Genomic DNA, 57,671 nt, shown 5'->3' on the forward strand with positions numbered 1-57,671 from the left:
GGATCCGTGCGCTGTACGGCAGCGCCCGCCTCGACGGGAGGCGCGAGTGCCTTCTCGGTGGTGATGCTCATGGCGTTGCGGCCTCCCTCTCCTCTTGCTGGGCCCGGCTGACCTCGTCGCGCAGCAGGCTCCAGATCCGGTGGCGGTGGTGCGCGAATTCCTTGCTGGAGCGCGGATCGGCGTCCGCGCCGCGGTCGCCGAGGTCGATCGGCACGACCTCCTTGATGCGGCCGGGCCGGGACGTCAGCACAGCCACCCGTTGCCCCAGGTGGACCGCTTCGTCGATCCCGTGCGTGATGAACACGATCGTCTTGCCCGTCCGCTGCCAGATCCGCAGCAGCTCGTCCTGGAGGGATTCGCGTGTCTGCGCGTCGAGCGCCGCGAACGGCTCGTCCATGAGCAGTACGTCGGGGTCGTACGCGAGGCTCCGGGCGATCGCGACCCGCTGGCGCATGCCCCCGGACAGCTCGTGCGGATGCCGGTCCTCGAAGCCGGTGAGTCCGACGAGGGCCAGAAACTCCCTGGCCCGCTCGGCGCGTTCGCGGCGTGGCACCCGGGTCGCTTCGAGGCCGAACTCCACATTTCCCAGGGCGGTGCGCCAGGGGAGAAGGGCGTACTGCTGGAAGACGATGCCCCGGTCCAGGCCCGGCCCCTCGACGGGCTTCCCGTCCAGCAGGATGTCGCCCGCCGTGGGCCGGGAGAGACCGCCGAGGAGGTCGAGGAGGGTCGACTTCCCGCAGCCGCTCGGGCCGACGACGACCACGAACTCACCGGCGGCGATGTCGAGATCGATGCCGTCCAGCGCGACGACGGGATCCTGCCCTCCGCGTACGGGGAACGTCTTGCGGACGTTCCGGAAGCTGATTTTCCAGGTCATGGGTCAACTCCCCGCCTTCTTCGTGCCGGTGTTGAACTCATTGGTGAAGAGATCGGCCACACTGACCTGGCCGGACTTGATGTCCCCGCGCTCGGTGAGCCAGCCCGCCCAGTCGGACAGTTCCTTCCGCGCGATCCGGCCGCCGGGCGCGGAGACGCCGTACGAACGCCAGTACTTGAGCGCGTCGGGGCTCTCGTTCCGCTTGCGCCGAGCCACGATCTCGGTCATCTTCGCGACGACCTCTTCGCGAGGCGTCGTGCGGGACCAGTCCAGGGCCCTGCCCACTCCGGTGACGAAGGTCCGCACCGTCTGGGGGTTCTGCTCGATGAAGCGCCCGGTGAACACATAGGTGCCGGCGCTGAAGGCTCCGCGCAGTTGGTAGTCGGTGAACAGGGGCCGTATGCCGCCGGTCTCCAGCGCCTTGTCGCGCAGGACTCCGCCGAGGACCGCCACGTCTATCTGACCCTGGCGCAGGGACTGTTCGGTGTTGACGGGCGGTACGACGATGCGCTCCACCTGCTCGGCCTCGGCCCGGCTGAGTCCGTTCTTCCTGAGGTAGATGTCGAGCATCGCCTCGTGGTGGGCGCCGAGGGTGTTCATCCCCACCTTCTTGCCGATGAGGTCGCGGGGGGTGCGAACGGCGCTCTTCTGGGCGACGTAGAAGCCGCTGTACGCGTACCTGTCGGAGCCGTAGTAGCTGATGACCGCCTTGATCGGGGCCTTGCGGGCGGCGAGCTTGACCACCGCGCCGTTGAACGCGCCGCCGAAGTCGGTCTGGCCCGATGCCGCGGACTGGATGTCCTGGGGGCCGCTGATCGTGTTGCCGACCCAGTCCAGCTTCAGGTCGTCCAGATGTCCGAGGGACGCGGCGAGTTCGGGCGGGGTGACCGCGCCGGCCGAACCCTGGTAGCGGAGAGTCTTGGTGTTGCGGATGCCGCTGCCGCTCGCCGTGCCGCAGCCGGCGGCCGCCAGCGCCGAGAGGCCGGAGAGCACAAGGAAAGTACGTCTGGAGGTCATCAGTCAGTCCGTTTCGGGGTACGCGAAGATGCCTGAAACACCGCGGCGAAAGGGCGCGGGTCATTCAGGAAAGAACGGGCGTGAAACGGCAGGGGAATTCAGCGGAAAGCCTGCCGGATGAATTACCGCGCGACGGGAGCGGAGGCGCTCATCCCGTGGGGAACTCCCTGGAACAGGGGCCGGACACGGGGAAAGAGGTCAGCTGCGCGTGTTTCAGCGGCCGGCGGCACAGAGTGCGCTGGCGTGCCGTCGGAGATCGACGTGCAGGCGCGATACGAGAATGTCAGCTTGACTCACACCGGAGAGAATGGCAGCGACTTCCGGTCACGTCAATGCGCCCCGGGAATCGTCTCGCATCGTGAATTGTTGCGGATTTCTTTCACGAATGTGGCGCAGGCGTCGGTGTCCCGGGGGCCCTTCTGGCGGGGCGTCAGGGTCACGCAGGGCGCGTGCCGGTGTCGACGCTCCGTCAGCTTCTGTTCTCCCTGGTGTCGCCGTGGCCCTCTGGTGCGTTCGCCCCGGCCCCGGGATGCTGGGACGACAGCGCTTTCTGTGTGCGTTGAGGCGTGCCGTTTACGTCTTCAACAAGCCGTATTCCAGGAGTGGTTGTGGGCTTTGGCAGAGCTGGGGTCTTTCGTTTGGACCGGGCCGGATCGGTGAGCGGAATCTGGTGCCGTGGATCGCAGGACGGAGGAGGGAGGCATGGCGGAGCCATGCCGACCGACGACAACGTGGCGAGGCGCGGTGCCAGGGCACCCGAGCCCGGCAAGATCCGAACGAGGGGCCCTGGACGCTCCGTCGTGCTGATCGCGACGGTGTCCGCACTGGCGGCGGGGGCCCTGGCCCCTGCCGTCGCCGATTCCACCCCCGACCCCCGTCCCCGGGACGCGGCCGAGGTGCTGCGCCCGGTTGCGCCGCCGCCCGCGAGCATCCCGTCCGGAAGTCCCCGTGCCGTCGCGGACGCCGACGGCATCGAGACCGCGCGCAGCTCCCGGCCCATCGCTCCGGGCATCTCCCTCACCTCGTACGACCGGCTGGAATCGGACAAGTGGCTGCGCGTGGACACGCTCTCCGTCGACCTCGACGGAAGTGCCGTACAGGCCGACTACCTCTCGTCCGGCACGGTCGCCGACCGCCACACCGTCTCCGAGCTCGCCGCCCGGCACGATCCCGGGCCCGGCCGGCGCACGGTCGCCGCGATCAACGCCGACTTCTTCGACATCAACCAGACCGGTGCACCCCAGGGCCCCGGCATCAAGGACGGCCGGATCACCCACTCGCCGGCCGCCGGTGCCAACCGCGCCGTCGGTATCGGGCCCGGCAACGCGGGACGCGTCCTCCAGCTGTACTTCGACGGCACTCTGACGCTGCCTTCGGGGGCCCACCCGCTCCCCGCCTACAACGCCGCGAACGTCCCGCCCGGCGGCATCGGCGCATACACCGCCGCCTGGGGGACGGCCGACCGGGCACTGACCGTCGACACCGCGACACCCGTCGCCGAAGTCCTCGTCCGCGGCGGCAGGGTCATGTCCGTCGGGGGCCGCCCCGGCACCGGACCGATCGACCCGGACAGCACGGTCCTCGTCGGCCGTGAGGCAGGTGCCACGACGCTCGCCGCACTGCGGCCCGGAGACCCGGTCTCCCTGGAGTACCGGCCCCGCGCCGACAGCGGCCCCGTCCCGCGCACCGCGGTCGGCGGCCGCGAACTCCTCGTCGTCGACGGCGTCCCCCAGAACCACGAGGGCGAGGGCAACAACACGGCGGCCCCCCGCACCGCCGTCGGCTTCTCCAAGGACGGCCGCGCGATGCGGGTCATCACCGTCGACGGACGCCAGGCGGACAGCGGCGGCGTCACCCTCACCGAACTCGGCCTGATGATGAAGAACGCCGGTGCCCACAGTGCGCTCAACCTCGACGGCGGAGGCTCCTCCACACTCGTCGCCCGCGAACCGGGCAGCGACGTCCTCCAGGTCGAGAACAGCCCGTCCGACGGCAGCGAACGCACCGTCCCCAACGGTCTCGCGCTGACCGCCCCCGACGGCAGCGGCAGGCTGAACGGCTTCTGGGTGGAGACCCTTACGCCCGCCGCGGCCGCGCCGACCGCCGACCCGGTGAAGGGCGGCCACCCCGAGCGCGTCTTCCCCGGGCTGACCCGTCGTCTCACCGCGGCCGGCTACGACGAGATGTTCGGACCGGCCGCCGGAACCCCGCGCTGGCGTGCCGTCAGGCCCACGGTGGGCCGCGTCGACGACCACGGGACCTTCCATGCGCGGCACAGCGGCAGCACCGAGATACGGGCCGAACGCGCAGGCGCCCACGGCAGCACCCGGCTGACCGTCCTCGACGACCTCACCCGGATCGAACCGACCACCCGGCGGGTCGGCCTCGCCGACGCGAACGCCACCGGCAGCTTCGGCATCCTCGGGCTCGACGCCCAGGGCAGCAGTGCGCCCGTCGAACCCGCCGATGTGCAACTCACCTACGACCACCTGATGTTCGACATCCACGACGACGGCGCGGGCTCCTTCACCGTGAAATCCCTGACCGGCGGCGGCGCGGGCCGGATCACGGCCACCGTCGAGGGTGTCACCACCGCGCTCGCCGTCAGCGTCGGACTCGCCGAGCAGGCGGTCTCCGGCTTCGACGACGCGTCGAAGTGGACCTTCAGCCAGGCACGGGCGGGCGGCTCTGTCGCGGCGACACCCGACGGGCAGAGCGGCACCGGCCTGGAGCTGACCTACGACTTCACCCGGTCGACCGCGACCCGCGCCGCCTACGCAAACCCGCCGCAGCAGATCGCCGTCCCGGGCCGGCCGCAGTCCTTCACCCTGTGGATCAAGGGCGACGGCCAGGGCGCCTGGCCCACCCTCCACCTCAAGGACGCGGCCGGCTCCGACCAGCTGCTGCGCGGCCCGTACGTCACCTGGACCGACTGGCGCCAGGTGACCTTCACCGTGCCGCCGGGCGCCGCGACGCCGCTCGCGGTGCACCGCTTCTATCTGGCCGAGACCGCAGCCGCCCGGCAGTACACCGGGAAGATCGTGATCGACGGGCTCGGCGCGCAGGTGCCGCCGCCGGTCGACCTGCCCGCCCAGCCGCGTACAGCCGACGAGCTGATCGACTCCGCGGCCGAGACGGGGGACAGGGACTGGCAGTTCGCGGTCATGTCGGACGCACAGTTCGTCGCCCGCGACCCCGACAGCGCGATCGTGACGCAGGCGCGGCGGACGCTGCGCGAGATCAAGGCCGCGCGGCCCGACTTCCTCCTCGTCAACGGTGACCTCGTCGACGAGGGATCACCCGCCGACCTGGCGTTCGCGCGGCGCGTGCTCACGGAGGAACTGGGGACCGACCTGCCCTGGTACTACGTGCCCGGCAACCACGAGGTGATGGGCGGGAAGATCGACAACTTCATCGCCGAATTCGGGCCCGCGCACCGCACGTTCGACCACCGCGGCACCCGCTTGGTGACCCTGGACACATCGAGCCTCGGCCTGCGCGGCGGCGGCTTCGACCAGATCAAGGAGGTACGGGCGCAACTGGACGCGGCGGCGAGGGACCGAAGCGTCTCCTCGGTGATGCTCGTCGAGCATGTGCCGCCGCGTGACCCGACGGTCCAGAAGGGCAGTCAGCTGAGCGACCGCAAGGAGGCGGCGCTGATCGAGCAGTGGCTCGCCGATTTCCGGCGTACGACCGGCAAGGGCGCGGGTCTCATCGGCAGCCATGCCGGCGTCTTTCACGCCGAGCATGTGGAGGGTGTGCCGTATCTGATCAACGGCAACTCCGGAAAGGCTCCGGCAGGCCCCGCGGAGGACGGCGGCTTCACCGGCTGGTCGCTCGTCGGCGTCGACAGGGTGACCTGGGGGGAGCGGCAGAGCGGACGGCTCCGCCCGTGGGAGGGCATGCCCGACTGGTTCTCGGTCCAGACCCGCGCGCACGTCGACGGTCTGGCCCTCCGGGCGCCGAGCGTCCTCGGGCCCGGGGCGAGCGGGGATGCCCGCGCGACGGTCGCCCAGGGGACACGGAGCGTTCCGGTGGCCTTCCCGCTGAGCGCCGACTGGACGGGCTCGCCGAACCTGTACGTCGGGGCGCCCGAGGACGCCCGCCACCGGCATGCGGCGGTGTTCGACCCGCGGACAGGCCGGCTGACGGCACTGCGGCCGGGGACGGTCACGCTGGCGGTGACGGTGAACGGGGTCACGCAACGTCACCGGATCCGGATCGCCGCGGAGGGGGCGGCGGCCGGCCGGGCGGCGTAGCCCGCCCGCCCCCGCCGGCCCCGGCGTACGGCCGGCAGGGGCGGGCCGGGGGCCTCGTGGGATGTCCCGTGCCGGTCGGCTCCCCCGCTCGCCGTGCGGGACGGCCCCTCAACCGGCAGCCTTGGTCGTGAGCACCGCGGCGGCTGAGGAGGTGATTCCCCTTGTCCGATCCGCTCGCCACCCGCTCCGTGGCGCCGGACGGCGGCGAGGGTGAGGGCTCCCACCCCCTCCTCTCCCTCGCGCTGGCCGGGATGATGGACGACGTACAGGCCCATGCCGGGGCGGTGTACCTTCTCTCGCCCGACGGGCAGGTCCTCGAGATGGCCGTCATGGCGGGCCTGCCGCGCGCCTTCGCCGCGCCCTGGGAGCGGGTCGCCGTCGCCGCGCCGGTCCCGGTGGCCGACGCCGTGCGCGAGCGGGAGCTCGTCTGGGTGTCGGGCGAGCAGGACATGGCCCGCCGATATCCCCGTATCGCGGTGGTCCTGCCCTATCCGTACTCCCTCGCCGCGCTGCCCATCGCCACCGAGGACAAGGCCTACGGAGCCGCGTTCTTCACCTGGCCCGGTGCTCATCCGCCCGAGATATCCGATCTCGAACGCAGCCGTCTGACCGCGGCGTGCGCCCGCCTCGCCCTGCGGCTGCGCCGGGCGGAGGAGAAGGGCCGCCGTGTCGTGCCCGAGGCGGACTTCCTCGGGGCGCCGTCCATGGCCGGGACGACGGGCGCCGTCGAGGCGGTGCACATGCTGGCGCGGATCCCCGACGGCCTGTGCGCCCTGGACATGGAAGGCCGCATCACCTATGCCAACCCCGCCGCCTGCGAACTGGTCGGCGCACCGGTCGCGTCGCTGCTGGGGAACCAGCTGTGGTCGGCGCTGCCCTGGCTGAACGACCCGGTGTACGAGGACCGCTACCGGGCGGCCCTGATGAGCCAGCACAGCACCTCGTTCGTGGCGCTGCGCCCGCCCCAGGACTGGCTGATGTTCCAGCTCCACCCCAGCCGCACCGGCATCAGCGTGCACATCACCCCGGCGCGCGGAACGATCCGGGAGATGCCGTCCGACACCCCGCCGGAGCACCCCGCGCGGCTCGTCGCGATCTCCCACCTCCTGAACCTGGCGAGCGCGCTGACAGAGGCCGTGGGCGTCTCCGATGTGATCGAACTGGTCGCCGACGAGATCATGCCGGCCGTCGGAAGCCACTCGCTGGTCATGCTCGCCTCCGAATCGGGCAGACTGCGGGTCCTCGGGCAGCGCGGCTACGAGGACCCGACGGTCGTCGACCGGTTCGACGGGATCTCCCTGACCGCCCAGAACCCCGGCGCCCAGACCCTGGCGACAGGCGTCCCCTCGTTCTTCGAGTCCCGCGGCGAACTGGAGCACATCTATCCGGCCCGTTTCGTGACGCAGGACGGCATGGCCGCCTGGGCCTATCTGCCGCTGATCGCCTCGGGACGCCCGGTCGGCACCTGCGTACTGGGATACGCGCAGCCGCACCGCTTCACCACCGACGAGCGCGCCGTCCTCACCAGCCTCGGCGGCCTCATCGCCCAGGCCCTGGAACGGGCCCGGCTCTACGACGCCAAGAACCGGCTGGCGCACGGACTCCAGGCCGCCCTGCTCCCGCACTCGCTGCCCCACCTCGGCGGCCTGGAGGTCGCCGCGCGCTATCTGGCCGGCACCCAGGGCATGGAGATCGGCGGCGACTTCTACGACCTGATGCGCAGCGGCGAAGGCGCGGCGGCCGTCATCGGGGACGTGCAGGGGCACAACGTCACCGCAGCAGGACTGATGGGCCAGGTCCGCACCGCCGTCCGTGCCTACACAGCGGCCGGGCAGCCGCCCGGCCTGGTCATGGAGTCCACCAACCGCCTGCTGATCGACCTGGAGGCCGACCTGCTGGCGAGCTGCGTCTATCTGCATCTCGACCTGTCACGGCAGCTCGCCCTGCTGGCCCGGTCCGGACACCCGCAACCGCTGCTCCGCGACCCGGACGGCCACGTCCACATCCTCGACCTGCCCGGTGGCCCCCTGCTCGGAGTCGATCCGGCGGCCACCTACCCCACCATGGCCGTGGAGCTGCGACCGGGATCCTTGCTGGTGCTGTACACGGACGGGTTGATCGAGGCCCCCGGGGTCGACCTGGACGCGTCTCTGGCGGATCTGGCCGCCTTCCTGGGCCGGGCCGGTGACCAGCCGCTCGAACCCCTCGCGGACAGCCTCATCGACCAGGCGACGCGCAGCCGCGAGCGCGTGGACGACACGGCGCTTCTGCTGCTGAGGCTCGAACACCGAGCGGGACCTCCGCCCGGCCGGGACTGAGCGGGACCGCCGCGGACCGGGCGACGCGCGTCTGATACGAAGAGCGGACGACCAGGCACGACCGAGCAGGACGAGTACCAGGAGCGCCATGACCGCCGCACGCCCGAGGATCCTGTACGTCACCGATCTCGGCTACCAGGCCAAGGGGCGCCGGTACTGCGACGAGGACATCCGGCTCTCCGGACGCCTGCGCGACGACTTCGACATCGCCCTGTGCCATCCCCTGGACGCGGCAGACCTGATGGAGTCCTTCGACGCCGTCGTCGTACGCAACAGTGGCCCGGTGCTCCATTACCAGGCGCAGTACGAGGCGTTCCTGGCCCAGGTCCGCCGGACCGCCACCCGTCTCTACAACCCGCCGACGGGCCGCGCCGACATGGCCGGCAAGCAGTACCTCGTGGACCTGAGCGCGGCCGGACTGCCGGTCATACCGACGGTGGACCGCGGTGAGGACATCGGACGGCTGCCCGAGGCCGCGGAGTACGTCGTCAAACCCAAGCTCGGCGCGGACTCGATCGGCATGGAGTTCCTCGGCCGGGAGGCGCTGGGGCGCCTCGCCTACGGTGACGTCCTCGTGCAGCCGAGGATCCCCTTCCGCTACGAGGTGTCGTTCTACTTCATCGACCGGGACTTCCAGTACGCCCTCCACGCTCCGCGCCCGGAGCGCCGCTGGGAGCTGGAGCGCTACGAACCGGAGCCCGGGGACATGGAGTTCGCGCAGCGGTTCGTCGACTGGAACGCCCTGGACCACGGCATCCAGCGGGTCGACGCCTGCCGGGCCCCGGGCGGCGAGCTGCTCCTGGTGGAGCTGGAGGATCTGAATCCGTATCTCTCGCTCGACCTGGTGGAGGACGGCGTGCGCGAGGCCTTCGTCACCCGGATGAAGGCCTCACTGCACGACTTCCTGGGCGGCTGACCTCAGCCACCGACGAGGTCGCCGCCCAGACCGAGTTCGCGCTCGCCGAGGGGTGCGAAGAACCGCTCCACGTCCGCCTTCGTCACCTGGGAGAGCTCGGCGGGGGACCAGCGCGGCCTGCGGTCCTTGTCGACGACCTGCGCCCGCACTCCCTCGACCAGGTCGGGCGAGCGGAACGCCGCGCACGAGACGCGGTACTCCTGGTTCAAGGCCGGCTCCAGCGCACCCAGTTCCCCGGCCCGGCGCACCGCGGCGAGCGTGACCTTCAGCGAGGTGGGGGAGCGGGTGAGGATCGTCTCGGCGGCCTCATTGGCCGCCGGATCGCCGTGGGCGAGCAGCCGGTCCACGATCTCCTCCACGGAGTCGGCGCAGTAGCAGGCGTCGATCCACCCGCGGTGCAGGGCCAGTTCGCCCCCGGGTGCTTCCTCCGCGTACCGCCCGACCGCCTCGGTCACCTCCACCGAGGCCAGCGAGGCGGTCAGTTCCCTCAGCCGTCCCGAGGGTACGAAGTGGTCGGCGAGCCCGCACAGCAGAGCGTCGGCCGCGCCCACCGCCGTGCCGGTGAGCGCGAGATGGGTGCCGAGCTCGCCCGGCGCCCTGGCCAGCAGATACGTACCGCCCACGTCCGGCACAAAGCCGATGCCCGTCTCCGGCATCGCGACGGCGGAGCGTTCGGTGACCACGCGCACGTCGCCGTGGGCGGACACACCGACTCCGCCGCCCATCACATAGCCGTCCATGACGGCGACATAAGGCTTGGGATAGCGGGCGATCCGGGCGTTGAGGCGGTACTCGTCCCGCCAGAAGCCCAGCGACGCCGTGCCGCCCTCCAGCACGTCCGCGCGCACCGCGCGGATGTCACCGCCCGCGCAGAGCCCGCGCTCGCCCGCTCCCGTGACGACCACGACCTCGACGGCCGGATCCGCCTCCCAGCCGGCGAGCGCCGCGTCGAGGGTACGGACCATGGGGTGGGTCAGGGCGTTCAGAGCCCGCGGCCGGTTGAGCGTGAGGTAGCCCGCACGGCCCTCGGTGCGCAGCAGTACGGGGTCGTCGGCGGCCATCGGGCGTTCCTTCCGCGGTACGGATCTTCTCGCCCCATCCTTGCCCACCCCGGCGAGCGGGTGAGAGGTGGGCCCGTCTTGCGTTCGGCCTCCTCGTCGGCGAGGTCGTCCGGCGCATCACCGCGCCCAGTTGCAGCCCGCGGCGCTGTCCGCCCTGGTCAACCCCATCGTCGGCGCGGCGAACGCCAACCCCGAGTGGCGCGCGGCCCAGATCCGTTCCTGCTCGGACCGAGGTGGGGCCGCCGGGGGACACGTCCGGCGGTCAACGATCCGCCTGGCGCCCCGGATTCCGGAGCGCCCCCACGGTGACCCTTCCGGATTCTTGCAACACGTTCTACTGTGTGCGCCCCGCCGCGCACTCGATCGGACCGCGAGACTCCTGGAGGGGCCGTGCACCTCGAATACACGCCTGAGCAGCAGCAGTTGCGCGCCGAGCTGCGCACCTACTTCGCCGAACTCGTGCCGGACAACGTCTACGCCCGCTACGCCGACCCCGGCGAACAGAAGCGCTTCTACCGCGAGACCGTCCGCCGACTCGGCACCGACGGCTGGCTCGGGGTGGGCTGGCCCAAGGAGTACGGCGGCCGCGGGCTCAGCCCGATGGAGCAGTTCATCTTCTTCGACGAAGCCGCCCAGGCGGGCGTACCGCTGCCCCTGATGGCGCTCAACACCGTCGGCCCGACGATCATGCAGTTCGGCACCGACGAACAGAAGGCCTGCTTCCTGCCGAAGATCCTCTCCGGCGAGATCGACTTCGCGATCGGCTACAGCGAGCCCGACGCGGGCACCGACCTCGCCGCGCTCAAGACCAGGGCAGTGCGGGAGGGCGACGAGGACAGCGGCCACTACACCGTCGACGGACAGAAGATCTGGACCACCAACGGCGATACGGCCGACTGGGTCTGGCTGGCGGTGCGCACCGACCCCGAGGCGCCGCCGCACAAGGGCATCACCATGCTGCTCGTGCCGACGTCCGACCCCGGCTATTCCTGCACCATCATCAACACCCTTGCCTCCCACGACACCACCGCCAGCTACTACGAGAACATCCGGGTGCCCGTGTCCCGCCGGGTCGGCCAGGAGAACAAGGGCTGGCGCCTGATCACCAACCAGCTCAACCATGAGCGCGTCACCCTCGCCGCCCACGGAACCATGGCCATTCGCGCCCTCCACAACGTCCAGCGCTGGGCCGCCGACACCAAGCTCGCCGACGGCCGCCGCGTCATCGACCTCGGCTGGGTGCGGGGGCGCCTCGCGCGGACCCACACCAGGCTCGACGCGATGAAGCTGCTCAACTGGCAGATGGTGGGCGCCGTCCAGGAAGGCACACTGACCCCGCAGGACGCCTCGGCGGTCAAGGTCTACGGCTCCGAGGCGCGCCGCGACGCCTACGCCTGGCTGATGGAGGTCGTCGGCGCGGCGGGCCCGCTCAAGGAGGGCTCGGCCGGCGCCGTCCTCCACGGCGAGCTGGAGCGCGGATACCGCTCCGCCGTGATCTTCACCTTCGGCGGCGGGAACAATGAGATCCAGCGCGAGATCATCTCCTGGATCGGACTGGGGATGCCGCGGGTACGGCGCTGACAGGTTCTGGATGCGGTCGAGTTCTAGCTCGGGGGCGGGGTCAGCACCACGAAGTCGGCGTTCGACGGGTCGAGGCAGACGGCCAGCCGGCCGACGCCCTCGGCGTCCTCCGGCCCCATCTGCACGCTTCCACCGCTCTCGGTGACCTTGGCGACCGCGGCGTCGCAGTCGGTGACGTTGAAGACCGGGTGCCAGTACGGCCGTCCGTTCGCCAGGGCGAGGTTCTCCTTGGGGACTTCCATGAGGCCGCCGTGCATGCGCTCCTCGGGAAGTCCGGCGGGGGTGATGAGGGAGTACGTTCCTCCGCCGCCGGGCAGCTCCATGCCACCGAACTGCCAGCCGAAGACACCGCTGTAGAACTCCTTGGCGGCCGTGGCATCGCTTGTGTACAGCTCCGTCCAGGACAGCGAGCCGGGCTCGTCCACCAGATCGACGCCCTTGTTGGTCCCCGGCTGCCAGACAGCGAACTGGCCCCCCAGCGGGTCGCTGTACTGCGCCATCCGGCCCCACTCGTCGAGCTGCCTCGGCGCCATCCGCACCGTGCCGCCGGCTCGCTCGACGGCCTGGGTCGTGGCGTCCGCGTCGGTGACGCTGTAGTAGATCATCCAGGCCGAGCGTGCGCCCTCCTCGGTGAGCTTGCCGAGACCGGCGACGATCTTGCCGTCCTTCCGGAACATGCCGCCTTCCATATCTTCCCCCTCGCCCATGGACTCGTAGTCCCACCCGAGTACGGCGCTGTAGAAGGCCGCGGCGGCGCGGACGTCGGGAGCGCCGAGGTCGAGCCAGCAAGGGGATCCGGGGGCGAAGTCGGTAGTGATCATGGCGATTGCCTTTCGGGGAGCGGGTACGAGCTCAGCGTGGCACCGGACACCGGAACTCGCCCGCCGATCGACCGCTTTCGCTTCCGTGAAGGGGGCAACATCGCAGGTCATGTGCCATGAGGGCAGCGCCCCGGCGTAGCCGTCAGCCTCGCCGCGCACGACGCCCACGGCCACCGGGCCGGCGCACCCACACCGAGCCGCGATCGTTCACAGCCGGGTCTCTCTCCTTCGGCCGGCCGCCGGCCGACCCAGCCTCGGCAAGGCCGCCCGCTCGACCTGATGGGCAAAGGTCTGCCCTGCTCCCCCTCGCCGAGTGGGAGAATCGCATCTCCCGGGCAGCACACGGTTCGTGACAGGTCGCCACGGAGGCGTTCGGACATGACACCCCTCAAGCCGCGGCCGGCTCTCGCGCGGTCGTGTTGCTGTCCTGCCCGACCTTGATGGGGGCTTCATGGCATCCCTTGCACCGCCTTCCGCGGGAGGCGACCAGTACCGTGCTGGTGATTCCGGCGTGAACCCGGCCGGTCGTCTCATTGGACGATCAGCGGAGCTGGCGATCATCGACGGGCTCTTCGGCACAGCCGTCGCGCGGGGGACCGCGCTGATGCTGACCGGAGAGGCCGGGGTGGGCAAAAGCGCGCTGCTGGACGCGGCATCGCTGCGCGCCTCCGAGACCGGCTTCCGGGTTCTGCGCGTCATCGGCTCGCAGTTCGAGGAAAGTGACAGCTTCGCGGCCCTGAACCAGATAGTGCAGCCCCTGTCCGAAGAGATTCCCGCATTGTCCGCACAGCAGGCGGAAACGCTCCAGGCGGTCCGTGGACTGTCCGAAGGACAGCCGACCGAACTGCTCACCATCGCGAACGCCGTGCATCTCCTGCTATCACAGGCCGCCACTGACAGCAGTCCCCTTGCTCTGATCATCGATGACGTGGCGTGGCTGGACCGGCCCAGCGCCGCGGTTCTTGGAACCGTCGCCCGCTACATAAGCACCGGTTCCATCGCCCTGCTCGCCGCGTCCCGGACCGGCGACGAGTCCCTCCTGAGCAGCACCGGGATACCAACGCACGAGGTTCAGCCCCTGGATGACGAAGCGGCGGACAGGCTGGTCGCCGAGCGGTTCCCCGCCATGGCGGCGAGGGTCCGCCGACGTCTTGTCGCAGAGGCCCGCGGAAACCCTCTGGCGCTGCTGGAGCTACCCGTCACGCTCAGTGATGCACAGCAGGCGGAGCGCGGAACACTGCCGACCGTGCTGCCGCTGACCGAGCGTCTCAAAAGGATCTTTTCCGCCCGGGTCGACGCGCTCCCGGACACCACACGGAAACTGCTCCTGCTCGCCGTCCTGGACGGCTCCGGTGATCTGCACATCGTTCAGCGGGCCATGGGCAGCCCTGACGGCCTGACCGGTCTGTGCCCGGCCGAGAGGAGTGGGCTCGTACAGGTCGACACCCTCACAGGCCGTCTGATCTTCCGGCACCCTCTCACCCGTTCCGCAGTCATGGAGCTGTCGACAAGCGCCGAGCGCCGGTGGGGACATCTGGCGCTCGCCGAGGAACTTCCGGAAGGATCGGAACGCCGGGCCCGGCACCTCGCCAACGCAGTCGTGGGCCCCGACGACCGGGTGGCTGCTCTCCTGCACACGGTGGCCTACAGCACCCTGCGCCGCGGTGACGCCGTGGGCGCCATCACCACCCTGCTGCGCGCCTCGGAACTGACCAGCACAGGGGCCGTCAGGGGACGAAGACTGGCCGAGGCCGCCTGCCTGGGCGCCAACATCACCGGTGATCTCCGCAACGTACGCGCTCTGCTCGACAATGCCGGCCAAGCCGATCCGGTCGGCAGCGACTCCCTGGCGGCCGCCGCGGCAGCGGCCAGCCAACTCCTCAACGGCGAAGGCGATGTGGACACGGCCCACCGGCTCCTCGTCGGTGCCATCGACAACCATGCCCTGCCCGACGGAGCAGGCGACAGCATCCTCCTCGAGGCTCTGCACACCCTGCTCCTGGTGTGCTTCTACAGTGGACGGCCGCAACTGTGGCACTCCTTCGACAGCGCGGTGACGCAATGTCAACTGCGCTCTTTGGACCCCATGCTGCCCGTGATACGGGCCGCCTTCGGCGATCCGGCCCACGCGGCATCGTCCGTGCTGGACAGGCTCGATGAGCTCGTCTGCGGCCTCCACCAGGTGACCGACCCCACGCGCATCATCCGGACCGCTGTCGCGGCTGCCTATGTCGACCGCCTGCCAGGCTGCCGCAGCGCGTTGCGGCGCGTCATCGACGACGGCCGCAACGGCGGAGCCATCACCCTGGCGATCGAGGCGCTCTTCCTCCTGGGGAACGACGCCTACACCAGCGGCCAGTGGGACGACCTCCGGGAGACCACAGATGAGGGCCTCGGATGGTGCGCGGCACACAACTACCGCCTGCTGACATGGTCAGGCCACTTCCTGCAGGGCCTGCTGGCCGCCGCACGAGGTGACAACACCGCTGCACGAAAGATCGCAGACCGCCTCGTGTCCTGGGGAAACCCCCGAGGGCTGGGGGCCCTGCGTGTCTACGCCTCCCACATCCGGGCCCTGACAGCGCTCGGCAGCTCAGACTTCGAAGCTGCCTACCGTCTCCTGAGATCCGTGGGCACGCCGGGCGAGTTGCCACCACACATGCCCCATGCGCTCTGGCTCCTTCTGGATTTCGCCGAAGCCGCGGCCCACACCGACCGCCACTCCGAAGCGGCCGCGCACATCGAGGCGGTCAGGAAGACCAGTATCCCGTCGATCTCGCCGCGGCTGGCCATGCTGACCGATGCCGCCGAGGCCCTGGCCACACCGGGCCTCATCGACCATGACCTGTTCGCATCGGCCATCGCCACGCCCGGCGCCGAGCGATGGCCGTTCGACTGGGCCCGGATCTGCCTGGCGTACGGCGAAAGACTGCGCAGAGCCAAAGCAGGCGTCGTAGCCCGCGAACACCTGGAAGCCGCGCTCAGCACGTTCGACCGCCTGGGAGCCGCGCCGTGGAGTGCGCGAGCGGCGAACGAGCTGCGGGCGAGCGGGATCCCCGTCAAGGTCGCACGTGGCGAAGGCCGCCCCTCACCACTGACGCCGCAGGAACGACAGGTGGCGCAGCTGGCTGCCACAGGACTGACCAACAAGCAGATAGCCGCCCGGCTCTTCCTGTCTCCCCGAACCGTGGCGGCCCATCTGCGCGGCGTCTTCCGGAAGTTGAACGTTGCCTCACGTGCCGGGTTGCGCGACGCTCTGACCGGTCTGTCGCAGCCGCCGCCACCTGCGCCGGAAGGCGGCACGGCTTCGACCCCCTGATGCCGTCGAAGCAGCCGCTCGAACAACCCCTCTCAGGCATTGGCGACTGCCCTTACCGCGCGGTGCGTTCGGCGACCCAGCGGGCTTCGTCGGGCAGCGCCTCCTCAGCACGTGAGGTGCGCGCGGTCAGCTGCCCTTCGACAGCACCAGGACCGGCCTGCGCCGGGTCACGCCTGGTGGGCGGCGGCCTGCTTGATCAGCTCCGCTACCGCTTCCGGCCGGGAGACGTAGATGGCGTGGCTTCCGGCCGCCTCGGTCACGGTGGCTCCGGCTCGCTCGGCCATTGCGCGCTGCGCCGGCGGCGGGATCATGCGGTCGTCGGTCGCGACGAGATACCAGCTCGCCTTGGTACGCCAAGCCGCCTCCGCGACCGTTCCATTGAGCGCCCCCACACCCCAGGGAACCTGCGAGTCGGCCATGAACTGGGCGTCCTCGGGCGGCACATCGCCCGCGAACGACGCGGCGAACTTCCCACGGTCCAGGAAGAGGAAGCCGTCCTGGGGCGGCAGGATCGGCGGAACAGGCGCATCGGGAGCCGGGTCGGCGATCAGGGTGCCGACCGACTCGCTCTTGTCCGGCGCGAAGGCCGCGATGTAGACGAGCGCGGCCACACCCTCGTGCCGTCCGGCCTCCGTGATCACAGCCCCGCCGTAGGAGTGGCCGACGAGCACGGACGGCCCGTCCTGGGCGTCGAGGACCTGCCGGGTGACCGCCACGTCACCTTCGAGGGAGTGGGTCGGGTTCTGCACGACGCTGACGTTGAAGCCGTCGCGGGTGAGGAGGCGGTAAACCGGCTGCCAGCCGGATCCGTCAACGAATCCGCCATGCACAAGCACGATGTTCTTCACGGCACTCATACGTTTGCTCCATGTCCGTAGGAAGCCTTCCGATCAGCTACACGCTAGGTCGGACCGTCCGTTCCGGCTTCGACCAAATGACCTAGTGCGAGGAGCGAGGCCGACGGAAGGTCATGCCGTGCTTGCGCCGCCGCCTTCACGAATCGCGTCACTGGGTGCGAGAGACCTCTGAGGGGGGCGAGAGACCTCTGACTCCTCGAGGTGACCGAGTGCCCGCCGTACTCCAGGACCAGCAGTTCCGACTCGTCCAGCCCGGAAATGTGAGGTGGACCGTACGGAGGCACGAACGGGTGCGAACTCCTCCTCGCGGCTCGGTGGATCTGCGGCACCTGGCCAACCCACGAACCGATCCGCGCTCGTTCCGCGTCGGTAGGATATGTAAGCGCCAGAGGATGGGCCGCCGGCAGCGACAAGGGGTGACATCCAGTGGCTGTGGACACAGCACCAGGCATGAGCGACAGGGAAGCGGACCCGGGACTCTTCGGGCCCGACTCGGTCACCTGGCAGATGCACGGCGATCCGATGATGTGGGTCGCCGGGGTGCGCGCTCTCTACCTCCAGGCGCTGCACCCGCGCGCCGTGCGGGGCGTCATACAGAACTCCGACTTCCGCCGCGACGCCTGGGGCCGCCTGCTGCGCACCGCGGACTTCGTCGGCACCATCACCTACGGCACCACCGCCGCGGCCGAGCGGGCAGGCGCCCGGGTCCGCCGCATCCACACCCTGCTGGGCGCCACCGATCCCGCCACCGGCGAGCGCTACGGCGTCGACGAGCCCGGGCTGCTGCTGTGGGTGCACTGCGCCGAGGTCGGCTCCTACCTCGACGTCGCTCGCAGGTCGGGCCTCGCCCTCAGCGACGCCCAGGCCGACCGCTACCTCGACGAACAGCGCGAAGCCGCGCGCCTGGTCGGGCTCGACCCTGCAGGCGTCCCCGCGTCGGTGGTAGAGCTCGCCGCCTACTTCGACCGGGTGCGCCCCGAACTCTCCGCCGGACCCGAGGCGAAGGACGTGGACGACTTTCTGCGGCGGCCACCCATCAACCCCCTGCTCGTCCCGGCGCGCGAACTGCTGTGGCGGCGCGTGGCCGCACTCGCCTACAACGCACTGCCCCCTTACGCCCATGAGCTGTACGGCCGCCCCGCCCCCGCGCCCGAGCGCGTCACGCATCAGCTCATCGCCACCGGCAACCTGCTGCGCAGCATCCCCTCCCGTATGCGCTGGCAACTCCCGCCAGGTCACATCTTGAAGGCGATGGCCCGTCTGGGCCCCGACGCGCGCCCCGCCCCGTACAAACTGCGCAGTCAGGAGGCCATACTGGACGGGCCGGGGAGGGCGCAGCTCAGCGACGGGGGCGACAGCACGCGATGGCGGAATCCAGGCTGATCCAAGGCCGGTACCGGCTGCTCGATGTCATCGGGCGCGGTGGCATGGGCGAGGTGTGGCAAGCCCGCGACGAGTCTCTCGGCCGCAGTGTCGCGGTGAAGTGCCTCAAGCCCCTGGGGCCTCAGCACGACCAGTCCTTCACCCGGGTGCTGCGCGAGCGCTTCCGGCGTGAGGCGCGCGTCGCGGCGGCGCTCCAGCACCGCGGGGTCACCGTCGTCCATGACTTCGGCGAGTACGACGGCGTGCTCTACCTCGTCATGGAACTGCTCCAGGGCCGCAACCTCAGCCAGCTGCTGGAGGAGAACAAAGCGCACCCGCTTCCGGTCGCCGATGTCCTCGACATCGCCGAGCAGGTCGCCGACGCCCTCGCGTACACCCATGAACAGGGCATCGTGCACCGGGACTTGAAGCCCGCCAACATCATGCGTCTCACCGACGGCGCGGTGAAGATCTGCGACTTCGGCATCGCGCGCCTCGGCGAGGACATCGGCTTCACGTCCCGGCTCACCGGCACCGGCATCGCCATGGGGACCCCGCACTACATGTCCCCCGAGCAGATCAGCGGCACCCAGGTCGACCACCGCAGCGATCTCTACTCCCTGGGCTGCGTGCTGTATGAGATCGCCACCGGCGTACCGCCCTTCGACCACGACGACGCATGGGCGGTTCTCGTGGGGCACCGCGACACCACGCCGGAGCCGCTGCGGGCCCACCGCGCCGAGATTCCCGAGTACTTCCAGCAGGTCGTCCTCGACCTGCTCGCCAAGACCCCCGAGGAGCGGCCCGACGACGCGAAGGCGCTGTGCCGCCGGTTCGGCGCGGCCCGGCGCCACGGGCAGACGCACCGGCCGCTTCCCGGGCCGCGCCCCGAACAGCCGCTCTCCCGCGAGCCGCGGCTCCCGTCCTGGACCCGAGGCATGACCACCGGACACAAGGCCACGGGCGGCGCCCTCACTCCGGGGACCGCGCTGCCCGACCCCGCCGCGGGACTGACCGGCGAGTGGACCACGTACACCGACCCGCGCGGCGGCCGGCTGCTGCCGCCCCGGGTCGCACCCGAGCGCCCCACCCCTGCGCCCGAGCTCCTCGCCGTGCTCGCCGGCCGCCACAGCGCCGGACTGAGCCTCGGCCGGCTCGGCCGCTGGGAGGAGGCAGGCGAGGTACACCGCGCGGTCGCCGCCGAACGCGAACACGCGCTGGGCCCCGACCACCCGGACACCCTCGCCAGCCGGTACGAGGTCGGATTCACCCTGAGCCGTACCGGGCGTGCCGCTGATGCGCTGCGGGAGTTCGCCCGGGTCGTGGAGGGGCGTCAGCGCACGATGGGCGCCGACCACCCCGAGACACTGGCCGCCCGCCAGGAGACGGCGTACGTCCTCGGCCAGCTCGGCAGACATTTCGAGGCCCACGACGTGTACGCGGCGGTGCTCGACTCCCGTGAGCGCACCGTGGGACCCGACCACCCCGACACCCTGCGCTGCCGGCACAATCTCGCCTTCAACCTCAGCAGGCTGGGGCGGCTGGAGGACTCGTACCGCATGGCGTACGACGTGGCGGCGGCACGCGCCCGGGTGCTCGGCGCCGAGCACCCCGACACCCTCGTCACCCGCTACGAAGTCGCCTACGCGCTCGGACAGCTCGGCCGCTGGACCGAGGCCCTGCAGACGTACCGGGAGGTGGCCGTGGCGAGGGGCCGGGCGCTGGGTCCCGACCACCCGGACACCCTCGCCAGCCGGTACGAGGTCGGCATCAGCCTCGGGCGGCTCGGCCGGAGCGCGGAGGCACTGGAGCTGTACCGCGGCCTCGTCGACGACCGCACCCGGGTGCACGGCCCCACCGACCCCGAGACGCTGCGGGCCCGGCACGGCATCGGCGTGAACCTCGGCCGGCTCGCCCGCTGGGAGGAGGCGCTCGTCGAGTCACGCGACGTGTGCGCGCTGCGCGAGCGGGTGCTGGGCGCCGAGCACCCCGACACCCTCGTCAGCCGCCGGGAAGTGGCCGTGGGTCTCGGCTGGCTGGGCCGGTGGCCGGACGCGCTCGCCGTCTACGGCCAGGTCGCCCAGGCCCGCGAGCGGGTGCTGGGCATGGACCACCCCGACGCGCTGGCCAGCCGCAACGACGAGGCGCACTGCCTGGAGCAGCTCGGCAGGCACGCTGAGGCGGTCGAGCTGTACCGGCGCGTGGCGACGCTGCGGCAACAGCGCGGCGGCCACGGCTTCTGACCGGGGGCGCCGCGACCGCGGACCGCGCCACCTCGCACGGCCACAGACGGGGCCCGGTCACCCGAACGGCGTCCTGCGGCATCCGGACCGGCCGCTCCGCACGCAGACTGTCACCATGACGGGCCTGGACGATCAAGTGCGGCGCGGTCGTGCCGCACGCAAGCAGGTGCCCCGTTCCGCGCACGGGCGCTGGATACCCTCCGCGGACCGGCCCGATCCGATCGCCGTCCTTCAGGCGCAGTCGCAGGACCGGGTGCCCGAGCTGGTGCCCATCCGCTACGGCCGGATGGCAGCCTCGCCGTTCACGTATCTGCGCGGCGCGCCCGCCGTCATGGCCGCCGATCTCGCCGCGCAGTCGCACACCGGCCTGACCGTCCAGCTCTGCGGGGACGCCCATCTGCTGAACTTCGGCGTCTACGCCTCCCCGGAACGGGCGCTCCTCTTCGACCTCAACGACTTCGACGAGACGCTCCCCGGCCCCTTCGAATGGGATGTGAAGCGGCTGGTCGCCAGCGTCGCGGTCGCCGCCCGGGACAACGGTGAGCCCGAGTCCCAGGCATGGCGGGCAGCCAGGGCAGCCGCGGAGTCGTACCGCGGGTCGATGCGCCGGCTCGCGGCGCTCGGCGAACTCGACGTCTGGTACGAGCGGATCGACACCGAGGACCTGATCCCGCTCGTGCGCAGGATTCGCCGCGACCGGCTGCAGTCGCGGCTCGCCAAGGCCAGACGGCGCACCAGCCTTCAGGCCATGGCGAAGCTGACCCAGTTCGTCGACGGGCAGCGGCGTATCGTCCCGGACCCGCCGCTGCTCGAACCGATCGACATCTCCGACGCGGCAGCCGTACGCAAGATCCTCAGCGACTACCGCAGCACCCTGCCGGAGGAACGGCGCGTGCTGCTCGACCGGTTCCATGCGGTCGATGTGGCCCGCAAGACCGTCGGCGTCGGCAGTGTCGGCACCCGCTGTTTCGTGGCGCTGCTGACCGGCCGGGACAGCGAGGACCCGCTGTTCCTCCAGATCAAGGAGGCCGGCCCCTCCGTACTCGAACCCCATCTGCCGGCCTCGCCGTACCGGCACCAGGGGCACCGGGTGGTCGCCGGGCAGCGCCTCCTCCAGGCGGCGAGCGACATCTTCCTCGGCTGGGTCAGCGGACCCGAGGGCCGGCACTACTACTGGCGGCAGCTGCGCGACATGAAGGGCTCGGCGGACGTCGGCGACATGTCACCGGCGCTGCTGCGCGCATACGCTGCGCTCTGTGGCCGGGCGCTCGCCCGCGCCCACGCCCGCTCCGGGGAACGCGTGGCGATCTCCGCCTATCTCGGCTCGTCCGACACCTTCGACCGGGCCATGGCCGACTTCGCGGTGACGTACGCGGATCGTATGGTCGCCGACCATGCGGAGCTCCTCGCGGCGATCGGCTCAGGCCGCCTCACAGCCGAGAGAGGACGCTGACCGCACGGCAGCCGGGAGGATCCCCCCTGGTCCGGGCGATCATCGCGTGCTACGAAGAGGCATGCCCGCAGCTGAAACGTCTCTCCGAGCCACCTACGACGCCGTCATCGTGGGTGGCGGCCACAACGGCCTGGTCGCCGCCGCCTACCTCGCCCGCGCCGGGCGCTCCGTCCTCGTCATGGAACGCCGCGAGAACACCGGCGGCGCGGCCGTCTCCACCCGCCCCTTCGCCGGGGTCGACGCCCGGCTCTCGCGCTACTCCTACCTCGTCTCACTGCTGCCGGACAAGATCGTCCGGGAGCTGGACCTCACCTTCGCGGTCCGCAAGCGCACCGTCTCGTCGTACACGCCCAAGGGCGGCGGCGGTCTCCTCGTCGGCGGGGACGGCACCCGGGAGTCGTTCGCCCGCCTCACCGGCGGGGAGCGGGAGTACGCGTCCTGGCAGGAGTTCTACGCCATGACCGGCCGGGTCGCCGAGCGGGTGTTCCCGACGATGACCGAGCCGCTGCCGACGCGTGAGGCGCTGCGTGCCACCGTCGACGACGAGACGGCCTGGCGGACGCTGTTCGAGGAGCCCATCGGCATCGCGGTCGAGCAGCGGTTCGCCGACGACCTCGTCCGGGGTGTGGTGCTCACCGACGCGCTGATCGGCACCTTCGCCGACGCGCACGACCCCTCCCTGCTCCAGAACCGCTGCTTCCTCTACCACGTGATCGGCGGCGGCACCGGGGACTGGGACGTGCCTGTCGGCGGTATGGGCGCACTGACCGACGCGCTCGCGGACGCGGCCAGGGCCGCGGGCGCCGAGATCGCCGTACGGCACGAGGCGACCCGTATCGAGACCGACGGCGAACGGGCCGAGGTCACCTTCGTCCACGACGGAGGGCAGGGCACCGTCGAGGCCCGCCACGTCCTGGTGAACGCCTCGCCGCAGGCGCTGGCCGCCCTGCTCGGCGAGGAGGCGCCCACCCCCGCCGAAGGTGCCCAGTTGAAGGTCAACATGTTGCTGCGCCGGCTGCCGCGGCTGCGGGACAGCTCCGTCGATCCGCGTGACGCGTTCGCGGGAACCTTCCATGTCTCCGAGGGATACGGGCAGTTGGCGACCGCGTACCGGGAGGCCGCCGAGGGGCGGCTGCCGAGCGCGCCACCGTCCGAGATCTACTGCCACTCGCTGACCGATCCGTCGATCCTCGGCCCTGAGCTGGCCGCGCAGGGGTATCAGACACTAACTCTCTTCGGGCTGCACACACCGGCCCGGCTCTTCGCCGCCGACAACGACACGACGCGCTCACAGCTGCTGGCGGCCACGATCGCCGAGCTGGACTCGTATCTGGACGAGCCGATCGCCGAATGCCTCGCACTCGACGAGAAGGGCGAGCCGTGCATCGAGGCGAAGACCCCGCTCGACCTCGAACAGGAACTGCGGCTGCCCGGCGGCCATATCTTCCACCGCGACCTCGCCTTCCCCTACGCGACCGAGTCCACCGGACGCTGGGGCGTCGAGACGGCGCACGCGAATGTGCTGCTCTGCGGGGCGGGAGCCGTACGCGGCGGCGGGGTCAGCGGGGTGCCGGGCCACAATGCCGCCATGGCGGCGCTGGGCAGGTGACACCCCGCTGAAAGAGCGTCAGTCCCGGGACGCCGTCCAGCCCTCGGCTTCGATCAGGGCGGCGTCCGCGGGCCGTGATTCGTCGAAGACCTCACGCCCGCGGTCCTCGACCCGCAGCGCGTCCACGTACACCCCGTGGCCGACCTGGAGCTGATCGGTGGCGTACCGCCAGCGCAACCGCATCCTGGTGCCGCGCCACGCCGAGAGATCGGCGCTCAGCCGGTGCCAGCGGCGCCCGGACCAGCCGGTGACCGATCCAGCCGGATGCGACTGCGGCGAGGTCCCCTCGCGGACGGTCGTGAAGGGCACGGCCCGCCAGGTCGCGCCCCCGTCCGCCGACCCCTCCAGGAACAGGGCGTCCGACGTCGGTTCCGTGTCCCACCACAGCGTGCAGCGAAGCCGCGCCGGCCGGGAGGCGAGCGCGACGGCGGGCAGGGTGAGCGTGGCGGACCTGGCACCTGCCATGCCGGAGAACCAGGCGGTGCCCCCGCGCTCGGGCCGTACGGCGACCGCACGCGCCAGGTTGTCGGCGGCGGCCACCCGGGGTGCGCTGCCGGAGCGCCAGGTGCGCACCGGATGAACGGAGTTGCCCAGCAGGACGAGGAACGAGTCGGTGGTCGGGTCGAGCACCAGGCTGGTGCCGGTGAAGCCGGTGTGGCCCGCCGTGCGCGGTGTGGCCATGGCTCCCATGTACCAGTGCTGGTAGAGCTCGAAGCCGAGGCCGTGCTCGTGGCCGGGAAAGGCGGTGTTGAAGTCGGTGAACATCAGCTCCACGGACGGGGGACGCAGAATGCGGGAGCGTCCGTAGGAACCCCCGTTGAGGAGGGTCCGGGCGAGGACGGCGAGGTCCCAGGCGCAGGAGAACACTCCGGCGTGGCCGGCGACACCGCCGAAGCTGAAGGCGTTCTCGTCGTGCACCTCGCCCCAGACCAGTCCGCGGTCGAGACCCGACCAGGGCAGCCGGGAGTCCTCCGTGGCGGCGATCCCCGGCTTCCAGGAGGCGGGCGGATTGAAGCGGGTGCGGTGCATCCCGAGCGGAGCGGTGATCTCGTCGCGGAGCTGCGTGTCCAGCGGGTGACCCGTGATCTTCTCCAGGATCAGCTGGAGCGAGATCAGATTGAGGTCGGAGTACTGGTACTTGGTGCCGGGCGGGGCGGCGGGCGCCTCGTTCCACAGCAGCCGCAGCTTTCCTTCCCTCGTCGGCTCCCTGTACAGCGGAATCCAGGCGCGGAAGCCGGAGGTGTGGGTGAGCAACTGGCGCACGGTGATGTCCTGCTTGCCGGCGCCGCCGAAGTCCGGGAGGTAGGAGGCGACAGTGGCCTCCAGGCGGAGCGCGCCGCGCTCGATCTGCTGCACCGCGAGAATCGAGGTGAAGAGTTTCGAGACCGACGCCAGGTCGAAGACGGTGTCCTTCGCGTCCGGCGAGCAGCACGGCGCCCGCGTACCAGGGGTGCGTGGGCGAGGGGCCGAGGAACGCCTCGGCGTCGCTGACGAGCCGGTCCAGATGGGCCGGGATCAGCCCCGCCCGTTCGGGCGTGCCGTGCCGCAGCGTGGGCCGTCCGCCGCCGGTCCCGGACATCTGCCCGGACGGGTGGCCGTCGCCCCGGCTGCCGCCCGAAGCCGCCTCCGCGAAGGGGACCGGCGCCAGCGCGAGTGCTCCGCCCAGCGCCAGCACCCCACCGCCGAGCCTGCGCCGGCTGATCCCTCTTCCCGCTGCTTCCTCGGTCATCCGGCACCCTCCTGAAAGTATCTTTCGGGATCTGAATCGGCAGTGAAACTTTCTTGCGGGGTCCGGGTGATGTCAACCGTCCCAAAGAATCTGACACAGCATCAGAAAATCTCTTCCCTCGGCCGGCGGGCTGCGGCATCCTGCCGCCCATGGAGACGGAGCTGAGCAAGAGACTGGGGATCGAGCACGCCATCTTCGGCTTCACGCCCTTCCCCGCGGTGGCCGCCGCCATCAGCCGAGCGGGCGGATTCGGGGTGCTGGGCGCGGTCCGCTACACCGCACCCGACGACCTCAAACGTGACCTCGACTGGATGCAGGACCACACCCAGGGCATGCCGTACGGCCTGGATGTCGTCATGCCCGCCAAGAAGGTCGAGGGTGTGAGCGAGACCGACGTCGAGGCCATGATTCCCGAGAGCCACCGGCAGTTCGTCCGCGACACCCTCGCCAAGCACGGTGTCCCTGAACTCCCGGAGGGCGAGGCCTCCGGCTGGCGCATCACCGGATGGATGGAGCAGGTCGCCCGCAACCAGCTCGACGTCGCCTTCGACTACCCCATCGGACTCCTCGCCAACGCCCTCGGATCACCGCCCGCAGACGTCGTCGCGCGCGCCCACGACCGGGGCGTCCTCGTCGCGGCACTCGCGGGAAGCGCCCGGCACGCACGCCACCACGCCGACGCGGGCATCGACATCGTCGTCGCCCAGGGCTACGAAGCGGGCGGCCACACCGGCGAGATCGCCTCGATGGTGCTCACCCCGGAAGTCGTCGACGCCGTGAACCCGTTGCCCGTACTCGGCGCGGGCGGCATCGGCAGCGGCGAGCAGATCGCCGCCGCCCTCGCCCTCGGCGCGCAGGGCGCCTGGCTCGGCTCGCTCTGGCTCACCACCCACGAGGCCGACCTCCACTCCCGCGCACTCACCGCCAAACTCCTCGCGGCGGGCTCCGGCGACACCGTCCGCTCCCGCGCCCTGACCGGCAAACCCGCCCGGCAGCTGCGCACCGAGTGGACCGACGCCTGGGACGACCCCGATGGACCGGGCACGCTCCCGATGCCCCTGCAGGGGCTGCTCGTCGCCGACGCCGTCTCCCGGATACAGAAGTACGAAGTGGGCCCGCTGCTGGGCACGCCCGTCGGCCAGATCGTCGGCCGGATGAACAGCGAGCGCAGCGTCCAGCAGGTCTTCGACGAGCTGACCCGCGGCTTCGAGCGGGCCGTCGACCGCATCAACCGCATCGCCGGAAGGAGCGAGTCATGACCGAACGGACGTCGGGGTCCCCCCGGACGGGGTCAGGGGGAGGCTTCTGGGCGCAGGCCACCGCGGATCCCGAGCGTACGATCCTCGTCGCGCCGGACGGCGAGGAGTGGAGCGCGGGACGGCTGCACGCGGCCGTGAACCAACTGGTGCACGGTCTGCGCGCGGCCGGCCTCGAACAGGGCGACGCCTTCGCCGTCGTCCTGCCCAACGGCGTGGAGCTCTTCACCGCCCATCTCGCCGCCTCGCAGGCCGGCCTCTATCTCGTCCCCGTCAACCACCACCTCGTCGGCCCCGAGATCGCCTGGATCGTCGCCGACTCCGGCGCCAGGGTGCTCATCGCGCACGAGCGCTTCGCGGACGCCGCCGCAGCAGCCGCGGACGAGGCGAAGCTTCCCGAAAGCCACCGCTACGCAGTCGGCGAGGTCGACGGATTCCGCCCGTACGCCGAACTCCTCGACGGGCAGCCCGCGTCCGTACCCGTCGACCGGTCGCTCGGCTGGGTCATGAACTACACCTCGGGTACCACCGGCAAGCCGCGCGGCATCCGCCGTCCGCTATCCGGGAAGCTCCCCGAGGAGACCAACCTCGGCGGATTCCTCGGCTTCTTCGGCATCAAACCCTTCGACGGCAACGTCCATCTGGTCTGTTCGCCGCTCTACCACACGGCCGTGCTCCAGTTCGCGAGCGCCGCCCTGCACATCGGGCACCCCCTGGTGCTGATGGACAAGTGGACGCCCGAGGAGATGCTGCGCCTCATCGAAGCGCACGGCTGCACCCACACGCACATGGTGCCGACGCAGTTCCACCGCCTTCTCGCGCTGCCGGACGAGGTCAAGGAGCGCTACGACGTCACCTCCATGCGGCACGCCATCCATGGCGCCGCCCCCTGTCCCGACCATGTGAAACGGGCGATGATCGACTGGTGGGGGAGCTGTGTGGAGGAGTACTACGCGGCCAGCGAGGGCGGGGGCGCGTTCGCGACCGCCGAGGACTGGCTGAAGAAGCCCGGCACCGTCGGCAAGGCCTGGCCGATCAGCGAACTCGCCGTCTTCGACGACGACGGCAACCGGCTGCCGCCCGGTGAACTGGGGACCGTCTACCTGAAGATGAGCACCGGGGGCTTCAGCTACCACAAGGACGCGGCGAAGACGAGGAGCAACCGCATCGGCGACTTCTTCACCGTCGGAGACCTCGGGATCCTGGACGAGGACGGCTATCTCTTCCTCCGCGACCGGAAGATCGACATGATCATCTCGGGAGGCGTCAACATCTACCCCGCCGAGATCGAGGCGGCCCTGCTGACCCATCCCGCCGTCGCGGACGCGGCCGCGTTCGGGATTCCGCACGCCGACTGGGGCGAGCAGGTCAAGGCCGTCGTCGAGCCCGCCGAGGGCCATCGCGCGGACGACGCCCTGGCGGCCGACATCCTCGCGCACTGCGAGCGCGTTCTCGCCGGGTACAAGCGCCCCAGGTCGGTGGACTTCATCGCGGCGATGCCGCGCGACCCCAACGGCAAGCTCTACAAACGGCGGCTGAGGGAGCCCTACTGGGAGGGCCACGAGCGCGCCCTGTGAAGCCCGCGTACGCGATGCCCGCCGATACCCTGCCGATCCGGCTCCACGCTGGCTGACCCGCTGACCCGCTGACCCGCTGACCCGCTTGGCCGCCCTGGCGGGTGGGCGGCGTGAGTGGCCCAACGTCTGATTGCCGAGCGCCGGCCTGCTGCACCACCGGCCGGCGACCGCCCAGGTCTCCGGCTCCGCTCGGGCCGAATCGCGGGCGTGCAGCCTGCCTTGTGGTGAGAGGGCGGTCGGGGCCGGACTACTCGGCCACGTCGTCGGGGCCGGGCAGTCGGGGCGGGAAGTGCCGGCGACGAATCACCGCCTCACTACGACCAACAAATCTTTGGCGAGTTCCGGTCAGTGCGGGATCAGGAACCCAATGACCCCTAGCCGCAAATGGGCACGCGAGCGCAGGCTGTTCCCTTCGGCGACGCACACCGCCGCCGAAGAGATCCGGGTGCGGAACCGCCGAACGCGTGGCACCTGTCTGTATCGGAGAACGTCATGTTCCCCATCGCGCTCATGCTGTGCGGAGCTTCTCTCGCTCTCGGCACCCTTGCTCGGGCCCCGAACGTGCCGCACCTTCAGGCCCAGGCGGCTGCCGTGGCCGCGTCCACGACTTCAGTGCAGATGCCCGCCACCATGGGCTGGGAGCAGCCGGGCAAAGCTCGGCAAGGTCGAGACCAATGTCAGATATGGAGAAGGCAACGGTCAGTCTCTCTTCATCTCACGATGCTCGAGAAAGGATCAGAATGTCCCGCAAGAGGATCGCTACACGCAGGAAGAAGCTCGTCTGGCTGGTCGCCGGCGCCAGCGTGATCACCGCTGGTTTTGCCGCGGCGACCGGTGCCGGCTTCGCGTCCCAGAACGAGACGAGGGCATTGCCGCCGCCTACGATCCCGTCCAGCACAGCCTGCGCAAACGGCACCGCGGTCGCCGTTGTCTTGGACAACTTCGAGCGTGTGGAGAATGCCGCGAACAACCGTTCGTCCGATGGCCTCATTTCGCACGATGACCTGGTCGCGGCCGGGCAGTTCTTGAACGGCCGTTCGCTCCAGGTTCAGAGCGCCGCCAATCACATCCTGCGAACCCCCGGGCTGGAAGCACGCGTTGCCAGCGCCGCGCTTGACGGTGCTTTCGACACCAACATCTCAAGGAGCGACCTGAGGAACGACGTGGTGGAGGAGATCCTAGGTAGCATAGACGACCTCCTCGGCGAGATCGAGGATGTAATCGAGGAAAACGCCCTAGCCTTCGTAAGGGAATACTGTGGGAACGGGGGGAGTTAGCCTTGGGCTACGGCACGCTCATGAAGTTGCGCGCCATGCGCGACTGCGAGTCGTACACGTCGTCGCGGCCATCAACGAGTGGCTGTGAACAGCACATTCGATACACGCCCTAAGGGCTGTCCCGGTAATCCCGGGCGGGTCAGCGCACGGCGTCAGATGCGGTGCATCGCAAGGCGGAGGGTCGTCCTCATACTGGGCGTATTCGGATGAGTCCGACAACGCAGCGAGGTGCCGTAGCTGGCGTCGGGCGCCCGGTGGGGATTGCGGGACAGCCCTTAGTAGTGCGGCTGGCCCGCTGACCCCGAATTCCCCCCGGGGAAAGCACTCCGGCCGCACCTCCCGGCCGGGGTGAGGGCCCTGAAAAGGGCCCTCACCCCGGCAAAGACTTCCGGTACGGACCCGCCACCGCCCCGTCGTTCCTCGGGATGATCGCCGTCGGAGTCCGTGCCGGAGCAAGCAGCGGTCTGGCCGGGTGTCTGGGCATGGATCCCGCCCAGGCCGCGAACGGAGGGTTGCCCGTGGCGTGGTCCTCCCCTCCTCCAGGGAGCCGCCGGGCGTCGCCCAGAAGCCGCCGCTCTCGTCGTAGCGCAGCAGCAGGACGCGGTCGTCTGCGTCCATGACGATGGCGCGGGCGGCTTCCCTCAGTGGCGGTGTGGAGGTGGTCATGCCTTCCAGTGTGGAAGCCCCCAGAGGGGGGCGGGACCGTTCGACCAGGTAGGCGTCTTCGCCGCCGTCCTGATCACCTGCAATGGCATTGTCGGCCTGTCCGTGCTGGTCGCCGCGCTGCGCAATCGGGTGGCCCTCTTCCACGCCGAGGACGCCGGTGCCGCGCTCGCGAGGCCTGGTGGAGCCTCGGACTGCTGCTGACCGTAGTGCCCGGACCGAGCCACAAATGCCGTACTCGGTGTGGCGGATGACGGCGGACAGACCGCCGCCGGAGGGATGCCGGTCGTGCCGGCCAGGAAAGTCGGCCGAAGCGGGGGCGGCAGCACGGCGGCTGCGGTGACGAGGGCCGTGCAGGTGAATACGAGCCGTCTCAGGCGGGTGCGGAAGAGCAAGGTGCATCCCAACAGGACTGCGGTGAAAGCTGCTTGGTCCAAGCACTCGGCCAGGACGGGCGCTGTCAACATCCCGTTCGGTATCCCGCGGCTTGACCCTCCGGTCCCCGCCGCCGAGGATCACGCCATGACAGCCGTACGCAGCAACACCGTCGACTCGGTCGTGCGGAGCACCGCACGCCGTACCCCCGACCGCACAGCCGTGCGCTACGCGGACCGGACCTGGACCTACGCCGAGCTCGACGACGCCGTCACCACCGCGGCGGCCGTCCTTTCCGGCCACGGGCTGAGCACCGGGGACCGGGTCGCGACCTACGGCCACAACTCCGACGTCTACCTCATCGCCTTCCTCGGCTGCGCACGGGCGGGACTCGTCCACGTCCCGGTCAACCAGAACCTCACCGGCGACGATCTCGCCTACATCGTGGAGCAGTCGGGCAGCGCCCTCGTACTGGCCGACCCGGATCTTGCTCCGAGGCTGCCGGGCGGGCTCCCCGTCAGGCCGCTGCGCGACGCGGACGACTCCCTGCTCGCCGAACTGGCCACGCCCCGCAGCTTCACCCCCGAACGCGAGCCCGTGCCCGAGGACCTGGTCCAGCTGCTGTACACCTCCGGCACCACTGCCCAGCCCAAGGGCGCCATGATGACCCACCGGGCGCTGTCCCACGAGTACGTGAGCGCCATGACGGCCCTCGACCTCGCCGAGGGCGACCGTCCCGTCCACGCGCTGCCGCTGTACCACTCCGCCCAGATGCATGTCTTTCTGCTGCCCTACCTCGCGGTGGGCGCGGAGAACACCATCCTGGACGCCCCCGACGCGGACCGGATCTTCGACCTGGTCGAAGCGGGCCGCGCCGACAGCCTCTTCGCCCCGCCCACCGTCTGGATCGGCCTCTCCAACCACCCCGGCTTCGCCACCCGCGACCTCGGCGCCCTGCGCAAGGCGTACTACGGCGCGTCGATCATGCCCGTTCCGGTGCTGGAGAAGCTCCGCGAGCGGCTGCCGGAGCTGCGCTTCTACAACTGCTTCGGCCAGAGCGAGATCGGCCCGCTCGCCACCGTCCTGCGCCCGGAGGATCACGAGGGGCGGATGGACTCCTGCGGCCGACCCGTGCTCTTCGTCGACGCGAAGGTCGTCGACGAGGGCGGCGAGGAGGTCCCGGACGGCACGGCAGGCGAGGTCGTCTACCGCTCGCCCCAGTTGTGCGAGGGCTACTGGGACAAGCCCGAGGAGACCGAAGCCGCCTTCCGCGACGGCTGGTTCCGCTCCGGCGACCTCGCGGTGCGCGATGGCCAGGGGTACTTCACCGTCGTCGACCGGGTGAAGGACGTCATCAACTCCGGGGGAGTGCTGGTCGCCTCGCGTCAGGTCGAGGACGCCCTCTACACACACCCGGCGGTCGCCGAGACCGCCGTGGTCGGACTCCCCGACGAGCGCTGGATCGAGGCCGTCACCGCCGTCGTCGTGACCCGCGAGGATGTCACCGAGGCCGAACTGATCGAGCACGCACGCGAGAAGCTCCCCCACTTCAAGGCCCCGAAGAAGGTCCTTTTCGTGGACGAGCTGCCGCGCAACGCCAGCGGGAAGATCCTCAAGCGGGAGCTGCGCGACCGCTTCACTTCTCCCTGAGGTCCACGATCCGCTTGATCTTGCCCACCAAGCCGACGTTCTCGTACGCATGGCGCAGGGTGGCCCGCAGTCGCTCCAGCTGGAGCGCCTCCAGCTCCTCGCGACCGATCCGCTCCGCCGCGTCCAGCAGGTCCGTCATACGGAATACTCCCGTCCCAAACCGGACGACCGATCATTCGGTCGTGCTCTTCGTGATCAGTAATCCAGCCGTCACGCCTCCTGGCAAGGGGGTGATCCCCGCCAACCGCGCGGGCCGGCGCCGTCCCGGCTCCGCTCTGGGCCCACCGCGCTGCCGGCCCACCCCGGCGACGGCTCTTGGCGTCCCGGTGCGACGGCCCCTGGCGTCCCGGTGCGCCGGGCGCGTGCGACGGCACCCGGCTCCGGAGCGCTCCGTCCGCAGAGCCGACGGTGGTCGCTTCCCCTGGACCGACGATACGGATTGGTGCGTACGGACGGTTGCCGCCATCCCGGCGCGATCAGGCGTGCGTGAGGGGGGATGATTGTGGGATAGAAGTTGAAATCCTCAAACAACCTCCGAGAAGGAGTCCGCGATGCCGCAGCCACAGGGATCCGAGCTCGACGCCGTCCTCGCCCGACGGGAGGAACTCCGCGAGCGCTATCTCCGCCCGGTCTCCGACCGGCCCCCGACCACGGCCCGCGGCGTCCACCATGTGGCCTTCATCTGTCGCGACGTCGAGGAGACCATCCGCTTCTACCAGGAACTCCTGGGCTTCCCCGTGGTCGAGATCGTGGAGAACCGCGACTACCGCGGCTCCACCCACTTCTTCTTCGACATCGGGCACGGCAATCTGCTCGGCTTCTTCGACTTTCCCGGCCACGACCACCCCTCCATCACCGAAACGATCGGCGGTGTGCAGCATCTGGCCCTGTCCGTGGGCGCCGCGGAGTTCGACGCGGCCCGTAAGGCGCTGGACGAGGCGGAGATCGAATACCTCGGGCCCGACCGCGGGGTTGAGGACAGTCTCTACATCCGCGACCCCAACGGTGTTCCGCTGGAGCTCTACCGGGAGCAGCTGGGCATCTTCAACGGTGAGCGGATCCTCGGGACTCGATGACCGGTGTCGGGTGATGTCCCTGGCCGGGCCCCTGGTCGTGGTTGCGGGCCGCCCGCCGGGGACTCGGCGCTCACCGCGCCGTCGAGTCCGTCGCGACCGTCCGCGCCCAGCGGTAGTCCGCCTTCCCGCTCGGCGAGCGCTGGATCTCCGGCGCGATCACCAGCTGCCGGGGGATCTTGTACCCGGCGAGCCGGGTGCGGCAGTGCGACTGGATGTCCTCCAGGGTCGGCGCGAGCGCACCCGCGCGCACCTGCACCACGGCGGCCACATGGTTGCCCCACCGGCTGTCGGGCACTCCCGCGACCAGCGCGTCGTACACATCCGGATGCGACTTGAGGGCCTGCTCGACCTCCTCCGGGTACACCTTCTCGCCGCCCGTGTTGATGCACTGCGAGCCCCGGCCGAGGACCGTGACGATGCCCTCGTCGTCGACGGTCGCCATGTCGCCGAGCAGTACCCAGCGCTCGTCGCCGCGCCGGAAGAACGTCTCGGCTGTCTTCTCCGGGTCGTTGTAGTAGCCGAGGGGGACATGACCGCGCTGTGCGATGCGTCCCGGCTCGCCCGGCTTCACCGGCTGGTACGTCGCCGGGTCGACCACCGCCGTACGGGCGTTGACCCGCAGCCTGAAGCCCTTCTCGGGGCCGGAGTCGTCGGTCGCGGTGCCGTTGAAGCCGGACTCGGACGAGCCGAAGTTGTTCAGCAGCATCACATGCGGCACCAGGGCCGTGAACTGGGCGCGCACCGTCTCCGACATGATCGCGCCGGATGAGGACACGCTGAACATCGACGAGCAGTCCGTCCCCTTCATCGGCCCGGCGAGGGCGTCGATCAACGGGCGCAGCATGGCGTCGCCGACCAGCGAGACACTGGTGACCTTCTCCTTCTCGATCGTACGGAGCACCTCCACCGGCATGTACTTGCGGTGGACGACAATCCGCTGGCCGAAGTTGAACCCGATGAAGGCGGTGAGCGTCGATGTGCCGTGCATGAGCGGGGGAGTGGGGAAGAAGGTGATGCCGTCGCCGCCCGCGGCCACCCGCTCGGCGAGCTCTGCCGGTGCGGAGACCGGCTCCCCGGTCGGTGCGCCGCCGCCGAGGCCGGAGAAGAAGAGATCCTCCTGCCGCCACATCACCCCCTTGGGCATGCCCGTCGTGCCACCGGTGTAGATGATGAACTGGTCGTCGGCGGAACGGGCGGGGAAGCCCCGCTCGGGTGAGGCGCCGGCCTCCGCCTCGGTGAAGGGGACGGCGTCCAGCCGTGGCGCGCCGTCCGGGGGCGTGCCCACACGGACCACGTGACGGAGCTTGTCGGTCTTCGGAAGTGCCGCCGCGACCCGCTCGCTGAACTCCGCGTCGAAGACGAGCGCGGCGAGGTCGGCGTCGCGGTAGAGGTAGACCAGTTCCTCCTCCACGTACCGGTAGTTGACATTGACCGGTACGACCCGGGCCTTGAGGCAGCCGAGCACCGTCTGGAGGTATTCGATGCCGTTGTAGAGGTGCAGGCCGAGGTGTTCGCCGGGCCGGATGCCTGAGTCGATGAGGTGGTGGGCGACGCGGTTGGCCGCGGCGTCCAGCTCCGCGTAGGTGAGCCGGCGCTCGGCGCCCGTGCCGGGGTGGTCGATGTACACGAGTGCCTCGCGGTCGGGGACCACATCGACGACCGACTCGAACAGGTCGGCAAGGTTGTACTCCACCGTTCCTCCTGACGCCGGCGAACTTCGGCACGGCGGTTATTAGAGCGCCGGTGGACACAACTGGGAAGGGGAGCCGCAGAAGAAATCTGACTGACTGTCAGAAAACTATTGAACTGGACCCCCACCTACTGCAACCTGTTCTAGGTCTTGAGACGGGAGGTCCGCACATGGGACGAAGTGGTGGTACCGAACACCTCACCGTGGAACGCGAAGGCGCCACGATGGTGCTCACCTTGAACAGGCCCGAGGCGAAGAACGCACTCTCGCTGCCGATGCTGGTCGGCCTCCACGACGGCTGGCTGGAGGCGGACGAGGACGACACGATCCGCTCCGTGGTGCTGACCGGCGCCGAAGGCTCGTTCTGCGCCGGGATGGACCTGAAGGCCCTCGCGGGTGGCGGCATGGAAGGAGAGCACTACCGGGACCGGCTGAAGGCCGACCCCGATCTTCACTGGAAGGCGATGCTGCGCCACCACCGCCCGCGCAAACCGGTGATCGCCGCGGTCGAGGGGTACTGCGTGGCGGGCGGCACCGAAATCCTCCAGGGCACCGACATCCGCGTCGCCGGCGCAGGCGCCACCTTCGGCCTGTTCGAGGTCAGGCGGGGGCTCTTCCCCATCGGCGGCTCCACCGTACGGCTGCAACGCCAGATCCCGCGGACACACGCCCTGGAGATGCTGCTCACCGGCCGCCCCTACAGCGCCGCGGAGGCGAAGGACATCGGCCTGGTGGGCCATGTCGTACCCGACGGGACAGCGCTGGAGAAGGCGCTCGCCGTCGCCGAGCAGATCAACGCGTGCGGACCGCTGGCCGTCGAGGCGGTCAAGGCGTCGGTCTACGAAACGGCGCAGATGAGCGAGACGGAGGGGCTGGCGGCCGAACTCGAACGGGGGTGGCCCATTTTCGGCACGGCCGACGCGAAGGAGGGGGCGCGGGCGTTCGCGGAGAAGAGGCCACCGGAGTACCGCCGAGCGTGAAGCCCCCCGCCCCTTCCCGTGGCCGGGGCCCCGCCGTGGGGCGTACCGGCCCGCCGACCCCCGGAACAAGGAGCCCCGCATATGACCGCCGCCCCGACCCCGGACATCCTGCGCGCACCCCTCGTCGTCGAGTTCCCCTTCACCCGCTCTCTCGGACCCGTCCAGTCCGCCTTCCTCACCGGGCTGCGCGAACGCACCGTGCTCGGCGTGCGGACCAGTGACGACAGGGTGCTCGTACCACCCGTGGAGTACGACCCCGTCACCGCCGAGGAGATACGCGACCTGGTCGAGGTCGCCGCCACCGGCACCGTCACAACCTGGGCCTGGAACCCCTCCCCGCGCCGCGACCAGCCGTCGGCCGAACCCTTCGCGTGGGTGCTGGTCCGGCTGGATGGCGCCGACACCTCGCTCCTACACGTCCTGGCCGCCCCCGGCCCCGACTCCGTACGCAGCGGAATGCGCGTCCGTGTGCGCTGGGCGCACGAACGCACCGGCGCGATCACGGACATCGCCTGCTTCGAGCCGTACGACAGCGAACCCGACGGCCGGGCGCCGACCGCACACCGCGGCGTATTCGACGACGCCGTCACCGGCGTCGTCGCTCCCGCCCGGCTCGACTACACCTACTCGCCCGGCCGCGCCCAGACCGCGTACATCAACGCTCTCGCAGGCCGAAAAGCCGTAGGCGAACGCTGCCCCCGCTGCCGCAAGGTCTATGTCCCGCCCCGCGGCGCCTGCCCCACCTGCGGTGTGGCCACCGAGGAACAGGTCGAGGTCGGACCGCGCGGCACGGTCACCACGTACTGCATCGTCAACATCAAGGCGAAGAACCTCGACATCGACGTGCCCTACGTCTACGCGCACATCGCCCTCGACGGCGCCGACCTCGCCCTCCACGGCCGCATCGGCGGAATCCCCTACGACCAGGTACGGATGGGCCTGCGCGTCGAACCGGTGTGGACGGACGGCTCCCGGCACCCCGACCACTACCGGCCCACCGGCGAGCCGGACGCCGACTACGACGCCTACAAGGAGCTGCTCTGATGCGTTACTCCAGGGACGTGGCCGTCGTCGCCTTCGCGCAGAGCGACCATGTGCGCCACAGCGACGAGCTCTCCGAGGTCGAGATGGTGATGCCCGTCCTGCACGAGGTGCTCCACCGGACCGGCCTGAGGGCCGGCGACATCGGCTTCACCTGCTCGGGCTCCAGCGACTATCTCGCCGGACGCGCCTTCTCCTTCACCATGACCCTCGACGGCGTCGGGGCCTGGCCGCCGATCTCCGAGTCCCATGTGGAGATGGACGGCGCCTGGGCCCTGTACGAGGCATGGGTGAAGCTGCTCACCGGAGAGGCCGACACCGCGCTGGTCTACGGGTACGGGAAGTCCTCGCCGGGCGAGGTGCGTGATGTGCTGACCCGCCAGCTCGACCCGTACTACCTCGCCCCGCTCTGGCCCGACTCGGTGGCACTCGCCGCGCTCCAGGCACAGGCCCTCATCGACGCGGGAGCCACCGACGAACCCGCCCTGGCGTCCATCGCCGCCCGCAGCCGCGCGGATGCCGAGTCCAACCCTCACGCTCAGCTGAAGGGCACGGTCGCATCAGGGGAGTACCTCGTGTGGCCCCTGCGGACCGGGGACTGCCCGCCGATCGGCGACGGCGCGGCCGCCGTGATCCTCGCCGCCGACGAGAGGGCCCGCGAACTGTGCGAGCGGCCCGCCTGGATCCGCGGCATCGACCATCGCATCGAGGCCCACGGCCTGGGGGTGCGCGACCTGACCGATTCGCCCTCCACCCGGCTCGCCGCCAAGCGCGCGGGAGCCTTCGAGCGGCCCGTGGACACCGCGGAACTGCACGCCCCCTTCAGCTCGCAGGAGGTCGTCCTGCGCCGGGCTCTCGACCTCGACGAAAGGGTGAGGGTCAACCCGTCCGGCGGAGCACTCGCAGCCAACCCGGTGATGGCCGCGGGCCTCATCCGGATCGGCGAGGCCGCCGCCCGCATCCACCGCGGAGAGTCCCACCGGGCGCTCGCACACGCCACCTCCGGCCCCTGCCTCCAGCAGAACCTGGTCGCCGTCCTCGAAGGAGAGGCCCGTGAGTAAGGAGCCCGTGGCAGTCGTCGGCATCGGCCAGACCAAGCATGTCGCCGCCCGCCGGGACGTCTCGATCGCGGGCCTGGTCCGCGAGGCGGCCGGGCGGGCCCTCGATGACGCCCAGTTGACCTGGCCGGACATCGACGCCGTCGTCATCGGCAAGGCGCCCGACTTCTTCGAGGGCGTGATGATGCCGGAGCTCTATCTCGCCGACGCCCTCGGCGCGGTCGGCAAACCCATGCTGCGGGTGCACACCGCGGGCTCGGTCGGCGGCTCCACCGCTCTGGTCGCCTCGAACCTGGTGGCATCCCGCGTGCACGCCACCGTGCTGACACTCGCCTTCGAGAAGCAGTCCGAGTCCAACGCCATGTGGGGCCTGTCCCTGCCGATCCCGTTCCAGCAGCCGCTGCTGGCGGGCGCGGGCGGCTTCTTCGCCCCGCACGTCCGGGCGTACATGCGCCGCACCGGCGCGCCGGACACGGTCGGCTCCCTCGTCGCGTACAAGGACCGGCGCAACGCCCTGAAGAATCCGTACGCCCATCTCCACGAGCACGGGATCACCCTGGAGAAGGTCCAGGCGTCACCGATGCTGTGGGACCCGATCCGCTACTCCGAGACCTGCCCGTCCTCCGACGGAGCCTGCGCGATGATCCTCACCGACAGGGCGGGGTCGGCCCGTTCACCGCACCCGCCTGCCTGGATGCACGGCGGCGCGATGCGCAGCGAGCCCACGATGTTCGCCGGCAAGGACTTCGTGTCCCCCCAGGCCGGCAAGGACTGCGCCGCCGATGTCTACCGGCAGGCGGGCATCGCCGATCCGCGCAGGGAGATCGACGCGGTCGAGATGTACGTGCCGTTCTCCTGGTACGAGCCGATGTGGCTGGAGAATCTCGGCCTCGCCGCCGAGGGCGAGGGCTGGAAACTCACCGAGTCCGGGGTCACCGAACTCGGCGGAGATCTCCCCGTCAACCCGTCGGGCGGCGTGCTCTCCACGAACCCCATCGGGGCCTCCGGCATGATCCGCTTCGCCGAGGCGGCCCTCCAGGTGCGCGGCCGGGCGGGCGAACACCAGGTCCAGGGAGCCCGCAAGGCGCTGGGACACGCCTACGGCGGCGGTTCGCAGTTCTTCTCCATGTGGCTGGTCGGCGCAGAGCCGCCCACCACCTGATCAGGACCGTGGCGGGTGCTTCCCCCGGGACGGGCCGCGGTCTTGCTTCCGCGGCCTGTCGTGGGCCCGGGACGATCGCTAGTCTGAGGCGCGGAGACGACGCGGGAGGAGCACGGACGTGGCCGAGAGCACGACCACCACGCAGCGGTTTTCGGGCTGGGACAAGCCGGAACTCGACCTCAGCAACGCCGACTGGCAGTCCAGCAGCCAGGGAACGGGAGACGTCCAGATCGCCTTCGTCGAAGGCTTCATCGCCATGCGCAACGGCGGCCGGCCGGAGAGTCCGTCGCTGATCTTCTCTCCGGCGGAATGGCGCGCCTTCGTCGTGAACGCCCGTGACGGAGAGTTCGACCTCACGTAGAGGGTGACACCCAGGGGGTGAGCCGCCGCGGTCCTCATGCCGGGACGGCACGTTGCCGTCACCGGCATGGCCGCGGACGCCCGCGCGGAGCATGCCGCCGCGACCGTGGCGCCCGCCCGACCTTTCCTCGGGGGAATCGTCCGGCAGAGCCGCACGGGGAGAACGCCGAGCCGACAACGCTGACCGGCGGGCTGCGGACTCGATTTCCCGTGCTCGTGAGGGCGGCCGGATCAGCGGCGGTCACCAGTTCATCGGAGACTGAACACACCGGTACTGATTTCCGTATGAGTCTGCGTACCTCGCCGTCCGGGGTGCGCAGCGTTCCCGCGAAGACTCCGTACCGAGACTGTGAGGATCAGCCCATGAACGACTCCGTCAACCTTCCGCTGCAAGCCCTTCCGGACGGGGAGGCGGAGCTCCGCCTCGTCGTTCGCCTCCAGTGGGAGGACATCGCGGCGCTCGGGCAGGAGGCGAGTCGGCTGGCCGCTCAGATGCAGCGACCCGTGAGCCTCGACGAGGCGGCGAGCCACCGGTTGCGCAACCGCGCCGCCGGCCACGCGCGGCCCGCGCCGGAACGCGCGCAGGTCACGGCCGCCTCCTCGGTCTCGTCCCTCACCGGCCGCACCCCCGGCGAACACGCGCGCCAGGCGATAGACAAGATAAACGCCCCCGCCGCCCCGGGGATGGGCCCGGCTCAGACGTCGGCCTGACCTACCCACCGGCAGTCCGCGCAACCCCCTTTCGCAAGGCCGGTCCCCGCGGGGCCTCGCGGGCGTACCCTGAGGTGCCTTGAGGACGTAGGTCCGGCAGCTCCATCACCGCGCCGGGCGTACGCCCCGGCCGTGGGGGTGCACCATGACGCGACGCGCCGGCAGAAACAGGCGCCGGCTCCTCGAGCGCGAGGCCGAACTGGCCGCCGTCGACGAGGCGCTGACCGAGTTGGTCGGTCTCAGCCCGGACGGCACGGACCTTCCCGAGCCCCCGCGCGGGGCGCTCCTCGCCTTCGCGGGACACGCGGGCCTCGGCAAGACGACGCTGCTCGCCGAGGTGCGCCGCCGCGCCGCCGCGGCGGGTTGCACGGTCCTCTCCGCGCGCGGCGGAGACCAGGAGCAGCAGGTCGCCTTCCATGTCGCCCGCCAGCTCATCCAGCCCCAGCTGGCCGGCACCTCCGATGCGGCCCTGCGTCTGCAGCTGGGGAGTTGGTACGCCATCGTCGGCCCCGCGCTCGGGCTGTGCACCGCCGAGGCGGGCGCGCCTCCCGACCCCCAGGGCCTGCGCGACGGCCTCGACTGGGTCCTCACCCATCTCGCCGTCCAGCGCGCCCCGCTCGTCCTCGTCCTCGACGATGCACACTGGGCCGATCCGGAGTCACTCAGCTGGCTGGCGGCCTTCGCGCCCCGGGCCGAGGAGCTTGCGATGCTGCTCGTCGTCGCCTATCGGCCCGAGGAACTGCCGGAGCACGCCAGGCAGTTCCGCGGACTCCCCGGCCGGGCAGGGCAGCGCCCCATCGACCTCGAACCGCTCACCGCACTCGCCGTGGGACGGCTCGTACGCGACCAGCTCGGCGCCCACGCCGACGACGCGTTCTGCCGCGAGTGCTGGGCCGTCACCGCCGGCAACCCCTTCGAGGCCGTCGAACTGACCGCCAAGGTCAGCGACCGCGGCCTCGAACCCACCGAGGCCGGTGCCCACCTCCTGCGCGACCTCGCCGCCGCCGTCAAGGGCAGTGGACTCGTCGACCGCCTCGAACGGCTCGGCGTCTCCACCGTCCGCCTCGCCTGGGCCGGCGCCGTCCTCGGCACCGAGATCCAGCCCGCCCTCGCGGCGAGCGTCGCGGGCCTCGGCAGCGAGGAGGCCGCGGACGCGGCGGACCGGCTGCGCGACGCCCGCATCCTCACCGGCTCGGGCACCCTCGAATTCGTCCACCCGCTGATCGCCACCGCCGTCTACCGCGCCATCCCCGACGCCGTACGGGTCGCCCTCCACGGCCAGGCCGCCTGGTCCGTCGTCGACGCCGGACTCGGCTCCACGGCCGCCGCCCGCCACCTCATGGAGACCCACCCCGAGGGAGACCCGTGGGTCGTCCACCATCTGCGCGAGGCCGCACGCGAGACGCTGCGCGCCGGTGCCCCCGACGCGGCACGCCGCCTGCTCGCCCGCGCCCTGCGCGAACCCCCGGCCTTCGAGGACCGGGCCACCGTCCTGTTCGAACTGGGCTGCGCTTCCCTGCTCACCGAGCCCGCCACCACCGTCAACCATCTGCGCGCCGCCCTGGATGAACCCATCGCCGACCCGGCCATGCGCCAGGGCATCGTCTACCGCCTCTCGCAGGTCCTCGCCCACTCCGACCGCCTCGGCGAAGCGTCCGACACGCTTGCCCGGGAAGCCCGCCTCACCAGCGACCCGCGCACCCGGCTGCGCATGCAGTCCGAGAAGTTCATGTGGGACGCCTTCCGTGCCGACGAGCCCGACTCGCCCGCACGCTCCCGGCGTCTGGCCCGCCTCGCCGACCATCTCACCGGCCGTGACCTCACCGAGCGTTACATCATCGGGCTGCGCGCCTGGGACGCCACGCTGCGCGCCGAACCCGCGGAAGTCGCCCTGCGGCACGCCGAACGCGCCCTGAAGGGCGGACTCAGCTGGGCCGTCGAGGACCGCGGATTCGAGGTCCCCGTCCTGGTCGCCCTCACCTTTCTCTACGCCGACCGCCCCGGACGCGCCGAGGAGCTCTTCGCCGCCGGCACCGCGGAGTTCGAGCGCCAGGGCTGGCGCGGCGCCCATCTCTCCTTCGCCTACACCCTGCTCGCCTACATCCGCTACCGGCGCGGGCGACTCGCGGAGGCGGAGGACTTCGTCCGCGCGGGTCTGCGGCTCGCCGAGCGCGTCGGCCCGCGTACTCCGGTCGAGTGGTACGCGCTGGGCACCCTCGTCGAGGTGCTGCTCGCCCGGGGGCGCACGGAGGAGGCGGTGCTCATCGCCGAGGACCATGAATTCGGCGAGCCCTTCCCCGCGGCCGTGACCTTCCCCGACTCCCAGACCGTCTACGGCGAGCTGCTGCTGGCCCGCGGCCGGCACAAGGAGGCCGCCGTCGAACTGTCAGCTGCGGGCAGGCGGCTCGACCTGCGTGGTATGCGCAACCCCGCCTGGTGCCCCTGGCAGCTCCATCTCGCTCTCGCCGAGGCACACGATGCCCCGGAACGGGCCCGGGCCACCGCACTGGAGGCGGTGGAGCGCGCCCGCCGCTACGCGACCGCCTCCGCCGTCGGCCAGGCCCTGCGGGTGGCCGCCGAGGTGTCCGGAGGCAGCGAGCGGACCGCCTTCCTCGAAGAGGCCGTCGCCCATTTGGAGCGATCGCCCGCTGCCTACGAACTGGCCCGCACCCTGGTCGACCTCGGCTCCCACTTGCGCCGCACGGGCCGCTCCAAGCAGGCGGGGGAGTATCTCTACCGCGGCCTGGAAGGCGCAGGACAGTGCGGGGCCGATGGCCTCGCCGACGACGCCCGCGACGAGCTCAACGCGGCCGGACTGCGCCCCCGCCGGCTGCGTGCCATCGAGACCGACGCGCTGACCAACCGCGAGCGGACGGCCGCGCTTCTCACCGCACAGGGCCGGGACCGCGCCACGGTCGCCGCCGCGCTCCATGTGGACGAACACACCGTGACCAGGCTTCTCTCCGCCGTCTACCGCAAGGCGGGCACGGACGAGGCAGGTCTGGCGGACGCCGTGCAAGACAGCGCGGCCGAGAGCGTGGACGGCGGCCGTGCACGGTGACCGGCGACGTCCAAGAGGCTCCGGGGCCCGGCTCGGCCGGGCCCGCCCGGACACGTACCATGGCGGTATGTCCTTCCTCCGCCGCCGCAGCGCCGCCACCCCCGCGGGCCCGGACTTCGATGTCCTGGCCATGGACCCGGGCGACTGGCCCGGGAACCTGGGCGCGGGCCTGCTGCCCGCGCCCGACGGCACCTGCCAGGGCGTCTTTCTGCGGTACGACCTGTTCGGCGGCCGTGGCCCCGCAATGATCATCGGCAATCTGCCGGAGGGCTCGCCCGCCCGTGACCTCGAAGAGGGGCAGATTCCCTTCGAGGTGGCCCAGCTGCTGGTGGCACTCGAGAACGACGAGCCCGTGGACGTCGTGGACGTCGAGGACATGCCGGTGATGCAGGGCGACAACCTGCTGATCGTGCGGCGGCTGAAGCTCTCCGAAAGCCGGATCTCCTGCGTGCAGTTCGACCGCAGTGACAACGTCCTGGTCACCATCGCGAGCTGGGACCGGCCGATCACCGACGATCTCTACGCGCTGCTCAAGCCGCTTCCTGCCGAGCTCTTCCAGCAGGGCTGAGTCCAGGCCTCGGCCCGTTCCGGTGCCGTCGGCACGACCCGCCGCGTGGTGATTCGCGGCAGGCCGCATCCGTCAACGGGTCCTCCTCTGCGGCCTGTTCGTCCCCGGGCCTATGCGCTCGCGGGCTGAGCGCTCAGCAGTCGCAGCACCTGCGCCGCCGACGTACCCCGCCCCGTGGGGCCGGCGAGGTGCCACGGGGCGCCGCCGGTCCCCGCCCGCAGATCCTCGTCGCGGTAGCGGACACAGTCGCGATGCCAGTTGAGGATCCCGGCCATCCAGTCCTGGAGCTCGTGCACATAGCCGTCCAGGATCTCCCGCGCCTCCGCGTCCAGCGCGAAGTCGTCGTAGAGGACGGGCAGTTCGACCTCGATGACATGCTGGAACTGCCGCATCCGCCCCTTCATCAGCTCGTGCACCATGTCCACGGCGGTCGGATAGTCGACGCCGAAGAAGTGCTGCACGACCAGGACGCCGTTGTGCACCTCACCCTCGTACTCGATCTCCTTCTGGTACGAGAAGAGGTCATTGATCAGCGTGGCGTAGTCGACCGCGGCGTTCTCCAGGGAGCGGACGGGGCCGCTGCGGTAGATCTCGGGAGGCACTCGGTCCCCGTGCGAGAGCCGGCACAGCCGCATGGTCATGTCCGCACCGAAGGTGAACCTGCGCATCTCGATGTAGTCCACCGGATCCGGGATCCGGTGCTGTGCCTGATTGGCCAGCTCCCACAGCCAGCTCGCCAGCATGTCCTCCACCGACGTGCGGAAGGTGCGCCGTGAGGCTTCGTCCATCGGGCCGGCCGTCCGCTTCCACAGATCGGCGAGTCCCCGTTCCATCGCGTCGGCCGGCTCGGGCGTCGGCTCCCCGTCCAGCGGCATGAACAGCAGCAGCCGCTCATTGGCCGCCCAGGCACCGGCCAGGTCGCGGTTGCGTCCGTAGATCACCGGATACAGGTCGTCGCCGTACGTACCCCAGGTCAGCCAGTTCGACGACAGGTCCAGTTCCTGCGGCGTCGCCTCCGGATGCAGTCCGGCCGAGCAGAGCGGCAGATCGATGTTGCGTGTGCGCCGCTCGTCCCAGATGTGCGAGCCGGGCCGCCCCGGCTGGGCCTCAAGGATTCCCATCCGCCGCGCCCACTCGATGTTCCGGTCCCGGGCACCGGCCAGGTGCGGACTGAGGGTGACGTCGTAGGGCAGTTCGAACGGGGGGAGCAGGGACGGGCCGACGTGCTGGTACGGCTGATGGGTGTGGCGGCGCAGACGCTGGGCCTCGGCGCGCGGGGTGAAGCGGATGGACGCGGCGGCCATGCCCCAGGCGCTGTCCGTGGGGCTGTCCGCGACCCCGCCGCCGTTCATATAGCGGCTGGAGCGCATGTGCCATTCGTGCCCGCCCGACTGCCAGTCCTGCAGGCCCTTGGCGTAGGCCAGCACGGCGGCGGTCTCGGCGGGGGTGAGGCCCTTCTCGGCGCACAGCGGTCCGACCTCGGTGAGCGCGGTGTTCTCGAACTGCTGCAGTCGCGAGGTCAGCAGATCGTTGACGGAATCGGCGGCCTCCTGTGTCGTACAGCCCAGGAAGGTCTCCATGACGAGGACGCCGTTGCTGTTCTCGCGCTCCTCCTCGACCTCGCGCTGGTACGAGAACAGGTCGTTGCGCAGATGCACCGCGTCCGCGAAGGCGTCGCGCAGCACGCACAGTGGCCGCGCGTGGGCCACCGACGCCGGGACCTCGGCGTTCGCGGCGTACTCGACCAGCCCCGCCGACCAGGGCGCGCCGCCGACCTTGCGCCGCATCTCGATGTACTCGACGGGGTTGGCGATCCGCCCCTCGTCCATGTTGGAGAGCTCCCACAGGGACTCGTTCAGCAGATGCTCGGTCGCTTCGGCGAACCGCACCCGCCAGGCCTGCGACATGCTCGGCACGGTCCGTGCCCACAGGTCGGCGAGGCCTGCCTCGACGGCGTTCTCCGGCTCCGGAGTGCCGTCCGATGGATCCATCGGCATGAAGGCGGGCAGCCGGTCCAGATACCGCTTCCCGCCCTCACGGTCCAGCGTCCGCTTGAAGGTCTCCAGGAAGTGGTCGTCGAAGAAGAAGACCCACACGTACCAGTCGGTGACGAGCGAGAGGACATCGGCGTCGCAGTCGGGATGGGCGTACGCGCACAGCAGGGCGTAGTCGTGGGCGTCGAGATCGCTCTCCTCCCAGATGCCCGACCCCTCCAGCATCTCCATCCCGCGCGCCCACTCCTTGGTGTGCCGCCGCGCCTCCTCGACATGCGGATTGAGCCGCGCCGGATACGGGACGTAGAAGTCCGGCAGTACGAAGGGCTGTGCCATGTGAGCGAGGGCCTTTCGGTGAGCATCCGCGCACGAGGGCGCGTTCCTTCCTGGACGGCGGTGCCCTACCCGTCGCCCGTACGGCCCACGCATCACGACAATTAGTCATACAAGCCCATAAAGGGTGGTGTCAGGTCAGCCGGGCGTACTCGCGGAACTCCCAGTCGGTGACATGCCGTCCGAAGCGGGCCAGCTCGTCCCTTTTGAAGATCAGGAAGGAGTCGACAAAGGGTTTGCCGAGTGCCGCGGTGAGTTCGTCGTCGGCTTCGAGGGCGTCGAGCGCCTCGCCGAGGCCGGTGGGCAGCCTGGGGGAGCCGGCCGGATCGTAGCCGTACCCACCCGTCGGTGAGGGCGGCTCGGCTCCGGCCCAGATGCCCAGACGGACGGCTGCCACCAGGCCGGCGACGGCGAGGTACGGGTTGGCCGTGGCATCGCCGAGGCGCATCTCCAGCCGGGTCGCGCTGCCGCGCTCCGGCGGGATCCGCACCATGGCGCCGCGGTGGTCCAGGCCCCAGTCGATGAGCCAGGGCGCGGCCGTGTCCGGGCCGAAGCGCTTGTAGGAGTTGACCGTCGGGTTGAACAGTGCGGCGAGCGCGGGGGCGTGGGCGAGCAGGCCGGCGACGGCGTGGCGGGCGGTGGGGGACAGGCCGTACGGCTGTCCGGGCGCGTCGAAGGCGTTGAGGCCGTCCGAATCGACGAGGGAGAGGTGCAGATGGAAGCCCGAACCGCCGCCGTCGTTGAGAGGTTTGGCCATGAAGGTCGCCAGCCGGCCTTCGGCGTGCGCCAGTTCCTTGACGGCCGCCTTGAAACGGAAGGCCCGGTCGGCGGCGTCCAGAGCGTCGGAGTGGTCGAGATTGATCTCGAACTGGCCGCCGTCGAACTCCCTGTTGCCGCCCCTGGCGCCGATGCCGAGCCGGTGCAGATGGCGCAGGGTCCGCAGAAGGTGGCCGTCCGGGTCGCCCTTGCGTCCGACGGTGTAGACGTCGCCGGGCGCGGCGGCGTAGCGGCGCCAGCCGACGGGCGAGTCCGGGTCGGGGTCGAGCAGTACGTACTCCAGCTCGGGCCCGACGACGGCCGTGTGCCCGCTCTCGGCCAGCTGCCCGGTAGCCCGGCGCAGCAGATCGCGGGGCGACTCCGGGGCGGGCAGTCCGGTACCGGGAGCGACGGCGTCGCCGATGCACCAGGCCACGCCCGGTTCCCACGGCAAAGGGACCAGGGTGCTCAGGTCCGGTCGCACGGTGATGTCGGGCATGCCTGCGTCGAGTCCGCCGGGGATGTGGGAGTGATCGCCCAGGGCTCCGGTGTGGTAGACCACCCGGCAGAAGGCCAGGCCGTGGGCCGCCGCGGCGGGCAGGTGGTGGAGCAGGATGTCCCGCCCGCGGTCGGAGCCGATGAGGTCGGGGTAGGAGACGCGCACGACATCGATGCCCTGCGCGGCGAGCGCCTCGATCGTCTGCTGAATCTGTCCGGGCTGGTCACTGCTCACCGTGTCTCTCCTCGGATACGGGGCGGACTACGGAGTACCGCAGGGTGTCATTTGATGCCAAACGATACGAGGGGGCCGGATCCGCCGCAAGGGCGTCGCGGGCCCCACGGTCTCCGGGGTCCGCCGGCTCGGGGGCTGGACGGAGGGCTTGTGGAGGGGGCGTACTGGTCGCATATCGTATGGAGCCAAACAATGTATGCTCCTCGTCGCCGAAGGAGGCGCCATGGCCGGCGTTCGCGGATTCTTCCACCCCAAGACTGCCACCGGCGAGTCATCGCTCGTCCCTTCTCCCCCGTGGCACTACTCCGGTGACCTGATCACCATCGAGTACCGGACGGACCCCGCGCGAGTCGCCGAACTGCTGCCGGAGCCGCTGGCGCTCGCCGACGAGGACCCCGGGGCTGTCGCCCTGATCTGGGCGGACTGGCAGTCGTGCGGCGACTCGAAGGAGGAGCTGCTGGACCCGGTGCGCGCGCAGTACAAGGAGGCCTTCGCGGTCGTGCGGTGCTCGTACCGGGGGAGGACCTACTCCCGCTGCGTCTATATCTGGGTGGACAAGGACTTCGCCGTCGCCCGCGGCTTTCATCAGGGATATCCCAAGAAGCTGGGCTCGATCCATATGACGCGTCCTCATCCGTACGGACCCGCACCGAGGATCGAGGGCGGCGCGTCCTTCGGGGCGACTCTCGCCGCGGCCGACCGGCGGCTGGCGGAGGCGGTCATCACCCTGCGGGAACCGGCCGCCGAGGGCGGCTTCGTCAATGCTCACCCGATGGCTCACCATCGATGGCTGCCGTCGATCGAGAAGGGCAGGGGGCTGGCGCTGGACGAACTGATCGAGACCGGCGCGGCGTCCTTCGAGGGCGGTCGGCCCTGGGCGGCCGACGCGGAGCTGAGGCTGTTCCGTGCCCCGACCGAGGAGCTGGCCAGGCTGGAGGTGCATGAGCTGATCGGCGCCTACTACCGGCAGGTGGGCGTGAGCTGGGACGGCGGCACTCTCCTGGAGTCCGGAACCTCCGGGGCTCTGTAGCGTCGGCCGGCCCGCGGGCGGGCGCGTCGGTCGCAGGGGCGCGTCGGTCAGGGGTCTCCGGCCGGGGCGGGCGCGGCGGCGAGGGCGTTGCGGCGTGGGTGCGGCGGCGAGGGTGCGGCGCGTGGCGTGACCTGCGGCCCACTTCCCGGACGGGCCGTGCGTCCACCCGGCCGAAGGTGGGGCTCTTGACTCGGCAGTCAGCTGCTGGCTAGTTTATTTGGAGCCAAACGAGTGGAGGCTTCCGATGCCTGTACGGCACGACAGGGCGGCGGTGGCGACCGTCGCCGGAGTCGCCGTGGACACCCGTCACTGGATCGGCGGGCGACGCGTCGCATCCCCCGGCACCTTCCCCGACGTCTCGCCGATCGACGGCGCACCGCTCGCCGAGGTCGCCCGGGCGGGCGCGGACGAAGCGGCGCTCGCCGTCGACGCGGCCCTGGCGGCCTTCCCGGCATGGGCGGCGACCGGACGCGAGGAGCGGGCCCGCATCCTGCACGCCATCGCCGACGGCGTCGACCGGCGCATCGACGAGCTGTCGGCCGTCGAGACCGCCGACAACGGCGCGCTGCTCCGCTCCCACCGACACGGCGTCATGCCCCGCGTCGCGCACAACTTCCGCTTCTTCGCCGACTGGCTGCTCACCCTCGGCCACGACGACTTCGAGACCCGGGGCCACACCAACCACGTCTCCTGGGACCCGGCCGGCGTCTGCGCGCTCATCACCCCCTGGAACGCCCCGCTGATGCTGGCCACCTGGAAGGTCGCCCCCGCCCTGGCCGCCGGGAACACCGTGGTTCTCAAACCTGCCGAATGGTCCCCGCTCACCGCCTCGCTGCTCGCCGACATCGCCGCCGAGGCCGGGCTCCCCGCCGGGGTGCTCAATGTCGTCCAGGGCTACGGCGAGGAGGCCGGTGCCGCGCTGGCCTCCGACCCGCAGGTGGCCCGTATCAGCTTCACCGGCTCCGTGCCCACGGCCCGCCGCATCGCGGCAGCGGCGGCCGTGAACCTCGTCCCGCTCAGCCTTGAACTCGGCGGCAGGTCACCGCTGCTGGTCTTCGCCGACGCGGACCTCGACCTGGCCGCCGACCTGGCGGTCGGGCAGTACGACAATGCCGGTCAGGTCTGCCTCGCCGCATCGAGACTGCTCGTCGAGTCCTCCGTCGCCGAGGAGTTCACCCGGCGCTTGGCCGCCAAGGCCGCCGCACTGCGCCAGGGCGACCCGCGCGACGATGCCACCGACATCGGCCCCAACATCCACCCCGACCATGTCGCGCGGATCGACGGCTTCGTCCGGCGCGCGCTGGACGCCGGGGCTCGCGCGATCGTCGGCGGAGGCCCCAACACCGAGCTGGGCGGCCTCTATTACCGCCCTACCCTGCTCACGGACATCGAGCCCGGCGCGGAGATCGTCACCGAAGAGATCTTCGGCCCCGTGCTGACCCTGCAGACCTTCGACACGGACGAGCAGGCGGTCGAGCTGGCCAACAGCACGAGATTCGGACTCGCCGCCACCCTTGTCACCGGCGACCGCGAGCGTGCCCGCCGGGTCGGCGGACAGCTTGTCGCCGGCACGGTCTGGGTCAACTGCTTCTTCGTACGCGACCTTCGGGCCCCCTTCGGAGGCTCGCGCCAGTCCGGCATCGGCCGCGAGGGCGGCACCTGGAGCTTCGACTTCTACTGCGACGTCAAGAACACCGTCACCGCGCCGAAGGGCTGGCAGCACCATGGGTGAGATCGTCGGGGCCGGGATCATCTCCCACGTCCCCACCATCATGCTCGAGGCGGCAACCCGCCGGGAGCTCAACGGCGGCCGGGACACCACCCTCGTCGCCGGACTCGAACGGCTGCGCAGCGAGATCTTCGAAACGGCGGACTACGACACCGTGGTGCTGCTCGACTCCCACTGGGCCACCACCGTGGAGTTCGTGGTCACCAGCCACAGCCGCCGCGCCGGTCTGTTCACGTCCGAGGAACTTCCGCGCGGAATGTGCCGTATCCCGTACGACTTCGCTGGCGACCCCGAACTCGCCCACGCGATCGCCGCACACGACGAGAAGCACGGCACCTGGATCACCCCGATCGACGATCCGTACCTGCCGATCCTCTACGCCACCGTCAACCTCTGGAAGTACCTGGGCGTCGAGGGCAAGCGCTGGATCTCGATCGGCGTGTGCCAGACCGCGGACACCGAGGACTACCTCAGGCTCGGCCGCGCGATCGCCGACGGCACGGCACGTACCGACCGCAAGGTCCTGTTCATCGCCTCGGGCGCCCTCTCCCACACCTTCTGGCCGCTGCGCGAGATCCGCGACCACGAAGGGAGCGACCCCGCCCACGTCTTCACCCCCGAGGCGCGCGCCGCCGACGAACAGCGCATAGCCTGGTTCGGCCAGGGGCGCCACGACCGGGTCCTTCAGACCATGCCCGACTTCCTCGCGCACAAGCCAGAGGCGCGCTTCGGCCACTATCTGGCGATGGCCGGCGCCCTCGGCGAGGAGCGCCTCAGTGCCCCCGGCCGTCTCTACAGCGCCTACGAGAACGCGGTCGGCACCGGCCAGGTGCACATCTGGTTCGACCGCCCGGCGGCCGGCTGGACCGCCCCCCGAGCCGACGGTGTCCTGCGGCACGACCCCCGTCATCACGTCGACTCCCTTCGGGATGAGGAGCCCTTCCATGGCTGAGCACCGCCGCATCCTGCTCGACGGAGCCGTCGTCGAGGCCGTGGTGGGCGGTGACCATCTCGTCGCCGCCGACGGCCGCCGGGTGAGGACGGGCGAGGCGCACCATCTGCCGCCCGTCGTTCCGTCCACCATCATCGCGGTGCACCTCAACCACCGCAGCAGAGTGGAGGAGTTCGGGGTCTCGCTGCCCGCCGCGCCCACGTACTTCCACAAGCCCACCTCGTCGCTCACCGCCCACGGCGGGGCGATCGTCCGGCCCGAGGGCTGTCAGTACCTCAACTACGAGGGCGAGGTCGCCGTCGTCATCGGCCGCACCTGCCGCAATGTCTCCCCGGCCGACGCGGGCCGGTACATCGCCGGGTACACCGTCGCCAACGACTACGGCCTGCACGACTTCCGCGACACCGACGCCGGTTCCATGCTGCGGGTCAAGGGCTCCGACACCCTGTGCCCGCTCGGCCCGGGCCTCGTCACCGGCTGGGACTTCCGCGGCAAACGGCTTCGTACGTACGTCAACGGCCGGGTCGTCCAGGACGGCTCCACCGACGAGATGCAGTGGGACATGCACTACCTCGTCGCGGACATCGCGCGCACCATCACCCTGCGTCCCGGCGACGTCCTGCTCTCGGGCACCCCGGCCAACTCCCGTCCGGTACAGCCCGGCGACCTGGTCGAGGTCGAGGTGGAGGGACTCGGCAGGCTGGCCAATCACATCGTCAGCGGCCCGGCCCCCGTCCGGGACGACTGCGGGGCCCAGCCCACCGCGTCCGAGGAGGTCCTGTCCACGGCGCTCGGCGGCGACTGGGAATTCCGCGGCATCCGCCCGCCCCGGCGGCCCTGACCTTCTGGGCCGCCGGGGCGGGGCCGTCGGAGCGGTGCGCCACCGGACCCCACGTACGGTGGCGCACCGCGGCTCGTACGGTTACCGCACCAGACGGACGTCCGCGGCCTTCACGAAGGCGACCCGGTGCCCGAACTGGATCTCGTAGTACGCCTCCTTGCCCCGCACCACCCGGTGCCCCGTGACGTCGAAGGTCTTCGCGTAGAGATACTCCCCGGGCACCCGGCCGCCCACCACGTACCTCTGGCCGGCGAGAAGCCTGTACGGAAGCGGTGAGATCGCCTGGACCGGGACATCGGCCGGATAGGCCGCGGCCTCGGGATAGGCGCGCCCGTACACCGGGATCTCGGCCGCTCCCGGCTTCGGGGTGAGCAGCGGGCCCCGTGCCCCCACCGCCACCGGCTGCCGGCGCGGGTTGTGGAACCACGCCTGCTGCCCCAGGTACCAGATCGCCGTCCAGTCGCCCTGGCGTCCCGCGACCGCGTACCGCTGACCGGTCGTGGCACGCGCGCCCGTGTCGTTGACGTCCTTCGTCGAGTCCTCGCCGCCCGGACGAAGACCGATGTCCTTGACCAGCGGCGCGTCCTCGGACGGAGCGATGTGCAGCCGGACCGCGCCCGAGCCGTGCGGCGCGCACGCCTGCCCGGCCTGTGCGCAGCCCGTGTAGAGCGGCTGGTTGCTCGCGTAGTCGGGGCGGATCGTCACCACACCGCTGCGCGGACCCGCGGTCGCGGTGAACGGGCGGCCGAGCAGCCGGAAGTAGTGCGCCCAGTCCCAGAACGGACCCGGGTCGGTGTGCATGCCGCGGATCGTCGCGGCCGTCGTGCCCGGCACGGTGTCGTGCCCGAGGATGTGCTGCCGGTCGAGCGGGATGCCGAACCGCTGCGCCAGATACCGCACCAGACGGGCCGAGGAGCGGTACATCGCCTCCGTGTACCAGGCGTCCGGCGAGGCCAGGAAGCCCTCGTGCTCCAGGCCCACCGACGTGGCGTTCACGTACCAGTTGCCCGCGTGCCAGGCCACGTCCTTGAGGGGCACGTGCTGGGCGACGTGCCCGTCCGAGGAACGCAGGGTGTACTGCCAGGACACATATGCCGGGTCCTGCACCAGCTTCAGCGTGGTGTCCCAGGAGCCCTCGGTGTCGTGGATGACGATGTACTTCACCGACTGGGACGCCGGCCGGTCCGCGAGATCATGGTTGCCGTAGTCGCCGTCGCCGAACTCCTCGTACGGCGCGGGGACCCATTCGCAGGCCACCGACCGCGGACACTCGCTCCTGCCCGGGTCGGCCGTGCGCAGTCCGAGGCGTGCGACCTGCGCCGGGTCGGGGCTCACCCCGGGAGCCGCGGCGAGCGCCACCTGTTGGCCGCTGTCCGTGGTCCGTGACTGGCCGGTGCGGATCACATCGAAGACGTCCTTGGCGTAGGCCGTAGCGGTCGCCCTGTCGTCCGCGCCGGAGAAGCGCGCGACCGCGCCGTACCAGTCGGCCGGATCCTGGCTCAGCGGCATGCCCAGTTTCCTCTGTGCATCGGCGAGCAGAGCCGCCCCACCGCGCACATTGGCGGCCGGGTTCTCGCGCAGCTGCGCCGCGCTGTAGCCGGACAGTTCGGCGGCCTGCTCCAGGGTCTGTAACCGGGCCGGGAGCCCGCCTGTCCGGGGCGGCTCGGCCGAGGCCGGCTTCCACGCCTTGCGTGCCTCGTCGCCGCGCGGGTCCTCGCTGCCGTGCGAGTGGTGGGGCGCATCGGCCAGTGCGGTCCCGGCATCCGTCAGATGCATCGGCCCGTATCCGCCGGTGACGCTGGCCGCGCCCCCGTGGGTGTCCCACCGCGACTGGAGGTACGAGACGCCCAGCAGCACACTCTGTGGCACCCGGTATCGCGTGGCCGCGGCGGCGAAGTCCCTCTGAAGCGCGCCGTCGGTGAGCCGCTGACCGGCGGTGGCCGAGGGGCCGGCCGAGACGAGAGGCAGTAAAAGGGCCGTCGAGGCCGCCGCGCCACCCGCCCTCAGCATCCGGCGGCGGGCACTTCTCGCTCGTTCGGGGGCGGATCCTTGCAAGGCAGCCTCCAGGGACAGACAGTGTGCGACGGACCTGCGGGGTCGGGCTCGATTACAGGGGTATCGGCTTCCGTACGATCCGTCAATCACGCTCCGCCACAAGGATTTCGCACGTCAACGCGCGTGTCGCGGAGTTTCGGCGGGACGGCGCGCGGGCCTGCGAAGCGTCAGTGGAGTAAACCAATGTGCGTATCCGGGCTATGTGTTGCGACATCCCGGAAAGTGGCCCCAAGCCTCGCACCGGCATGGGGGAGGACAGCACAGTACGCTGCGCGCCCAGTGTGTCGGCACTGGACGCGCAGCGCGCTTCCCCCTCAGTGGCGGCCGGTCAGCGAGTGCCGACCGCCGCACGCACGGCCCGCCGGGCCAGTGCGCAGTCGTCGTGCAGCCGCCGCAGCAGCAACCGCTGCTCCTCGCCGACCGACAGTCCGCCGGACTGCGGCTGACCGCTGCCCGCGGGTGGCGCCTCCCGCATCGTCCGCTGTACGGCCGTCTCGTAGGTACGGATCTCCCGCGTCAGCACCATCATCAGATTGACGAGGAAGGCGTCCCGCGCGGCCGGTCCCGCCTGCTGCGCCAGCTGGCTGATCTGACGGCGCGCCAGCGGCGCGTCCCCCATCACCGACCACAGCGTCGCCAGGTCGTACCCGGGGAGATACCAGCCGGTGTGCTCCCAGTCGACGAGCACCGGGCCCGTGGGCGACAGCAGGATGTTGGAGAGCAGGGCATCGCCGTGACAGAACTGCCCCGTGCCCTGCCGCCCGCCCGCCTGGGCCAGCCCGTGCAGCAGCTTCTGCAGGTCCCCGAGGTCGCGGTCGGTGAACAGGCCCAGCTCGTGATAGCGCGCGATACGCGACGCGTAGTCGAGCGGGGCGTCGAACATTCCGGCGGGGGGCCGCCAGGAGTTGAGTCGCGTGATCGCACCGAGGACGGCCCGTACATCGGCGCGGGGCGGAGCCTCCGCCGGGTGCCGTGCGAGGGCCGCCGCACGGCCCGGCATCCGCTCGATCACCAGCGTGCAGTTGTCGGGGTCGGCGGCGATGAGCCGCGGAACCCGCACGGGTGGGCGGTGCCGGACGAACGCGCGATATGCAGTTATTTCGTGGCGGAACCGCTCCGCCCAGGCGGGCGAGTGGTCCAATAAGCACTTGGCGACCGCGGTGGTCCTACCCGTGGTGCCGACGATCAATACGGAGCGTCCGCTGCGGCGCAGCACCTGGACCGGATTGAACTCCGGACAGATGCGGTGCACCGCCGCGACAGCCATGCGCAGCTGCGCGCCCTGAGGGCCGGACAAGTCGATTCTCCCGCTGAGGGGTTGGCCGACCGTCCCCGCCGGCCGTCGAGTCCGCCCGGTGTGAGTGGGGTCGAGATACGGCCCGGTGCCGGCCGGAACACTGGTCCGCTGCGGCCGAGGGGGGGCGGACACGGAGGACGATGCTGTGTACATGGGGTGACAGATCCCTTCGTGTGCCGACAAGTTGCGTACGCGGCCCCGCCCCGGCAGCCGGGCAAGCACCCTGGGGAATGCCTCCGGCTGCCGGGCCGGGGTGGCGCGTTCCTACGTCACACCCGGCCGCGGGTGGCACACCATCTGGCGCACCCTGGCGAACCCTGGCGAATAGTCGCCACGCATCTGACAGGGGGTTACTGTCAACTCAGCCGAGAACCTGGGGGCTTGACGTGACCGGAGAAGCCAATACCCGCCTCTGTGACCTGTTCGGCCTGGCCGGCTGGTCCAAGGGGGAACTCGCGAGACTCGTGAACCGGCAGGCGGCGGCCATGGGCCATCCGCAGCTGGCGACCGACACCTCACGGGTGCGGCGTTGGATCGACATGGGGGAGACGCCCCGCGATCCCGTTCCGCGGGTCCTGGCAGCTCTGTTCACCGAGCGGCTCGGCCGTGTCGTGACCATCGAGGACCTCGGGTTCGTGCGCGCAGGGCGAGCAGGTAGACGGCGGGACGTCCAGGGAGCTGGCAACCCTGACGGCCTGCCATGGGCGCCTGAACGGACGGCGGCGGTCCTCACCGAATTCACGGGAATGGACCTCATGCTCAACCGACGCGGCTTGGTGGGCGCGGGCGCCGCGCTCGCCGCAGGCTCCGCACTCAGCAGCGCCATGCACGACTGGTTGCACACCGACCCCGCACTGACCCAGGACGCCCCCCGTATCGACAGTCCCCTGCACGCCGACCCCGCCGGGTTCGACCGCTATGAGGCCGCCCCCATCGGGTCGCAGGAGATCGAGGCACTGGAACACTCCGTCGAAGTGTTCCGCGCCTGGGACGCCGCCCGTGGCGGCGGGCTCCAGCGCAAGGCCGTCGTGGGGCAGCTCAACGAAGTGGGCGGCATGCTCGCCTACCGCCACCCCGACCATCTTCAGCGGCGCCTGTGGGGCGTCGCCGCCAACCTCGCCGTACTCGCCGGCTGGATGTCCCACGACGTCGGCCTCGAACCCACCGCCCAGAAGTACTTCGTCATCGCCGCCCATGCGGCACGCGAGGGCGGCGACCGCCCGCGCGCGGGCGAAGCGCTCTCCCGGGCCGCCCGTCAGATGGTCCATCTGGGCCGCCCCGACGACGCCCTGGACCTGATGAAGCTCGCCAAGTCCGGCTCGGGTGAACAGATCCTGCCGCGCACCCAGGCGATGCTGCACACCATCGAGGCCTGGGCCCAGGCGTCCATGGGCCGCGGCCAGGCCATGCGCCGCACCCTCGGCGAGGCCGAGGACCTGTTCGTCTCCGACAAGGGTGACGTGCCGCCGCCGAGCTGGATGCAGATGTTCGACGAGGCGGATCTGCACGGCATGGAGGCTCTGGCGTACCGCACGCTCGCCGAACACGACCCGTCCGCCGCGGCGACCGCGCAGAGCCACGCCAAGCGGGCACTGGAGCTGCGCGCGGGCGGTCGCCAGCGCTCCAAGATCTTCGACTACATCTCGCTCGCCTCGGCCTGCTTCATCGCCGACGACCCCGAGCAGGCCGACCGCTACGCCAGGCTGGCACTCGTCTCGATGGGGGAGACCTCCTCGCACCGGACGTGGGACAGGCTGCGGGAGATGTACCGGCTGACGGGGCACTACTCCGGCTATCCGAAGATCCAGGATCTGCGCGAGGAGATCCAACTGGCCCTGCCCAACAGTCCCTCGAAGAAGTCGCGGGGCGCGGAGATCTGACAACGGTCCGGCGATTCGGCACCCGCACGGTCCGATTCGGCACCCGCAGGTTGTTTCCCGGACCGGGACATCGAGCAGCGGCGCACCCGCCTACAGGCGTGTGCGCTCCCATCGGCGCGGCGCCCACCGGCGCGTGCGCCCCTC

Annotated in this window: 40 protein-coding genes and 2 pseudogenes (1 of these 42 only partly in view); 28 read left to right on the forward strand and 14 right to left on the reverse strand. The window is 70.8% G+C overall.

The genetic code is table 11. The features are described from left to right. The 4 genes from OG293_RS33700 to OG293_RS33715 form a co-directional block, all read right to left on the reverse strand. On the reverse strand, positions 1-71 hold the 5' end (the start) of the coding sequence (locus OG293_RS33700) for an ABC transporter permease (RefSeq protein ID WP_406002522.1). It extends 814 nt beyond the left edge of the window; the window shows 71 of its 885 coding nt (coding positions 1-71); its start codon is at positions 69-71; the stop codon falls past the left edge of the window. Continuing rightward, entirely contained in the window at positions 68-877 is an 810-nt protein-coding gene (locus OG293_RS33705; RefSeq protein ID WP_406002523.1) for an ABC transporter ATP-binding protein, read from the reverse strand. Before OG293_RS33705 ends, OG293_RS33700 begins: the two co-directional genes overlap by 4 nt. Before the next feature lie 3 nt (positions 878-880). Further along, positions 881-1,894 carry an ABC transporter substrate-binding protein gene (locus tag OG293_RS33710; protein WP_406002524.1) on the reverse strand — a complete coding sequence of 338 codons (1,014 nt, stop codon included), beginning with the start codon at positions 1,892-1,894 and terminating at the stop codon, positions 881-883. A gap of 213 nt (positions 1,895-2,107) precedes the next feature. Beyond that, the gene (locus OG293_RS33715; protein ID WP_351446407.1) at positions 2,108-2,191 is read right to left on the reverse strand and encodes a putative leader peptide; all 84 of its coding nucleotides are present in this window, start codon (positions 2,189-2,191) and stop codon (positions 2,108-2,110) included. Between the two features lie 416 nt (positions 2,192-2,607). Between OG293_RS33715 and OG293_RS33720 the strand changes: the two genes are divergently transcribed. The 3 genes from OG293_RS33720 (at position 2,608) to OG293_RS33730 (ending at position 9,387) form a co-directional block, all read left to right on the forward strand. Continuing rightward, positions 2,608-6,153, forward strand: coding sequence for a phosphodiester glycosidase family protein (locus tag OG293_RS33720; protein WP_406002525.1), 3,546 nt, complete (start codon positions 2,608-2,610; stop codon positions 6,151-6,153). 251 nt (positions 6,154-6,404) lie between these two features. After that, positions 6,405-8,471 (forward strand): SpoIIE family protein phosphatase, encoded by a 2,067-nt coding sequence (locus OG293_RS33725; protein ID WP_406003797.1) that lies wholly within the window; start codon positions 6,405-6,407, stop codon positions 8,469-8,471. Between the two features lie 88 nt (positions 8,472-8,559). Beyond that, positions 8,560-9,387 carry a hypothetical protein gene (locus OG293_RS33730; RefSeq protein WP_406002526.1) on the forward strand — a complete coding sequence of 276 codons (828 nt, stop codon included), beginning with the start codon at positions 8,560-8,562 and terminating at the stop codon, positions 9,385-9,387. 2 nt (positions 9,388-9,389) lie between these two features. Here the strand turns inward: OG293_RS33730 and OG293_RS33735 are convergent, their stop codons facing one another. Then, complete coding sequence (locus OG293_RS33735; protein WP_406002527.1) at positions 9,390-10,448, reverse strand: enoyl-CoA hydratase/isomerase family protein; 1,059 nt, start codon at positions 10,446-10,448, stop codon at positions 9,390-9,392. Positions 10,449-10,838: 390 nt separating this feature from the next. Here OG293_RS33735 and OG293_RS33740 point away from each other — a divergent pair, with 390 nt between their 5' ends. Further along, the gene (locus OG293_RS33740; RefSeq protein ID WP_406002528.1) at positions 10,839-12,029 is read left to right on the forward strand and encodes an acyl-CoA dehydrogenase family protein; all 1,191 of its coding nucleotides are present in this window, start codon (positions 10,839-10,841) and stop codon (positions 12,027-12,029) included. Between the two features lie 23 nt (positions 12,030-12,052). On the opposite strand, the gene OG293_RS33745 is transcribed toward OG293_RS33740, so the two are convergent. Beyond that, positions 12,053-12,850 carry a VOC family protein gene (locus OG293_RS33745; RefSeq protein WP_406002529.1) on the reverse strand — a complete coding sequence of 266 codons (798 nt, stop codon included), beginning with the start codon at positions 12,848-12,850 and terminating at the stop codon, positions 12,053-12,055. Between the two features lie 451 nt (positions 12,851-13,301). Between OG293_RS33745 and OG293_RS33750 the strand changes: the two genes are divergently transcribed. Continuing rightward, on the forward strand, positions 13,302-16,169 hold the full coding sequence (locus OG293_RS33750; RefSeq protein ID WP_406002530.1) for an ATP-binding protein: 2,868 nt from the start codon (positions 13,302-13,304) through the stop codon (positions 16,167-16,169). A gap of 167 nt (positions 16,170-16,336) precedes the next feature. Here OG293_RS33750 and OG293_RS33755 read toward each other — a convergent pair whose 3' ends face one another. After that, positions 16,337-17,026, reverse strand: a complete 690-nt coding sequence (locus OG293_RS33755; RefSeq protein ID WP_406002531.1) for an alpha/beta fold hydrolase — start codon at positions 17,024-17,026, stop codon at positions 16,337-16,339. Between the two features lie 450 nt (positions 17,027-17,476). Here OG293_RS33755 and OG293_RS33760 point away from each other — a divergent pair, with 450 nt between their 5' ends. The 4 genes from OG293_RS33760 to OG293_RS33775 all read left to right on the forward strand — a co-directional run bounded on the left by OG293_RS33760 (position 17,477) and on the right by OG293_RS33775 (position 23,693). Beyond that, a complete protein-coding gene (locus tag OG293_RS33760) occupies positions 17,477-18,409 on the forward strand; it encodes an oxygenase MpaB family protein (protein ID WP_406002532.1) in 933 nt (310 codons plus the stop codon). Beyond that, positions 18,391-20,631, forward strand: coding sequence for a tetratricopeptide repeat protein (locus OG293_RS33765; RefSeq protein ID WP_406002533.1), 2,241 nt, complete (start codon positions 18,391-18,393; stop codon positions 20,629-20,631). Before OG293_RS33760 ends, OG293_RS33765 begins: the two co-directional genes overlap by 19 nt. A gap of 115 nt (positions 20,632-20,746) precedes the next feature. Beyond that, a complete protein-coding gene (locus tag OG293_RS33770) occupies positions 20,747-22,084 on the forward strand; it encodes a DUF2252 domain-containing protein (RefSeq protein ID WP_406002534.1) in 1,338 nt (445 codons plus the stop codon). A 61-nt stretch (positions 22,085-22,145) separates the two neighbouring features. Continuing rightward, positions 22,146-23,693 (forward strand): phytoene desaturase family protein, encoded by a 1,548-nt coding sequence (locus OG293_RS33775; RefSeq protein ID WP_406002535.1) that lies wholly within the window; start codon positions 22,146-22,148, stop codon positions 23,691-23,693. A gap of 18 nt (positions 23,694-23,711) precedes the next feature. Here the strand turns inward: OG293_RS33775 and OG293_RS33780 are convergent. Further along, positions 23,712-25,422 (reverse strand): annotated as a pseudogene (locus OG293_RS33780) (serine hydrolase). 149 nt (positions 25,423-25,571) lie between these two features. Here OG293_RS33780 and OG293_RS33785 point away from each other — a divergent pair. From OG293_RS33785 to OG293_RS33805, 5 genes and pseudogenes are all read left to right on the forward strand, one after another. Beyond that, the gene (locus tag OG293_RS33785; RefSeq protein ID WP_406002536.1) at positions 25,572-26,681 is read left to right on the forward strand and encodes an NAD(P)H-dependent flavin oxidoreductase; all 1,110 of its coding nucleotides are present in this window, start codon (positions 25,572-25,574) and stop codon (positions 26,679-26,681) included. Beyond that, complete coding sequence (locus OG293_RS33790) at positions 26,678-28,255, forward strand: acyl-CoA synthetase (protein ID WP_406002537.1); 1,578 nt, start codon at positions 26,678-26,680, stop codon at positions 28,253-28,255. The genes OG293_RS33785 and OG293_RS33790 overlap by 4 nt, the downstream gene beginning before the upstream one ends. A gap of 740 nt (positions 28,256-28,995) precedes the next feature. Continuing rightward, complete coding sequence (locus tag OG293_RS33795; protein WP_406002538.1) at positions 28,996-29,532, forward strand: ubiquitin-like protein Pup; 537 nt, start codon at positions 28,996-28,998, stop codon at positions 29,530-29,532. Between the two features lie 720 nt (positions 29,533-30,252). Further along, a pseudogene (locus tag OG293_RS33800) lies at positions 30,253-30,369 on the forward strand (ionic transporter y4hA); the annotation flags it as partial. Between the two features lie 348 nt (positions 30,370-30,717). Continuing rightward, positions 30,718-32,220 (forward strand): acyl-CoA synthetase, encoded by a 1,503-nt coding sequence (locus OG293_RS33805; protein WP_406002539.1) that lies wholly within the window; start codon positions 30,718-30,720, stop codon positions 32,218-32,220. Here OG293_RS33805 and OG293_RS33810 read toward each other — a convergent pair. Continuing rightward, on the reverse strand, positions 32,207-32,359 hold the full coding sequence (locus OG293_RS33810) for a hypothetical protein (protein WP_406002540.1): 153 nt from the start codon (positions 32,357-32,359) through the stop codon (positions 32,207-32,209). The genes OG293_RS33805 and OG293_RS33810 overlap by 14 nt on opposite strands. A gap of 412 nt (positions 32,360-32,771) precedes the next feature. Between OG293_RS33810 and OG293_RS33815 the strand changes: the two genes are divergently transcribed. After that, positions 32,772-33,296, forward strand: coding sequence for a VOC family protein (locus OG293_RS33815; protein ID WP_406002541.1), 525 nt, complete (start codon positions 32,772-32,774; stop codon positions 33,294-33,296). 70 nt (positions 33,297-33,366) lie between these two features. Here OG293_RS33815 and OG293_RS33820 read toward each other — a convergent pair whose 3' ends face one another. After that, entirely contained in the window at positions 33,367-34,989 is a 1,623-nt protein-coding gene (locus OG293_RS33820) for an acyl-CoA synthetase (protein ID WP_406002542.1), read from the reverse strand. Positions 34,990-35,156: 167 nt separating this feature from the next. Between OG293_RS33820 and OG293_RS33825 the strand changes: the two genes are divergently transcribed. From OG293_RS33825 to OG293_RS33860, 8 genes are all read left to right on the forward strand, one after another. Beyond that, the gene (locus OG293_RS33825; RefSeq protein ID WP_406002543.1) at positions 35,157-35,966 is read left to right on the forward strand and encodes a crotonase/enoyl-CoA hydratase family protein; all 810 of its coding nucleotides are present in this window, start codon (positions 35,157-35,159) and stop codon (positions 35,964-35,966) included. 81 nt (positions 35,967-36,047) lie between these two features. Then, the gene (locus OG293_RS33830) at positions 36,048-37,010 is read left to right on the forward strand and encodes a Zn-ribbon domain-containing OB-fold protein (protein ID WP_406002544.1); all 963 of its coding nucleotides are present in this window, start codon (positions 36,048-36,050) and stop codon (positions 37,008-37,010) included. Beyond that, complete coding sequence (locus OG293_RS33835; RefSeq protein ID WP_406002545.1) at positions 37,010-38,068, forward strand: thiolase domain-containing protein; 1,059 nt, start codon at positions 37,010-37,012, stop codon at positions 38,066-38,068. The genes OG293_RS33830 and OG293_RS33835 overlap by 1 nt, the downstream gene beginning before the upstream one ends. Further along, positions 38,061-39,227 (forward strand): thiolase domain-containing protein, encoded by a 1,167-nt coding sequence (locus OG293_RS33840; RefSeq protein WP_406002546.1) that lies wholly within the window; start codon positions 38,061-38,063, stop codon positions 39,225-39,227. The genes OG293_RS33835 and OG293_RS33840 overlap by 8 nt, the downstream gene beginning before the upstream one ends. Before the next feature lie 118 nt (positions 39,228-39,345). Continuing rightward, entirely contained in the window at positions 39,346-39,588 is a 243-nt protein-coding gene (locus tag OG293_RS33845) for a DUF397 domain-containing protein (RefSeq protein WP_406002547.1), read from the forward strand. 362 nt (positions 39,589-39,950) lie between these two features. Continuing rightward, the gene (locus OG293_RS33850; protein ID WP_406002548.1) at positions 39,951-40,298 is read left to right on the forward strand and encodes a hypothetical protein; all 348 of its coding nucleotides are present in this window, start codon (positions 39,951-39,953) and stop codon (positions 40,296-40,298) included. 145 nt (positions 40,299-40,443) lie between these two features. Continuing rightward, the gene (locus OG293_RS33855) at positions 40,444-43,359 is read left to right on the forward strand and encodes an ATP-binding protein (protein ID WP_406002549.1); all 2,916 of its coding nucleotides are present in this window, start codon (positions 40,444-40,446) and stop codon (positions 43,357-43,359) included. A 67-nt stretch (positions 43,360-43,426) separates the two neighbouring features. Continuing rightward, entirely contained in the window at positions 43,427-43,927 is a 501-nt protein-coding gene (locus OG293_RS33860; protein ID WP_406002550.1) for a hypothetical protein, read from the forward strand. A 110-nt stretch (positions 43,928-44,037) separates the two neighbouring features. Here the strand turns inward: OG293_RS33860 and OG293_RS33865 are convergent, their stop codons facing one another. Further along, entirely contained in the window at positions 44,038-46,257 is a 2,220-nt protein-coding gene (locus OG293_RS33865) for a germacradienol/geosmin synthase (RefSeq protein ID WP_406002551.1), read from the reverse strand. Positions 46,258-46,387: 130 nt separating this feature from the next. Beyond that, positions 46,388-47,743, reverse strand: a complete 1,356-nt coding sequence (locus tag OG293_RS33870; RefSeq protein WP_406002552.1) for a glutamine synthetase family protein — start codon at positions 47,741-47,743, stop codon at positions 46,388-46,390. A 223-nt stretch (positions 47,744-47,966) separates the two neighbouring features. On the opposite strand from OG293_RS33870, the gene OG293_RS33875 reads away from it, so the two are divergent. The 4 genes from OG293_RS33875 to OG293_RS33890 all read left to right on the forward strand — a co-directional run bounded on the left by OG293_RS33875 (position 47,967) and on the right by OG293_RS33890 (position 52,295). Then, positions 47,967-48,773 carry an acetoacetate decarboxylase family protein gene (locus OG293_RS33875; protein ID WP_406002553.1) on the forward strand — a complete coding sequence of 269 codons (807 nt, stop codon included), beginning with the start codon at positions 47,967-47,969 and terminating at the stop codon, positions 48,771-48,773. A 244-nt stretch (positions 48,774-49,017) separates the two neighbouring features. Continuing rightward, entirely contained in the window at positions 49,018-50,505 is a 1,488-nt protein-coding gene (locus tag OG293_RS33880; protein WP_406002554.1) for an aldehyde dehydrogenase family protein, read from the forward strand. Next, complete coding sequence (locus OG293_RS33885; protein WP_406002555.1) at positions 50,498-51,454, forward strand: catechol 1,2-dioxygenase; 957 nt, start codon at positions 50,498-50,500, stop codon at positions 51,452-51,454. The genes OG293_RS33880 and OG293_RS33885 overlap by 8 nt, the downstream gene beginning before the upstream one ends. Next, a complete protein-coding gene (locus tag OG293_RS33890) occupies positions 51,447-52,295 on the forward strand; it encodes a fumarylacetoacetate hydrolase family protein (protein ID WP_406002556.1) in 849 nt (282 codons plus the stop codon). Before OG293_RS33885 ends, OG293_RS33890 begins: the two co-directional genes overlap by 8 nt. Before the next feature lie 81 nt (positions 52,296-52,376). Here the strand turns inward: OG293_RS33890 and OG293_RS33895 are convergent, their stop codons facing one another. Both OG293_RS33895 and OG293_RS33900 read right to left on the reverse strand, forming a co-directional pair. Next, positions 52,377-54,305 carry an N-acetylmuramoyl-L-alanine amidase gene (locus OG293_RS33895; protein WP_406002557.1) on the reverse strand — a complete coding sequence of 643 codons (1,929 nt, stop codon included), beginning with the start codon at positions 54,303-54,305 and terminating at the stop codon, positions 52,377-52,379. 373 nt (positions 54,306-54,678) lie between these two features. Beyond that, positions 54,679-55,800, reverse strand: a complete 1,122-nt coding sequence (locus tag OG293_RS33900) for an aminoglycoside phosphotransferase family protein (protein ID WP_406002558.1) — start codon at positions 55,798-55,800, stop codon at positions 54,679-54,681. Positions 55,801-56,033: 233 nt separating this feature from the next. Between OG293_RS33900 and OG293_RS33905 the strand changes: the two genes are divergently transcribed. Beyond that, the gene (locus tag OG293_RS33905) at positions 56,034-57,527 is read left to right on the forward strand and encodes a hypothetical protein (RefSeq protein WP_406002559.1); all 1,494 of its coding nucleotides are present in this window, start codon (positions 56,034-56,036) and stop codon (positions 57,525-57,527) included. Positions 57,528-57,671: the final 144 nt, after the last annotated feature.

This window comes from Streptomyces sp. NBC_00829 (genome assembly GCF_045161795.1).
Lineage (GTDB): Bacteria > Actinomycetota > Actinomycetes > Streptomycetales > Streptomycetaceae > Streptomyces.

Excerpts from the sequence above, each read along its gene's own strand:
- OG293_RS33705 (WP_406002523.1), bottom strand. The coding sequence starts at position 877 with ATGACCTGGAAAATCAGCTTCCGGAACGTCCGCAAGACGTTCCCCGTA.
- OG293_RS33710 (WP_406002524.1), bottom strand. The coding sequence starts at position 1,894 with ATGACCTCCAGACGTACTTTCCTTGTGCTCTCCGGCCTCTCGGCGCTG.
- OG293_RS33720 (WP_406002525.1), top strand. The coding sequence starts at position 2,608 with ATGCCGACCGACGACAACGTGGCGAGGCGCGGTGCCAGGGCACCCGAG.
- OG293_RS33725 (WP_406003797.1), top strand. The coding sequence starts at position 6,405 with ATGATGGACGACGTACAGGCCCATGCCGGGGCGGTGTACCTTCTCTCG.
- OG293_RS33730 (WP_406002526.1), top strand. The coding sequence starts at position 8,560 with ATGACCGCCGCACGCCCGAGGATCCTGTACGTCACCGATCTCGGCTAC.
- OG293_RS33735 (WP_406002527.1), bottom strand. The coding sequence starts at position 10,448 with ATGGCCGCCGACGACCCCGTACTGCTGCGCACCGAGGGCCGTGCGGGC.
- OG293_RS33745 (WP_406002529.1), bottom strand. The coding sequence starts at position 12,850 with ATGATCACTACCGACTTCGCCCCCGGATCCCCTTGCTGGCTCGACCTC.
- OG293_RS33750 (WP_406002530.1), top strand. The coding sequence starts at position 13,302 with ATGGCATCCCTTGCACCGCCTTCCGCGGGAGGCGACCAGTACCGTGCT.
- OG293_RS33755 (WP_406002531.1), bottom strand. The coding sequence starts at position 17,026 with ATGAGTGCCGTGAAGAACATCGTGCTTGTGCATGGCGGATTCGTTGAC.
- OG293_RS33760 (WP_406002532.1), top strand. The coding sequence starts at position 17,477 with ATGAGCGACAGGGAAGCGGACCCGGGACTCTTCGGGCCCGACTCGGTC.
- OG293_RS33765 (WP_406002533.1), top strand. The coding sequence starts at position 18,391 with ATGGCGGAATCCAGGCTGATCCAAGGCCGGTACCGGCTGCTCGATGTC.
- OG293_RS33770 (WP_406002534.1), top strand. The coding sequence starts at position 20,747 with ATGACGGGCCTGGACGATCAAGTGCGGCGCGGTCGTGCCGCACGCAAG.
- OG293_RS33775 (WP_406002535.1), top strand. The coding sequence starts at position 22,146 with ATGCCCGCAGCTGAAACGTCTCTCCGAGCCACCTACGACGCCGTCATC.
- OG293_RS33785 (WP_406002536.1), top strand. The coding sequence starts at position 25,572 with ATGGAGACGGAGCTGAGCAAGAGACTGGGGATCGAGCACGCCATCTTC.
- OG293_RS33790 (WP_406002537.1), top strand. The coding sequence starts at position 26,678 with ATGACCGAACGGACGTCGGGGTCCCCCCGGACGGGGTCAGGGGGAGGC.
- OG293_RS33795 (WP_406002538.1), top strand. The coding sequence starts at position 28,996 with ATGTCCCGCAAGAGGATCGCTACACGCAGGAAGAAGCTCGTCTGGCTG.
- OG293_RS33805 (WP_406002539.1), top strand. The coding sequence starts at position 30,718 with ATGACAGCCGTACGCAGCAACACCGTCGACTCGGTCGTGCGGAGCACC.
- OG293_RS33810 (WP_406002540.1), bottom strand. The coding sequence starts at position 32,359 with ATGACGGACCTGCTGGACGCGGCGGAGCGGATCGGTCGCGAGGAGCTG.
- OG293_RS33815 (WP_406002541.1), top strand. The coding sequence starts at position 32,772 with ATGCCGCAGCCACAGGGATCCGAGCTCGACGCCGTCCTCGCCCGACGG.
- OG293_RS33825 (WP_406002543.1), top strand. The coding sequence starts at position 35,157 with ATGGGACGAAGTGGTGGTACCGAACACCTCACCGTGGAACGCGAAGGC.
- OG293_RS33830 (WP_406002544.1), top strand. The coding sequence starts at position 36,048 with ATGACCGCCGCCCCGACCCCGGACATCCTGCGCGCACCCCTCGTCGTC.
- OG293_RS33835 (WP_406002545.1), top strand. The coding sequence starts at position 37,010 with ATGCGTTACTCCAGGGACGTGGCCGTCGTCGCCTTCGCGCAGAGCGAC.
- OG293_RS33850 (WP_406002548.1), top strand. The coding sequence starts at position 39,951 with ATGAACGACTCCGTCAACCTTCCGCTGCAAGCCCTTCCGGACGGGGAG.
- OG293_RS33855 (WP_406002549.1), top strand. The coding sequence starts at position 40,444 with ATGACGCGACGCGCCGGCAGAAACAGGCGCCGGCTCCTCGAGCGCGAG.
- OG293_RS33860 (WP_406002550.1), top strand. The coding sequence starts at position 43,427 with ATGTCCTTCCTCCGCCGCCGCAGCGCCGCCACCCCCGCGGGCCCGGAC.
- OG293_RS33865 (WP_406002551.1), bottom strand. The coding sequence starts at position 46,257 with ATGGCACAGCCCTTCGTACTGCCGGACTTCTACGTCCCGTATCCGGCG.
- OG293_RS33875 (WP_406002553.1), top strand. The coding sequence starts at position 47,967 with ATGGCCGGCGTTCGCGGATTCTTCCACCCCAAGACTGCCACCGGCGAG.
- OG293_RS33880 (WP_406002554.1), top strand. The coding sequence starts at position 49,018 with ATGCCTGTACGGCACGACAGGGCGGCGGTGGCGACCGTCGCCGGAGTC.
- OG293_RS33885 (WP_406002555.1), top strand. The coding sequence starts at position 50,498 with ATGGGTGAGATCGTCGGGGCCGGGATCATCTCCCACGTCCCCACCATC.
- OG293_RS33890 (WP_406002556.1), top strand. The coding sequence starts at position 51,447 with ATGGCTGAGCACCGCCGCATCCTGCTCGACGGAGCCGTCGTCGAGGCC.
- OG293_RS33895 (WP_406002557.1), bottom strand. The coding sequence starts at position 54,305 with ATGCTGAGGGCGGGTGGCGCGGCGGCCTCGACGGCCCTTTTACTGCCT.
- OG293_RS33900 (WP_406002558.1), bottom strand. The coding sequence starts at position 55,800 with ATGTACACAGCATCGTCCTCCGTGTCCGCCCCCCCTCGGCCGCAGCGG.